Genomic DNA, 57,671 nt, shown 5'->3' on the forward strand with positions numbered 1-57,671 from the left:
TCCTTCACCTTCTGGGAATGGATCGATCCTCTGAAAGGCAAGCCAATAGCGCTCGAAGGCGACCTCTCCGCAGAGGGAATGCGCTTTGCGATTGTCGTCTCCCGCTGGAATGCGGTCATCACCGACCGCCTGCTGCAAGGTGCGCTCGATGCTCTGCTGCGCAGCGGGGCCAGAAAAGAGAACGTCAGGATCCTGCGCGTTCCCGGCGCCTGGGAGATTCCCTCCGCTGCGCGAAAGGCCGCCGAATCCGGGAATTTTGACGCCATCATCACCCTCGGCGTTCTGCTACGCGGCGAGACGGCCCACTATGAAGCCATCTACAACGAAGTGGCGCGGGGCATCGGCCAGTCCCAGCAGGAAACCGGAATTCCCCACACCTTCGGGGTACTTACCTGCGAAACCCTCGAACAGGCGCTCGATCGCGCTGGCCTCAAGATGGGCAATAAAGGCTTTGAGGCCGCTGCCGCTGCCATTGAGATGGTCTCTTTGCATCGCAAACTGGAAACCGGAGCTGCCGCGAAATGAGCGCCCCCGGAAAACGACGCAAGGCACGCGAGCTGGCCATGCAGATGATCTTTCAACTCGATATGGGCAAACAGACCCCCGACGAGGTCCGCCGGACCTTCTGGAAGGCCCGGGAAGAAACCGGCCTTGAACCTGACGTGCGCGGATTTGCTGAAGACCTCTTCCGGATCGTGGTTTCCCGTGGACCGCAGGTGGACGAGCTGATTGAAAAGCACTCGGCCAACTGGCGCCTGGACCGCATGGCCAGCGTGGACCGCAATGTCCTCCGCATGGCTGTGGCAGAGATGATCGGTTTTCCCGGCACTCCTGCGCCCATCATCATCAACGAGGCCCTGGAGATTGCACGCCGCTATTCTGCCCCCGAGTCCATCCATTTTCTCAATGGTGTGCTCGATGCGGTCGCCAAAGTCAGGTATTCCTCTTCCCCGACCACCTGAGCCCTTTACCGCGTTGCTGTCGTCACTGCGTTGGACAGGGCCGCCTTTTTCTCCTCGCTGAGCGGCCCGGAAGAACGCCAAAGAACCTGCCCACTCCTGTTCACCAGAAGGGCCACCACGTCCTTTTCATTCGGAATATTCAGCGCGCGCCGGAAATCCTGCTTGTTCACATACAACGGAACCACCCAGGGCCAGGTCTCCGGGTCTGTCTCCACGCTGCGCAGCGATGAGCTGTCCCACCAGCGGAAGATCAGGTTTTCCGGTCCGGAAACCGGCATCTTGTAGTACCGGAAGTTGAAGTTCATGTGCTGGAGCGCCTCGGCCGCCGGCATCCATGTGTCGGCCGCCCTGGCCTGTTCGGGCTCAAAGTAGATGAGCAGAAGATTGACTTTTCCGGCAAATTCTGAGGGAAGATTGAGCTTGGTCCGGGCCAGGGTCTCTACACTCAGCGTAGGGAAAATCACGGGCCGGGACGCATCTCCCTGCGATGTGGCGACGGCGCCGGGGAGAAGGGTCAGGCAGAGCACCGGAAATAACAGCAATCGTATGCGTTGAAGCAATCAGGAAGCCTTTATGACAAATTTTCTGGAAATTTTCTTCTTTGCCGCATGTTATCAGTGACGGCTACCTGCGGGGAACTACTCCGATGCTCCTCTGCACCCTCGCAGCACCCTCCCTCCCTGCCGCAGCAGAAAAACACACATCGATGGCCCATTCAGTATCATAGAGAGTGAGGGAACAGATGACGCTTCCATCCAACCGACGGCCCTTTACCACTTCGGATCCGCAGCTTGCTCCTGTTGCTGAGAAGGTCTTTGCCGGAGAGCGGCTCGGCTTCCAGGACGCTCTTGCGCTCTACCGTTCGCACGACATCTTTGCCGTGGGCTGGATGGCCAATCATCTGCGCGAAAATCTGCACGGCGATATTGCGTATTTCAACGTCAACCGCCATATCAATCCCACGAACGTTTGTGTGGCGGCGTGCAGGCTCTGCGCTTTTGGCCGGAAGAAGGACTCTCCCGGCGCTTATACCATGGCGCTCGAAGAGGCCTGGGCCGCCGCGGCTTCCGGCTACTCAGAGGCCGTCACCGAGTTCCACATTGTCGGCGGCCTGCATCCCGATCTGCCCCTGCAGTATTTCCTGGACCTCGTGCGCGGCCTGAAGGAGCGTTTCCCGCAGGTGCATATCAAGGCCTTTACCATGGTGGAAGTCTCATTCCTGGCGCGCCGGGCGAAGCTCACCGTCCGTGAGACACTCGAAAAACTCCGCGATGCCGGCGTGGATTCCCTGCCGGGAGGTGGCGCTGAAATCTTCGCCAGCCGTGTGCGCCATATCATCTGTGACCACAAAATCGATGGCGACGAGTGGTTGGAGACGGCCCGCACCGCCCATCTGCTCGGCCTGAAATCAAATGCAACGATGCTATATGGCCACGTAGAAAATGACGAAGACCGCGTGGACCATCTCCTCAAGCTGCGCGCGCTGCAGGACGAAACACACGGCTTCCAGACTTTTATTCCACTGGCCTTTCATCCAGACCACACTCCGCTCGAACACCTTCCACGCACGACCGGAATGATGGACCTGCGCCAGATTGCCGTAAGCCGCCTGCTGCTGGACAATTTCCCCCATATCAAGGCCTACTGGCAGATGATGACCCCACAGATCGCGCAGGTCGCGCTGCGCTTCGGGGCTGATGATATTGATGGCACCGTGGTTGAAGAGAAGATCTATCACGATGCAGGCGCAACCACTCCGCAGGGAATGCGGCGCCAGGACCTGGTCCGGATCATTCGCCAAGCCGGTTGCCAGCCCTTCGAGCGGGACACGCTCTACCGTGAAGTAACACGCACGGAAGATACATTCACAATCGCGGTTTAGACCGCTTCAGACTCTCATCCCAGAGGTCTCCACCATGGTTCGTTCCTATCAGGGGTACAATCCGGTCATTCCGGAAAACTGCTACATCGACATCTCGGCACAAGTCATCGGCGACGTCGTCCTTGGCCATCACTCCAGCGTATGGATGAATGCGGTCGTGCGCGGCGATGTAAACTCCATCCGCATCGGCGCACACAGCAACATTCAGGACTGTGCCGTCCTGCATGGAATGCGTCACCTGTATAAGGTGATCGTCGGCGATTATGTCACCATCGGGCACAATGCCACCGTCCATGGCTGCACCATTGAGGACGCTTGCCTCATCGGAATGGGAGCAGTCATTCTGAACAACGCCCGCATCGGCGAAGGCTCCATGATCGCCGCCGGGGCCGTCGTCCCGGAAAATATGGTGGTCCCGCCAAAGTCCCTCGTGGCAGGAGTACCTGGCAAAGTGCGGCGCGAGCTCACCACCGACGACCGTGAGATGATCCTGAAATATGCCCGCAATTATCTGGACTATACAAAGATCTATCTCGAAGAGCAGAAAAACTGGAAGTAGTCCATACCGCCATGCGGTCTGATCACCCCTCCTTCCTTGGACACGACCGCAGGCAGAAATTTATGATGCCGCCATGCTGACGCGCAGAAACTTTCTCCATGCCGGCGTTATGACGGCCGCCGCTGCCTGTTCCTCTTCCCGCTTCGTCTTCGCCCGGCAAGGTCCCTCGGAAGCACAGGCCGCGCCACGGATCCGCCTTGGATTGTGCAGTTACACCTTCCGCGAGTTTGACCGCGCGCACCTCGTCCAGTTCATGAAGGACCTGAAAATCACAAACCTGAACGCAAAGGATGTGAAAGACCATCTGCCCATGTCTCCGCCGGAAGCCACCGAGGCGGCCGTTCAGGACTATTCCGCAAATGGCATCCGGCTCACAGCGGTCGGTGCAGTCTACTTTCCCAAAGATGACGACGACGACATCCGCTCCCGCTTTGAATACGCCAAGCGCGCGGGAGTCAAAGTCATCGTGGCCGGCGACCCTCTGCCGCAGGCATTGCCGCGCATCGAGAAATTTGTGAAAGAGTATGACATCCGTTTTGCCATCCATAACCACGGGCCAGAAGACAAAATCTGGCCTTCGCCACTCGATGTTTTGAAGGCGGTCCGGAACATGGATCCCAGAATGGGCTGCTGCATCGATGTGGGCCACTGTGCACGCACAGGCACTGACCCGGCCCAGGCCATTCGCGAAGCCGGACCCAGGGTCTTTGACATTCACATGAAAGACCTCGCCAATCTCCGTGAGAAAGACAGTCAGGTGGCCGTCGGTGATGGACAAATGCCGGTCCGCGCGATTTTTGAGGCGCTTCTTGCCATCCGCTATCAGGGGTTTGTCGACCTGGAATATGAAGTCCACGGCGATGATCCCATGCCGGGGGTTGCAAAGAGTTTTGCTTACATGCGCGGAGTGCTGGCCGGGATGGGACAGTCGGCCTGAACCCGGCAAGGTGCTCATTACACTGAAATAAGGTACGGATGCCCCAGCAGATTTCCGACCTTGGAAAAACCAGGACGTCCCCGGCAAACCGCCCTTTGAGCGCAGCTTTTGAGCAGAATGTGGGTTTCCTTCTAAGGATTCCCTTTGTTGCTTTATCGCCCTTTTATCTGTACCTGTCTATAAACTAGAAGAGGGCGATTTTTCCGCATCTAAAGGGGACAGAGCTTCGCCCAAACTTTCTTCCTATGATGTTGACCCGGTTTCGCCTTCTGGTTGCTTCTCTGCTGGTGGTTGCTTCGTTGACGGCCGCTGCCGACCTGGCGCCCTTTGATCTGGCCGGGCCGAAGGTGGATGTACGCGTCACCCGCTCCGGCAAGACCCTGCCCATTGGCAAGGTGCCGAACCTGCAAGCCGGAGACCGTCTCTGGATCCACCCCCAGATTCCGCCTGGACAGTCCGTCCGCTATCTCATGGTCGTGGTGTTTTTACGGGGATCGACCAACCCTCCGCCGGACAAATGGTTTTATAAGGCCGAGACCTGGGACAAAAAGGTCTCTGAAGAAGGCATCTATGTCACGGTGCCGGAAGGGGCCCAGCAGGCTGTGGTCTTCTTTGCTCCTTCCACAGGGGGAGACTTCAGCGCCATCCGCGATGCTGTCCATTCGCGTCCCGGCTCCTTTGTCCGCGCCTCGCAGGACCTGAACCAGTTAAGTCTGGACCGCGTCCGCCTGGATGCGTATGTGGAAGCGGTCCGGAAGATCAACGAAACCAACCCAGACCGCCTGAAGGACGTCTCTCCGCTGCTGGCCCGCAGCCTGAGCATCAAGCTTGACCAGGACTGCCTACAGAAAGTCGTCGAGCAGCAGGCATCCTGCCTTGTCCAAAAGCAAGACCAGCTTGTTATGGACGATGGGCACAGCCTCTCCGTGACCGACGCGCTGACCAGCGGCGCATCGAGCGACCTGGCCATGCAGCTCAGCTATACGCAGCGGGCTGGCGCCGGATACTACAGCCCCTACATCGCCTCCGTCATGGACATTGCCAAGATCCTCGAAGGCCTTCACACCGCACAGTATCAGTACATTCCGGCACTGAACGTGATTCAGAATGATGAGGTAGAGCTTAAGCTGAACACGCCTCCGTCCTTCCGGAATCCAAAATCCGTCATCGTCATGGCCCTGCCCGCAATTGACAAAGGGCATCTCCCCCCGCTCCGTCCGGTGGATGAAAAACAGGTGCAGTGTATCGCCAAGGACAATCCCGTCCTGCCTGCCGAGGGAGCGCCCCTCGCCTTTGCGACACAGTATGCCCATGACATGTTCCTGCGGGTCAAAGGCCGGAACGGCAAAGACATCGACATTCCGGTCAAGGCGGACCCGGCACAAGGCGGCTTCGTGGCCGACACCCACGGCATCCCGCTTGAGAATATCGACAGTGACACCGGCACGCTTCACGGCTGGTGGGGTTTTGAGTCCTACACTGGCCCCGTCTTCCACTTCCAGACCGGCAGGTCTTCCCACTGGGAGGTGGCCGCCACCGATAAACACGCCCTGGTGGTAGGACGCGACGACACCCTGCATCTGACCTCCGGCGATGCGGCCTGCGTAGACTCAGTGACCGCAAAGGATGCCGCAGGGCGCGAAATTACGACCACCTGGAAGATGGACCAGCCGGACCAGCTTGAACTCAAGGTGCCGCTCAAGGACTCCAGCCCCGGCCCGCTTGTGCTCCAGGTAAAGCAGGCTGGCATGAAGCAGCCTCAGGAAATACACCTGACCAGCCTCGAAGAGGCGGGAAAGTTTGAAAGCTTCACCATCAACGCAGGCGATGCCGAGGGGGTGCTGGCCGGGAACCGCCTGGATGAAGTCGCCAGTCTGAACCTCAAAGGCGTGGTCTTTACACCAGCAAAACTCGCCAACACGGAAACCGGCGATGCCCTCACCCTCCAGGCAGATGCTAAATCGGCTGCTGCCTTGCAGGCCGGGATCAGAACGACGGCCCAGGTGACCTTGAAGGACGGCCGGACGCTGGACGTTCCGGCCTCAGTGGTCGCTCCGCGGCCCAAGGTACTCCTGCTAAGCAAGAGCATCCAGCCTGACGATTCCGTCAAGGCCACCCACATCCAGCTTACGGATACCAATCTGGTCCCGCTGGACAGCCGACTCACCTTCTCTGTCAAAGCCGTTACGCCAGCAACTTTTTTCCCTGACGAGAAGATTGAAGTATCGACCGCCGATGGTTCCTTCCACACGACCCTAAGCATGGCCGATGGCGGGATCACACTCCAGGACGCAAAAACAGCCGTCATCTCTCTTGATCCGGCCCGGAGCTTCGGTGCTTCAGCCTTTGGCCCGCTGCGCTTCCGCCCAATCAGCGGAAATGGTACTCCTGGAGACTGGCAACCTCTGGCCACTCTGGTACGCCTTCCGGTACTCGAAGCATTGCAATGCTCCGGCGGCCCCTCCCAGATGTGTACGCTGAAGGGTGCAAACCTGTTTCTGTTGGAAGCCGTCGCCTCTGACTCTGAATTCTCCCAGGGCATGCAGGTCCCCGATGGCTTTGCCGGAAACGCCCTGCAGGTTCCGCATCCGATCAACGGGACCCTATACGTGAAGCTACGTGATGACCCCGACGCTGTCAGCACGGCCGTCCTGCCCCGGCCCTATGCGCCACAGAGGGTGGCCTTGGCGCCCGCCACGGCTGCAGCTTCGCCTTCCCAGCAGGTTGGGTCCGCACCCACGGTCGAGACCGGGCAGAGTCAAAAGCCAGGGCCGGAAACGCAGAACTCTCAGACGCAAAGCCAGGCCCCGCAACAGCCGGCTTCTCCCCGCCCATAAACGTCCCCCGGGCCATCTCCAGGCCCGGGAATCCGCAGCTTCCACACCTTTCCACAGCAATTGCACCCTTTCTGTGCCTTGCCCCTTCAGCAGCAAGGGCATAGCCTCAGGTCGGGGGGTTTTTGCACACCGGCTTGCTTCAGGGCTGATGCGGCTTTTTTGAGTTCTCCACAGCCAAAGTACTGAAATCGCACACACAAGGTACCGATTTGCATCTAAAATACAAGATATTGTGGTTTCTGCTTGACACACACTATTAACAGAGCTACCTTCACCTCTGCGGCACTAAATTTCTGCTGCGAGTTTCAGGGTATGATGCCGAGGGTCCACAAACCGAAAAAGCGATGCATACCCGGTAGTCTCTGTTTCTGAAGCCGTTCTTTTCCAGAACTGGATTTGAAGAATTTTTCTTCTGGGCGCTTGTTCCGCCCGGGGACCGGCTTTTTTCACTGCCGAAACCACCATATCCATGGAAGGAGACATCATGGCCGAGGCCACGAAGAAGATCACCAGTTCCGTTACCGCCTCCATCGCCAGTCGGCCCGCATCCGCGCTCAGGTTCGAGCGCTTCTTCTCAAAGGCGGGTGTTTCACCCTATGACGAAGTCCAGTGGGAGCGCCGTACGGCCTCCATCACGGATGCAAAAGGCAACACCATCTTTGAGCAGAAGGACGTTGAGGTCCCTCTGGACTGGTCCATGACGGCGACCAACATCGTCGCCAGCAAGTATCTGCACGGACAACTCGGCACACCCGAGCGTGAAACCGGAGTGCGCCAGCTGATTTCCCGCGTGGCCGAGACCATCCGCGACTGGGGCCTGGCCGGCGGTTACTTCTCCACCCCGGAAGACGCTGCCGTCTTTCACGATGAACTCGTGCATCTGCTGCTGACCCAGAAGGCAGCATTCAATTCCCCAGTCTGGTTTAACGTCGGCTGTGACCGTCTGGAGCCGAATTCTGATGCGCAGAACTGGCACTGGAACCCGCACACCTGTGCCGTCGAGTTTTCCGTCACCGGATACCGGAAGCCCCAGTGCTCAGCCTGCTTTATCAATGCCGTCGAAGACTCGCTCGACTCCATCCTGAATCTGGCCAAGACTGAGGGGATGTTGTTCAAATGGGGATCCGGCACAGGCACCAACCTCTCTGCCATTCGCGGCTCCATGGAGCTGCTCTCCGGCGGCGGCACCGCCTCCGGCCCGCTGAGCTTCATGCGCGGATTCGACGCCTTCGCCGGAGTCATCAAGTCTGGCGGCAAAACACGGCGCGCCGCCAAGATGGTCATCCTGAATGTGGACCATCCGGACATCATGGACTTCATCGAATGCAAGATGAAGGAAGAAGCCAAGGCCTGGGCGCTGATGCGCGAAGGTTATGACGGATCTGGTCCGGACAGCGAGGCATATTCTTCGATCTTCTTCCAGAATGCAAATAATTCGGTCCGCGTGACGGATGAATTCATGCGCGCGGTGGAAAAAGACTCCGAGTTCACAACCTACACCGTGAAAGACCACAAGCCGGTCCGGACCTACAAGGCACGCGACATCATGCGGAAGATCGCCGAAGCCACCTGGCAGTGCGGTGATCCGGGCATGCAGTATGACACCACCATTAACAAATGGCACACCTCGAAGAACTCCGGGCGCATCAACGCATCCAATCCCTGCTCGGAATATATGTTCCTCGACAACTCGGCCTGTAATCTTGCCAGCTTCAATCTGCTCAAGTTTGTTACACCGGCCGGGACATTTGACATCGCCGCCTATCGTCACGCAATTGACGTGATGATCACTGCGATGGAGATCCTGGTCGACAACTCCGGATACCCCACCGAGTCCATCGCGCGCAATTCACACGATTACCGCCCCCTGGGTCTCGGATACGCCAATCTCGGCGCACTGCTGATGGCCTTTGGTCTGCCGTATGACTCCGATGCCGGACGCGACTTTGCCGCTGCGCTGACTGCCATCATGTGCGGTGAAGCCTACCTGCAATCGTCGCGGATTGCCGAGAAATGCCCCGCGCTCGCCTCGGCCACACCGCTGACAGCGTCCGTGCAGCATGAAGGCGGGGCCTGCCCCGGTTTTTATGTGAACCGCGAGCCGTTTCTCGACGTCATCCGGATGCACCGTGCCGAAGTCAACAAGATCGGAAAGTCGAAGACCAGCAGCGAGCCCTTCGTGGTGCCCGAGCTTGACGCGCTGATCGCCGCCAGCAAAGACTGCTGGGACAAGGCGCTTACGCACGGCGAGAAATATGGCTATCGCAACTCACAGGTGACAGTGCTGGCCCCCACAGGCACCATCGGCTTCATGATGGATTGCGACACCACCGGCATTGAACCGGATCTTGCACTCGTCAAGTACAAGAAACTGGTCGGCGGCGGCATGATCAAGATCGTCAACAATACGGTGCCCGCGGCCCTCTTTAAGCTCGGGTATAACAACGAGCAGGTAGACGCAATCGTCAGCTACATTGACGCAACCGGCACCATTGAGGGAGCTCCCGGCATCAAGCCCGAGCACCTGCCCGTCTTTGACTGCTCCTTCAAGCCGGCCAAGGGTACGCGGTCCATTCATTACATGGGCCACATCAAGATGATGGCCGCCACCCAACCCTTCCTCTCCGGCGCTATCTCGAAGACCGTCAATCTGCCGCACGATTGCACGGTGGACGACATCGCTGAAGCCTATATGGAAGGCTGGCGCCAGGGCCTGAAGGCCATCGCCATCTACCGCGACGGCTCCAAAGGCGCGCAGCCGCTCAACGTCTCCGATGGCAACAAGGCCAAGGAGATCCGGCACGAACCCTCGGCCGCAGACCAGGCCACCGAGCGCATCCTCGCCGCAATGGCCAGTGGAAAGCCCGCTCCGGAAGCAGATCTCAGGACGCTGGAGGCAAAAGTCGCAGAGAAGGTTGAAGTCGCTTCCCGGTCCGTGCTCGAAGCGGCCAATGCATTCTCCGCCGCACTGGCGTCTCTTGCCGGTGAACCCGCGGCCGATGTGCAGGACCAAAGCGCACCGCCTCGCGCCGTCCGCCATCGTCTGCCCGAGGAACGCGCTTCCCTCACCCATAAATTCAGCATCGCCGGGCATGAAGGTTACATCACCGTCGGACTTTATCCCAATGGCCAACCTGGCGAAATCTTCATCCGCATGGCCAAGGAAGGCTCCACTGTCTCCGGCCTGATGGACAGCTTTGCTACCGCCGTTTCTCTGGCCCTCCAGCATGGAGTTCCTCTCAAAGTCTTGTGTGAAAAGTTCGCACACTCGCGCTTTGAACCTTCGGGCTGGACCGGCAACGAACAGATAGGATTTGCCAAATCCATCATGGACTACATCTTCCGCTGGCTCCAGTTGCGCTTCCTCTCCGGCCAGCAGTTGTCGCTCTTTGCCGGACTGGCGCCTGCTCCGGCAAGGAATGTCGTCCCGGACGAAGCACCCAAGGGCGCGGAGCCAAACGATCTGCCGCTCTCCCCGGAGCAGCACACTCCGGCCCGCGGCATGGGAGCAACCAGCGCCCCGCAGCGGGGAATCGTCCCGGATCTGATTGCCAGCGCCGAAGCCAAAGTCGAAGGCCTCCGCATCGAGGACCGTGGCATTTACCATGCCGCCGACGCGATGAAGGACCTCTATGACATGGGCGACGCCCCAAGCTGCCACACCTGCGGGGCCATCATGGTCCGCAACGGAAGCTGCTACCGCTGCATGAGCTGCGGCAGTACCAGCGGCTGCAGCTAAAACCGGCGCTGCACCTTCTCTTCAGCAGGCCAGCCAGAGCAGGAACTTCTCCTCTCTGGCTGGCTTTTGCTTTCTTCTCGCCCGCAGATGCAGAAAGGCCCTCCGCGGCGTAGCATGGTAGCCATGACGAAAAGGCTGTCCAGCAAACAGGGCGAAGAACTGCTCCGGACCCTCCGGGAACGCTTTGAAAAACATCCGCACCGCCATCCCGGCATCGCATGGGGCCAGGTGCAATCCAGGCTGGAAGCCGCCCCTGAAAAACTCTGGTCGCTCCATGAGATGGAAAAAACAGGCGGCGAACCCGATGTGGTCGCACTGGACCCCCAGACCGCCCAATACTTTTTCTACGATTGCGCGGCTGAGAGCCCGGCCGGACGCCGCAGTCTTTGCTACGACCAGGAAGCATTGGAATCAAGAAAAGAAAACAAACCCAAGGACAGTGCGGTCCACATGGCGTCCGCAATGGGGGTCGAACTTCTGTCCGAAGAGCAGTACCGGCAACTTCAGACACTCGGGGCCTTCGACACGAAAACATCAAGCTGGATCAGGACCCCGCAGGAGATCCGAAAGCTGGGAGGGGCCCTCTTCTGCGACCGCCGCTACAATACGGTGTTCGTTTACCACAACGGGGCCGAATCCTATTACGCGGCCCGGGGATTCCGGGCCTGCCTGCGTGTGTGATGCTTCCGCAAGAAAACAACATTTACTTTGGCACCTGTACTTACAAAATCTTCTAAATCAAGCATCTATAAAATCAATCCATAATTTTCTTGACAGAGATGAGAATTTTTATATAGTTTGCATCGCGAATTAAATAAAGCGTCTGAATTCCCCCCTCTACCCGGTACACGCCTCTCTTCCAGGGGGAATTTTCCCGCTGCCCACAGGAGGAAACCGATGGCGCACCTTCGCTCGCTCTGGACCAGACCAGAGATGCTTCACTCAAGAACCTCAATTGGAAAGCCCCTTCCACCATGCTTCTCCTTATGTCTTCCCTACCTCGCGCTTTTGCTGGCATTTGTTCTGATTCCATCGCCGGCCACCTTCGCGCAGGAAAACACCTATGCGGATTCGTATCTGCCGCTGGTCTACCCTGTCGAAAATTCAGGCGCGCATTTTCCCGCTCCTAACTTTCCGGACTTCGCACACCTTCCCATCATCCGGCCATTGCCAGACCCTTTCCGGTTTGCCAACGGATGGCGAGATACGCGTTTCCAGAGCTGGGAGCGCCGCCGGAATGAAATCAAAGCGGCAATCGAAAAATATGAAATCGGCCCCAAACCCGACTGCTCTGATTGCACAATTACGGCCAGCTACACGCCGCCGACGGCTACAGCCAAAGGAGTCCTGACCGTCAATGTCACAAGAAATGGCAAGACCCTGACATTAACGTCAGGGGTCTATGTTCCCTCAGGAATGGGCAACGGGCCCTTTCCGGCGCTCATCGCGATGACCTTCTTTTCTTTTGGCACCGGACCTAACTATGGCTCTCTCCCTGCGAGCGCCTTCGCCGGCCTGCCCGTAATGACGCTGGATTTTGTCCACAACCAGGTGACCAACTACTCTTTTTCCTCGCCCAGTAAGCATTCCACTGACCCCTTCTACCAGCTCTATCCTGAACTTTGTGCAGGCTTGTGCAATGGCACCAGCAATTCCGGCCAATATGCTGCCTGGTCATGGGGAGTAAGCCGCCTGATTGATGGCATGCAGATTGCCAGCCATCAGGCGGTCAACCCTCTTCCAGTAGACATGAAGCATCTGGCCGTGACCGGTTGCTCCTATGCTGGAAAGATGGCCCTCTTTGCCGGAGCGTTTGATGAGCGTATCGCGCTGACCATTGCGCAGGAAAACGGCGGGGGCGGCGCTCCTGCATGGCGTGTCTCGCGTGAAATTGAGCCGCAAGGCTCCGTAGAGGATGTCGACGATACCAACTACGATTGGTTTGGCGGCCAGATGCAGCAGTTTGCAGCCGAAAATGTCTACAAACTACCGGAAGACCACCACGAGCTGATGGCCATGGTGGCCCCCGCGCGCTGCTTGAAACCGGCAATACAGATTTCTACTGGCTCTCCAACCGCTCCAATTACATCTCTGCTCGCGCTGCCCAGCAGGTCTACAACACATTCGGAATCGGCGATCGGTTCGGCTTCTATATTGATGGAGGACACCAGCACTGCGCGACCCTCCCGGCCGAAGCTCCCGCCATTACCGCCTTTGTGAATAAGTTCCTCTTTGGGCAAATGAATGTAGACACGGACGTTGAGATCCATCCCTATCCTTCCCTCGATTACCAGCGCTGGACCTGGTGGTGGAAAAATGGTCTGCTTGGGCTACCTAGCTTCCCCAACGACTGGAACACAGGTGGCACCGTTGTCATGGCGCTGAACAATCTTTCCGGCTTCTGGAGGTTCCCCGACCTGCTGTGGATTCAGACCGGAAACATGGTCAACGCTGGCTTCCAGTTTTCCATCCCGGGGAATCATCCTGCGGCGACGGCAACACTCGTCCAGGGAAATGTTCAGGCTGACATCTGGTGCCTGGATGGCAGCTCCTATACCATGACCATTCCCCTGCCCGCGAACCAGTCCTATTCCATTCCAGCTGGAAGTCCGCTCTGGGTACCGGGAAGAGGCACCTTTCAGGGATCTGCGCAAGCATCTGGGTGCAGCACTAACGCATCGCCAGGAATCCTCGTGAACGCCTATCTCTCTGCCTTGAACACCAGTACGGGAGTCGGGAATCCCCCCACTGGAACAGGAGTCACCTCCAGCGATCTTGCCGATCCGCTCAGAATCCGCTTCAGCTGCAGTACGGAGGGCGAAAGCACTCCACCCAGCCCACCCTTGACTGTCAACTTCCAGCCGTAGCATTATCTGTCCTGCTCAGTGCCGGCGCCTGAGCAGGACATCCTTTTAAGAGACCTCCCATCGCCCGTCTCACCAGCTTTATTGGAACTGTTCCATACGGATACCCAGCTCGTATTTCTCGCCGTGCTTCAGCATCTCGTCCCACGTGACTTCGCGCTGCTCACGTGCGGCCATGCGCCCTAAGATGCAGCTTCTTGCGCTTTCCACTCCTGCAGCAATCTGGTTGTGGAATTTGCCCGAAGTAATGCTTTCGATAAAGCCTTTGTCTTTCTCCGCATCGGCCTGCGCCAGATTGTCGCTGAAGGCCCCATTGGCGGCAAACGATCCTGTCGGTTGCGCCGTGCTTCCTGCCCACGTCCACGGATTGTCGCCAAGGATGCGCAGCGGTCCGGAATAGGGCATCTCCGCAATCCCCTTCTCGCCGAAGAAGCGTTCCGAAACATCGAACCAGCGCCCCGGACAGAACTGCGTCGAGGAAAAGCTGACACGCACATCCTCCGGATAGGTAAAGACCACCTGATAATTGTCCGAACAGTCGCCCGGATGCGTGAGAATATTCCGTCCGGCCTTGGCAATGGCCTTCAGAGGATGCCCCTGCAAGGCCCAGTTACAGATGTCAATCACGTGAATGTTCTGCTCCACAAGGATGTCCCCTGACAACACGCGGTCCCAGAGCCAGCGACGGATGCGCAGTTCATCCGGAGATGCTCCGGGGAAATCCGGATAAGAGGACGGCGGAGCATTGTACCAGGCCTCAACACACGCAATCTTGCCCAGTTCGCCGGCATGGATCCGGCGCACGATCTCAACAAAGGGCGGTGCGCTGCGGATCTGAAAACCAACGTCCACGCTGACCTTGCCCTCTGCGTATTTCGCAATTTCCAGCGCATGGTTGGTCTGCGCAATGTCCACACCTACTGGTTTTTCGCAGTAGGCGTGCTTGCCTCCCTTTACAACGGCCTCTAGGTGCTGCACGTGAAAGAACGGCGGCGTGGAAATCTGGATGGCGTCAATGTGTGGGGAAGCCGCCAGCTCCTCATATGCCTTGGAGCCCCGGAACATCAGCTTTGGTTCCGGACCGGAGTAGCCCAGTGACTGATTGATCTGGTCAAAATGCGCCTTGCCCGCATCGAGCTTGTCCTGAAACAGGTCGCCCAGCGCAACCACACGGGCGTTCGTGTTTTTCGCAAACGATGTGGCAACGGCAGTGCCGCGGTTGCCGCATCCGAGCAGCGCATAGCGGACGGCAGAGTTGGCCTCATAGCCGAAGGCCGTCTTCGGTTTCACCAAAAGCAGTCCGGAAGCCGCGGCAGATCCAGCGAGAAATTGCCTTCTGTCCATGGAATCTCCTGTTCTTTCAATTTGCAGCATGCTGGCGACGTCCACTCAGCCGGCAAACATCAGAGCGTGGCTGGAAGAGTGGGTCCGCAGACGGCCCGGTCCATCCACACACGGAACTGGAGCATCGGAAAGAGGTAGATGCGCGCTCTTCGGACGAATCCAGACCGCATCCTCTTACTTGGCCGGGAATGGCTCCTTGTTCCTGCATGGACCCATGAATTTTATGACGCGCCGCTGCTCTGCACCTTTTCAATGATCCGCTGAAGGTACAGCTTCTCTTTGCGGATGTCTTCCATCTGCTGTGCGCCTTCAATTTCACGTTCGATGGTGACGGCCCCGACGTAGCCCAGTTTGTGCAGCTTGGTGAAGACCTTTTCAAAATCTACCAGTCCTGTACCGATGAGCACCTCTTCACCCAGCTTCATCGGGTCCGTGGGCCACTTGCCGTCCTTTGCGTGAATACTGCGCACGTGTGGGCCGATGATGTCCACTGCATCTACCGGATTTGCCTTGCCATAAAGAATCAGGTTGGCTGTGTCCAGCCCGACGGCAAGGTTAGGATGGTTCACATCCATGATCGCGCGCGCCATCGTGGTGGGCGTCTCTTGCCCGGTTTCCATCAGAAAATGCTGCCCATTGTTGGCGCAATGCATGGTGATTTCGCGGATGGCCAGAACGGTCTCATCATAGAGCGGATCGCGCGGGTTCTCCGGAATAAATCCACAGTGGGTCTGAATTTGCGGGATGCCGAGCAGTCTGGCAAAGTCCGAGGTCTGTTTGAGTGCATCCAGCCGGGCCGCGCGGCTTGCACGCGGAACAAGACCAATGGTTGAGGGACCGTCTTCAAAGTCCCACACCAGGCGCCCGGGACCGACGATCTCTGCCGTCGTGGCAGTAATGCCATACTTCTGGAGTGCGTTCCCTATCTGCTCTGCGAGCTGCGGGGTAAATTTGCCAATATGGTGGTCAAGTGAGAGAAAGCAATTGTTCAGGCCCAGTTGTCTCACGCGGGCAATCGGCCCTTCCGGGTCATCGCCAATACGAATCAGCACACCCACGTCCATGGGCTTGAGTTTGTTTTCGGCGGCGTAAAACTGTCGCGCGGTGAGCGCGCAGGCAGCCGCAAATGCTCCTGCTTTAGCGAGAAATTCCCTTCTTTGGATCAACAGCGTGGCCCCTCCGCTTTGGTAAGGATTCCAAAGCGAAGACTATCACAGGAAGCAGGGGCCCGGTCATGTTTGAAGTGCAAAAGAACAGCGGGCCATCGGGCCCCCTTGCCGCATTGGCTCGCGCAAGGGGGCAGAAGCTGCATACAGTCGGCCTTAGGGCTGGGAGCCCGCGGCCGTGTCCAACTTTGCAGTCTTCTCCTCTGCCGAAGGCTCCAGCACAACCCCGTCATACAAAGAAGCGGCCGCCAGCCTTCCTCCCAGGGACTGGATGGAGCGCACAGTCCATCCGGTGTCCCACCATTTCCAGTTTTTGCTCTGGATATCGATGCCAAGCACAATGGAAGAACGCGCCGAGGTCACAAACAGTCGGTTACGCTCTGTGTCATAACGGAGTCCATTGATGTCAGCGATGGGAAGCGTATCCATATGCTGCCAGCTCTGGCCGTGGTCCGTACTGTAAAAGACGCCCTCGCGTCCACCAATCCACAAGCTGTCGTCCGGGGCCGTGGCAACGGCCTGTACCCCGCTCAACCGCGAGGGCAGCGGAACAGGCACCCATGTCACCCCACTGTCGGAAGACATCATCAGCTGAGAGCGGTTCGCCGCCAGGGCCGCGCTGCCCTTTATGCTGACATAAAGGAAGTTTTCCCCCTTCAGCACCGGTCCATTCCATGCCGCCCCTTGATTCACGCTGCGATACACACCGCTCGACGTGGCCGCCAGCCAAATGGGTCCATTGGTGCTGATGTCGTTTACGCGAGCATCAATCGTACCTGCTTCGTGGGCCACCTGGATGGTCTTCTTTGTGCGCTTTTTTCCTTTTCCTCGGCTGTAGACCGTCTTTTCTGTATAGGAAACGACCTTTCCGTCCTCTTCCCACAGTGATCCGTTCCACCGAAAAATACCGTGCTCTGTACCGGCCAGCAAAGTGCCGTCCTCAGCCTCAGCCAAGGTAAAGACGTCCTTGCCATTCAGACCCTCGCTGCGCTGCTGCCAGCTTTTTCCGCTGTCTTCGGTGACAAAAATACCCCCATATCCTTTGTCATTGAGCACGCCGGCATAAATGGTCCCGGGGTGTTTTGCATCCACAAGCAGAGCTGCCACCTGACGCTGCGAAAACCCGCTGTTCGATGCCACAAAGGTGCGTGCCGCATCCCGGCTCTGCAATACCCCGCTCCGGTCCGTTGCCAGCAGAACATGCTGCGGATTGGATGGATCAATATAAATATCATTGATGATGACGTCTGGCCCCGTCATCCGCGACCAGTTCACTCCATCGTCAGTCGTCTTGTACAGGCCCTCGGTGGTCCCCGCATACACGGTTTTGCGGTCTGACGGGTCCTGCATCAATACCCGCGTGCGCCGGGCGGTGGAGGGAATGCCCTGGACCTTGCGATAAAGTTCGCCTGCGCTGTCGCTCCGGTAAATTCCCGAACAGGCGCTGGTGTAGACCACCGTAGGCCGGCTGGGATCAATGATGATCGAGAAGACGTCGGAATCGTCAATCAGGCCTTGCTTGATATTGTGCCAGTTCGCACCGCCATCGGTGGTCTTCCAGGGAAGGTGCCATGTGCCGGCATAGATGGTGTTCGCATCATAGGGATCAATCGCGACGGATTCCACCTCATGGATCTCCGTGCTTCCCTGAGGGCTGATGAGCTTCCAGTGCTCCCCTCTGTCCTCACTCCGGTACACACCCGTCAGTGTTCCTGCCACCAGAATCTTAGGGTTTGACCGGGACTGTGCCAGAGCGCGCACCGATTGTCCTTCCATGCCTGAAGAAGATGCCCACGTCAGTCCTCCATCATGGCTCACATAGATACCACCGGAGGGACGGTCCACCTGCCACACACCCGCAAAAAGCGTCTTTGCATCGGCAGAATCCACAATCAGGCTGTCCACAACCAGGTCATCGGACTTGCCCAGATGTGCCAGCCGCTTCCATGTGTTTCCGCCATCTTCTGACTGATAAATCCAACTGGTTGTCGTCCCCAGATAGATGTGCTGCGGGTCGGTAGAGGCAGCGGCAAAGCTACGCGCATCGCCTCCGTCCGGGCCAACCGGCAACCAGCGCTGGGACTCGGCGTGAAGGAGGTTGGTTCCCAGAAAAACACCTGCAATACCAAGGAGAAAATACTGCAATCGCTTGCTCTTCATCATGTTCCAGTACTGAATTCGTTTCCTGCGGATTGGATGACAGAGAAAAGGCCAGCCGATGCTCTGGCTGGCCTGAAGATTTCACAACAGTTTCATTGCATGGACTACTGCTGCTTCTTCGCTGCGTGATGATGGTGCCTGGTGGCCAGCGCCTTCCGCGGCTGCGCCTTGACTCCGGATTCATCCACGGCAGTGGTGCCCGGGACATCGGAGTCGAAGTTAGCACCTGCCGGCACGAGGTAGTTCTCCACTTCCTTCGAGCCTGCGCTGCCGGTCCGCACTTCGATGCGGCTGGCATCAATGCCCTTCTCCTTCACCAGGTAGTCCTTGGTGTTGACCGCACGCTGAGCGGCAAAGTCAGGCAGCGGGTGCTTCCGCTTCGCTGTCTTGGCAGCTTCGGCCTTTTCCTTGTCGGTCTCATTGCCTACGACAACCACCTTGGCGTCGGCCGAGCGCTGGGCGTTGAGCGCCACATCGTCAAGGCAGGCCTTGGCTTCGTTGTCTACGCGGGTCGGACGCCGCTTGTCACGATCAAAGTTGATCGAGCAGAGCGTCTGGGTCTTCGGGGCCGGAGGTGCCGGGGCATTGATCGTTACCGAGCAGGTCCCGGATGCCGTCTGGCCTTTGTCGTCTGCGACATTTGCAGTCACGGTAATGGTCCCAGCCGGTGCGCCGGTGGTAGACAGGGTCGCCGTGTTGCCTGTGCCGCTGATGGATCCAGCCGAAGCGCTGTAGCTGTAGGTCAAAGGACGGTTCTGCGGGCTTACACCAGTCGCTGTCACCGTGACCGTGTCTCCCGGATTGACCGTGGACGGATTCACCGAGCAGCTCACTGTGGGCGGCTCATACTGCTTCACCGTGAAGTTCGCCGTGCAATCGGCAAACTGGCCAGGCTTCTGGCCTTCGCTGACGTGGCCGGTGACCGTATAGTTGCCAGGCTGGAGGCTGGTGGTGTCCACCGTTGCTGTCGCCGTGTCACCCTTCACCGTCACACCCTGGCCCGACCAGCTATAGGTAGCGGTCTTCTTGGGGTTCAGGTTCGTGGCTGTGCCGGTAATGGTGATCGGATCGCCGGGGTAGACCGAGGTCGGGTTCGCCGAGCAGGCGTACTGCACGGGCGGCGGAGGCACGATGTTGCCGAACTTCCATACCAGACCGGTGCTCAAACGTGCGGCATTCACATTTGCACGTCCGCCAAACGAGGTCTCCGGACCATAGTTTACGTGGAAATACTCGTAATCGGCCTGGAAGAGGCGCAGGGCAATATGATGGTTAAAGAAAGGCAGGTTGTAGTCCAGCCCGCCTCCTGCGGTCAGGGCCGGTCCCCAGGTGTAGGCGTGAGCAGCATAGGGCTCAGCATTGGGTCCGCCAAGATAGACTGCACCCGCCAGAGCATGGACAAAAGGCGTAATGCCTTCCGAGGTCGGATAACGGAAGATCGGACCGCCCTGGATTGTCTGGGCACCATCATTGCGCCCATCCGGGTGGTTCGCATACTCAACCTGTCCACCAAAGTAGCGGTTGAAGTAGTATGCGATGCTGCCAATCGCACCATAATCAATCGAGGCATAGCGATCACTGAACACCGACCCATTCGGCTGGGGTGTGTTCACAGTGCCATGCGGCGCCAGATAAGAGTAGCCGGTAAATACGTCTACCCGGGAAACGGGTTGCTCAGCCGGAGCAGCCGGTTGAGAATTCGAACTCTGCCCGTAAAGACTCGATGCACCGAGTCCTACGGCGCAACTCATCAGCAGAATTCGGCCCACGGAACCTAACGGACGAGAATACATGCGTCTATCCTCCGCAACCATAGCTTTAAAAGTCACAACAGAAATTTCGGCCTAGACTTCAGACCGGACAGAAACCGCAGCAAAAAACTACGACGGTATAAAAACTTACCACATGTTCCACTAGGTTAGAACATAATTTCTTCAATAAGTTGCCTCGAAAACAACACAAATTTTCCAGGCACCCTGAAAGTTAACAGCGAATCTTGCGCAGTACAAACCGCCCATGAGGGTCCCGCCCGAAGCACGGAACACTACCCCTCTCTCGAAAGGAAATATTACCTAAGTTACTGAAATTAAAGTTACTGCAGATTTAAGGCGCGCTTCAAACTGCCGCGCTCATGCTGAATTTTTTCCTGCAAAAGCGTGATTGCATAAATCAACTGCTCCGGGCGCGGCGGGCAGCCGGGCACATAAACGTCCACAGGAATCACCTGGTTCACCCCCTGGACCAGCGCATAATTGTTGAAAACGCCCCCGGAAGTCGCGCATGCGCCCATGGAAATCACCCACTTCGGCTCCGGCATCTGCTCGTAAAGGCGGCGGATGACCGGCGCCATCTTCTGAGAAACACGGCCGGCAATTACCATCAGGTCCGATTGACGCGGAGAGGCGCGGAAGACCTCAGCGCCAAAACGCGCCACGTCAAAGCGCGAAGCACCCATCGACATCATCTCAATGGCGCAGCAGGCCAGGCCAAAGGTCATTGGCCAGATCGAGTTCTTACGGATCCAGTTGATGGCAGAATCCAGAGAAGCCAGAATGACCCCTTCCGGCTGGTCATATCCATAACTGACTTCCTGCAGTTTCTGCTGGTTTTTGGCACTGCTCTCCAGGTTTCCGAACAAATACCGGTCGCGCGCTAATCCGCTCATATCTCTACTATAACGCCCTGCTCCGCCGCAAAGAAGGTAGCAGGCGTTATGGCGAATGATTTTCCCTCAGTAAAACTTTTCTTTATTTGAGACATAAAAATTCTCTGTTTGCGAATTTTCGGAAATATGTAAAAGTAGCTGCAACATATTCTGGAACTTCACACAAACATTTTCTGTATCTCACGCACCGCGCTTCGTGCAGATTTTGCAGAAACGCGGGCTGGTAGTGGTCTATCTCAAAAACTCATTCGACGGGGTGTTATGCATCGTTGTCGCAGCATAAAAGTTTTTTTGGTACTGGTCCTCTCGGTGGGTTGCCTGATGCCCGCCATGGCGCAGACGACCGCCGCAGATGCAACCGCAAAACTTCAGGCCCAGGTGGCAGCGGCCCAATCCGGAGCTGACAATGCCTGGATGCTCACCAGCGCCGCACTCGTCCTGATGATGACCGGTCCCGGGCTGGCGCTCTTCTATGGCGGCCTGGTGCGGAAGAAGAATGTCCTTGGCACCATGATGCAGAGCTTTGCGATGATGGCCATCGTCACGGTGCTCTGGGCCTTTTTCACTTACAGCCTGGCCTTTGATTCCGGCACCAGCTTCATCGGTGGGCTGCACCATCTTTTCCTCAAAGGCGTCGGCCTTCAGCCAGACCCGGACTACTCGGCCACAATCCCGCTTCAGACCTACATGGTCTACCAGCTGATGTTCGCCATCATCACACCGGCGCTCATTACGGGGGCCTTTGCAGAGCGCATGAAGTTCAGCGCGATGGCGTTGTTTCTTACTCTATGGTCCATCGTTGTTTACTCGCCGATGGCGCACATGGTCTGGGGCAAAGGTGGTCTGCTCAATGCCTCTTTGGGCGGAAAGTTCCCCACGCTGGACTTTGCCGGCGGTACGGTTGTCCACGTTACATCGGGCGTTTCGGCCCTGGTGTGCGCACTCTATCTGGGCAAACGTCTTGGCTATCCTAAAGAGGCAACACCGCCCCACTCCGTCGTTCTTAGCTTTGTCGGCGCCTGCCTGCTGTGGGTGGGATGGTTTGGCTTTAACGCCGGAAGCGCGCTGAATTCCGGCACTTTGGCCACCAGCGCCTTTGTCAACACTCATTTTGGCGCCGCTGCAGCTGCCCTTGGCTGGATGGCCGCTGAATGGATCCGCAACGGCAAACCAAGCGCGCTGGGCGGGATCTCCGGTGCCGTTGCTGGCCTGGTGGCCATTACGCCCGCCGCAGGTTTTGTGCAGCCCATGTCCGCGCTCGTCATTGGGGCCGCAGCGGGCGTCTTCTGCTACTTCATGGTCTTCAAGGTAAAGAACTGGTTTGGCTATGATGATTCTCTGGACGCGTTTGGCGTCCACGGCGCCGGGGGTACACTCGGCGCTGTGCTCACGGGCGTCTTTGCTTCCAGTGCCATCAATCCTATCTTTAAAGATGCCCATGGCAACACGCTGCCTTCCGGGGCAGTGGATGGCAACTGGCACCAGGTCCTGAACCAGCTTGTAGGCATCGCGATTGCCTGGGTCATCTCCATCGTTGGCACCCTGGTCCTGCTGAAAGTTGTGGACCTGCTCATCGGACTTCGTGTGCCCCGTGAACACGAAGTGGAGGGACTGGACCTTACCCAGCATGGCGAAGAAGGCTACGATTTTGCTTCCTAAGCCGTAGAATGTTAGAACCTGTTACCCTGTAACCTCTGAGACGACACACTATGCAGAAGATCGAAGCGGTCATTCAACCGTCGAAACTGGATGCAGTAAAGGACGCCCTGCTCGAAGTGGGCATTGAGGGCATGACGATTCTCGAGGCCCGTGGACACGGCCGCCAGAAGGGCCACACAGAGTTCTACCGCGGGCGCGAGTACACCGTGGACCTGCTGCCTAAAATCAAGCTCGAAACCGTGGTCCCGGACGAGCTGGTCGAGAAGGCCGTACAGGCCATTCTTTCTGCTGCGCGCAGCGGCAAGATTGGTGACGGCAAGATTTTTGTCTCGAAAATTGATGAAGCCATCCGTATTCGGAATGACGAACGCGGACCTTCAGCACTGTAGTCCCATGCAAGTACCTTCATTCTGAGCAGAGTCCCGGACCTTCGCACTCGCTGTCGAAGGTCCCGGCCCCTGCCGGTCCTCAGAATGATTTACTTTTCGCAGCCCGCACTGAATCGAAGACCGCATGACGCCTGAGCTTTCATCTCTCCCGCGCATACGGGATGCATATCAGAACGACATCGCTGACCTACGCCAGACCTTTGAGCGCAGCGGAGACGGATCGGCCGCCATCCGCCGCCGCTCCACCCTGGTGGACAAGGTCATGCGCCAGCTATGGACCGAGCTGGTGGCCACACACGCTGAGCCATTCAATATCACTTTGATTGCCACCGGAGGCTTCGGACGCAAGGAGCTGTTTCCCTACTCCGATGTGGACGTGCTCTTTCTCTGCGGCAATGACAGCGCCGAACGCGATTTTCACCAGGTCATCCGCACCTGCCTTCAGGCCATGTGGGACATTGGCCTGCGCGCAAGCCCCTCGATCCGCACCTGGAAAGAGTGCGACCGCGTTGACCCTGACAATCTGGAATTTCTCGTCTCCTTACTCGACCGCCGCTATCTTTGTGGTGACTACTCCCTCTTCCGGCGCTTTGAGAATGACCTGCTGCCTCCGCTGGTGTTGCGCGAATGGAACACCATCGTCCAGAACCTGGCTGAGCTGGCGCGGGCCCGTCATGCAAAATACGGCAACACCATCTTTCATCTGGAACCGAACATCAAAGAGTGTCCGGGCGGCCTGCGCGACTACCACCTGGCACAATGGCTGACGCTGCTTTTTTCCTTACAGGAAACCAAGGCCTGGCCCAAACCCAGCGGAAATTCTTTTTTCACCGTCCACAACGATCTGGAATCGGCCTTTGATTTCCTGGCCGCGACGCGATGTTTTCTCCATTACCGCAGCGGCCGCGACAACAATACGCTGGACTGGCATGCCCAGGATGAAGCTGCCGCGCAGAGCATTGGCCTTGAAACCCGGGGCAGCGCCGACCCGGCCTACTGGATGCGCACCTACTATCGGAATGCCCGCACGATCTTCCGCCGCGCCTCGCTGCTTATGGATGATGTGCCTCCGCCGCGCCGCTCGTTTTACAAGCAGTTCCGCCGCCGACGCACCCCGGTCCCAGGCACCGATTTCTTCCTGGAACAGGGGCGGCTCGACCTGGACAGTACGGCCACCATCCATGATGTGGAAACCGTGCTGCGCATCTTTGGCCTGATCGCCAAACATGGTTACAAGCTCAGCCAGGGCGCTGAAGACCGCATCACCGAGGCCCTGCCTGTCCTCGCCGTGCAAATGCCGGAGGGGCCTTTCCTCTGGAACTGCCTGCGTGAAATCCTTCTGGGGCCCTACGCCGCCCACGCCCTGCGCACCATGCACGCGCTCGGGGTCCTCGAACTGGCCATCCCGGAGTTTCACGGCATTGACGCCCTGGTCATCCGCGATTCATACCATCGCTACACCGTGGACGAGCACACCTTCCTCGTCATCGATCATGTTCATGCTCTGCGCCAGCCCGCCCATGACTGGGAGAAGCGCTTTGCCACGCTCCTGCCGGAAATTGACCGCCTGGATCTGTTTCTGCTGGCCATCCTGATGCACGACACCGGCAAGGCACGCCGCACCGGAGACCACTGCGTCCAGAGTGTGGAGCTGTGCGAGAGCCTCTTTGCCCGCCTTGAATTTGAACCCGAGGAACGGGAGACCGTCCGCCGCCTCATCCGCAATCATCTGGACATGTCCGCGGCCCTGCGTCGCGACATCTTTGATCCGCAAAGCATCCGCGCCTTCGGTGAAAAGGTAAACAGCCAGCAGCAACTCAGGATGCTCACGCTGCTCACCTATGCTGACATCAAGTCGGTCGCGCCGGAAGCCCTCACGCCCTGGAAAGCGGAAAACCTCTGGCAGCTTTATATCGCCACCTCCAACTTTCTGGACCGCAGCGTGGATGAAGAGCGCTATCACGTGGAAAGCGATACAGGTACGCTCAACCGCATCCTGGCGCTTGTTCCGGACCGCAGCGAAGAGCTCAAGACCTTCCTTGAAGGAATCCCGCAACGCTATTTGCAGACGCACCTTCCCGACCAGATACGCGACCACTTTCGCATGGCATGTAATCTTGCAGCGGAGCCGGTACAGATTGCCTTCCGGCGTCTGCGCCAGTTGCATGAGGTCACGCTGATTACCAAAGACCGCCCCATGCTCTTTGCCGAAATGGCCGGAGTGCTCTCCGCCTGGGGCATGAACATCGTCAAGGCCGACGCCTTCTCAAACAGCGCCGGCATTATCGTAGATACCTTCCAGTTTACGGACTCCTTCCAGACCCTGGAGCTGAACCCTTCTGAAGTCGACCGTTTCCTGAAAAGCATCCGCGACGTCATCTCGCATCAGGTGCCCCTTGAGACCCTGCTGCGCGCACGCAGCCATGCCGACCGCTATCATCAGGTCCGGGTCAAGGTGGAGACCCGTCTTTCTTTTGACAATGAGGCGTCTTCTCACAGCACCCTACTGCAAGTGGTCGCCCAGGACACCCCCGGTCTGCTGCGCGAACTGGCCAAGGCCTTCGCCCAATGTCAGTGCAATATTGAGGTTGCCCTGATTGATACCGAGGGCGAAGTGGCCATTGACGTCTTCTATCTCACCGCGCAGGGTAAGAAGCTGCAGGCGCAGCAGCAGAAAGACCTGGCCGCAGCCATTGACCAGGCCATTGAGGCCCTGCGCCGCTAATTACTTCAGATAGGCCCGGACCAGGTCAATCAGGTCTTCTGCCAGGTCCGTTGGCAGTTGTGAATTTTTCTCTGTCATGTGCAGTCGGATATGGTCTTCCAACACCTCTGCCATAAGACTGTTGATCCCGCCCCGCACATTGGCCAGAAGCATCAGTACGTCGGCGCAGTCGTCTCCCCGGACAAGAGAGCGCTCAATCGCATCCACCTGTCCCCGGATGCGGCGGACGCGAGCAATCAGCTTCTGCTTTTCCTTCTCGGCCTGGCTCATGTTCTCAATATAGTGTTATCAATCAGCCGGGTTCCACCGACAAATGCCGCGAGAGCAACCAGAGTACCGGTGCTGACTTCGGAAACCTCCCTCAGAGTGTCAGGATCAACCACTGAAATATAGTCCACTCTGACCGAAGGCTCTTCTGCAAACACCTCGCGCGCCGCGGCAATCAGTCTGTGCGCGGCCCGTTCGCCCTGCTCCACCATCTCCTCGACCCGCTTCAGCGAGCGGGAGAGCACCAGCGCCTGCCTGCGCTCTTCAGGTGAAAGATAGCGATTGCGGGAGCTCATCGCCAGCCCGTCTGCCTCGCGCACTGTGGGACAGACCACAAGCTGCACGGGGAAATTCAGGTCTCGCACCATTTTGCGTAGCACGGCAACCTGGGCGGCGTCCTTCTGCCCAAAATAGGCCTTGTGCGGGCAGACAATGTGGAAGAGTTTGCTCACAACAGTGGCCACTCCCCGGAAGTGTCCGGGCCGTGACGCTCCATCCAGCCTCTCGCTCACGCCTTCCACAAGGACAAAAGTGCTGGCACCTTCCGGATACATCTCGTCTGCTGTGGGCGCAAAGACCAGATGTACACCTTCCCGTTCTAGCAGCCCGCAGTCCTGCTCCAGAGTGCGCGGGTATTTTGCGTAGTCCTCATTCGGCCCGAACTGCGTGGGGTTCACAAAAATCGAAACGGCGACAACATCACACTCCGCCCTGGCGGCGCGGACCAGGGAAAGGTGCCCTTCGTGCAGCGCGCCCATAGTTGGCACAAAGCCCAGAACGCGCCCCTCTCCGCGCAATTGCGCGCACGCAGACTGTGTTTCCTGGATGGATTGGAAAATGAGCATGGGTCCGTTCAAAAATCAGATCAGGCCTTCCGCCGCAGCGGAGCAGTTTCAAATGCGCCGCGCACTTCCTTCGGCAGATGATAGCTCTCCTCTTCCGTTGGAAAATTACGGCGCTCTACGTCCCGCACGTAGCCGTCAATGGCGGAGCGGAACAAAGCCGCGGCGTCACCATACTGGCGCACAAACTTGGCTGGCTTTGCGAAGCTCAGATTGACCAGATCATGAAAGACCAGGATCTGTCCGTCGCAGTCCGGGCCGGCCCCGATCCCGATGGTAGGAATGTTCAGACGCTGCGTGATGTGCTGTGCCACTTCGCGCGGCATTCCTTCAAGCACCATGAGCACCGCGCCGGCAGCCTCCAGCGCCAACGCATCGCGAAGCAGCGTGTCTGCTGCCGCCACCGACTTGCCCTGGACCTTATACCCTCCCATGCGGTGCACTGACTGGGGCGTCAGTCCCAGGTGCCCGATGACAGGGACCTCCGCATCGGTGAGGCGCTCGACCAGCTCGGCGCGGCTGGCTCCTCCTTCAATTTTCACAGCTTCGGCCCCGGCTTCCTTGAGAAACCGCGCCGCATTTCTCACGCCCTCCTGCACGCCCACGTGATACGAGCCGTATGGCATGTCTGCGGCCACAATGGCATGTTTCACCGCCCGTCGCACGGCACGCGTGTGGTGGAGCATTTCGTCCATCGTCACAGGAAGCGTCGTATCATACCCCAGCACCACCTGCGCCAGCGAATCGCCAACGAGCAACAGATCGACGCCCGCCTCATCCACCAGGCGGGCCGTAGCGTAGTCATAGGCCGTCAGCGCCGTAATGGGTTTGCCCTGCTGCTTTTTTTCCTGAAGTGTCTGGAAGGTCACCTTGGCGCGGACCGCCGCGGTGTTTTGCGCATCTGCGCTGCAGAAATTGCTTACACTCATGAAGGCTCTCCAGTGCAGCTCCCTTTCCGGGATGCTACCCGAACATCTCCGACTATACGCTTCTTTGGCGGCCACCCGCAAACGTGCGAAACTGCATTCAAGCGTGGCCGCGAGCTTGCTGGCTGATCGTTTCCGGCTTCGTGAATTACGGTCTGAGACGCAACGATGGATCGGCCCCTCGGAGGAAAGCCTGGACCTAATCGAAGCCGGAGGATTTCTCGTCCGCTCCCCCCATAGAGGAGGTGTGCCACTTCGGTTCAAGCTGCAGTTTCTGCAAAACCGTCACGGGCCGACATAGAGCTCGACGGGTGAAAATCCGATCTGTTTGCTCTGGTCATCGACGCGCAGAAAGATCGGCGTCTTGCCGCCATTGATGTCCACGCCCATCACCACGCCATTTCCCACGGCCTTGGAGATGACGATCTTGTGGTCTTTAATGGTCCCGTAATCGCCCGATGGTCCCCAGTCTTTATAAAACTGATTGAAATCATAGGGCTTGTACTGGTCCGGGTGCTTCTCCCAATCAGGATCATGGGTCCAAAGTGTATAGGCCTTCTTGTAGTCCTGTGCCTGGAGTGCAGCAAAGAAGAGATTGACGCGGTGCTCGGCAGGAATGGTCCGGAAGAACCAGCCATGCCCGGTGACAAAACCCAGGACCCCGAACAGTCCTACGGCAACAATGGTTGTGATGGCCGTGATGACAATATTACGGTTCCGCCTGGCGCGACGGGCATCATACGCAGGCGCGTCGAGAAGGGTCATGGGCGCAGCTCTCCTTATCTGATTTGACACCAACAGAGTACCGGATGTTTCGGATTACCGCGAATACTGCGTCCGGTCCTTCTCCGCGCGGCGTTCCAAGGCAAGCGCAATCAGCCGGTCAATCAGCTCTGTATACGGCACTCCTGACGCCGCCCACAGCTTGGGATACATGCTGATGGCCGTAAATCCTGGCAGTGTGTTGATCTCATTCAGATAAATGCGCCCGGATTTCCCCGTCTTCGTGTCAGGTTCCATCAGAAAATCCACGCGCGCCAGCCCAGAGCAGTCGCAGGCCCTGAATGCCGCAATGGCCATCTGCTGCACCTGCTTTGCCTGCTGCTTCGTAAGCTTTGCAGGAATGATAAGCTCCGACCCCTCACTTAGATACTTGGCCTCGTAATCGTAGAACTCTTTGCTGGGGACCACTTCCCCGACCACCGAAGCCTTCGGGGCGTCGTTACCCAGCACGGCCACCTCCAGCTCGCGTGCTTTGCCTCGTTTTCCACCTACGCCCTGCTCCACGACGATTTTGCGGTCGTAATTCGCCGCAAGCTCAATGGCGGGACCCAGCTCTTTGCGGTCATGCGCCTTGCTGATCCCGACCGAAGAGCCCAAGTTGGCAGGCTTCACAAACACCGGATATTTCAGCGCCGCTTCAATACGCGTGATGATTTTCCTGCTGCCCGCTTCCCATTCTCCACGCAGGAAGGTGACATGCTTCGTAATCGGCAGTTTTGCCGAAGCAAAAAGCCGCTTCATCACGTCCTTGTCCATGCCTGTGGCAGAGCCGAGCACTCCGGATCCAACATAGGCGATTCCCGCCAGCTCAAAAAGCCCCTGAATGGTCCCGTCTTCGCCAAAGGTCCCGTGCAGCACGGGAAAAATGACGTCCACACTGAGGGCCTGGTGCTCCGGGTGCCGATCGGTCTCAAAAGGTACCAGAGAGCCGGTCTTTGCCGCTGTGGGTACTGGCGGAACAATCACCGCCTCCCCTTTGGCCAGAACGGCGGCCGGGGCCGTCGCCTGCGGGTCACCCGCACGCAGCTGCCGCTGGTCTGCCGGCTCCCCCGCCAGCAGACGCTCGGCATCGGACGCCGTCACCCAGCGCCCTTCTTTCGTGATCCCAATGGGGACAACATCGTACTTTTTCCGGTTGATGGCCTGAAGCACCGAGGCCGCGGAAAGCAGAGAGACTTCGTGCTCACCGCTGCGGCCGCCAAATAGAACACCGACTCGAAGTTTGGGCATACTCAATAAAGCGAGTGTATCGTGTGCATCAGCGGCCGGTGTGCTTCGCGCTCTGATGAAGCATGACTGTTCTGGTTCCCGCCAGACAGCACGCCTACAGGATCTTCTTCCCGAATGCTGAGGAAATCAGCTCTACTGCGAGGTCTGCCGTCCGGTTGTGTTCATCAATGACGGGGTTGACCTCGACCACTTCCAGACTCAACATGCGTCCGTGGTCAGCGATGATCTCCATCGCCAGATGCGCCTCGCGGTAGGTGGCGCCGCCGCGAACCGGTGTACCCACTCCCGGAGCATCTTCCGGGTCCACCCAGTCCATGTCGAGGGAGACATGATAGCCGGCCGTCCCTCGTCCGGCGGCGCGGAGGGCCTCTTCCATAACAGCGCGCATCCCGCGCTCGTCAATGTCGCGCATGGTATAGACCTCGGTCAGCCCGGCGCGCTTAATGTTTTCCTTTTCCGTCGCGTCGATGTCCCGGACGCCAATCAGCACTGTGTTTTCCGGCAACACCTTGGGCGAAAACCCGCAGATATTGGCCAGCGCTGCCGGCCCCAGGCCCAGCAACGCAGCCAGAGGCATTCCATGCACATTGCCGCTGGGCGAAGTCTCCGGCGTGTTCAGGTCCGAGTGGGCGTCGATCCAGATAAGGCCAATCTTCTGGTTCTGCCGCCGATAAAACTCAGCTACCCCGGAAACACTGCCTGCGGCAACGGAATGATCTCCGCCAATAATGACAGGCGTCATGCCTTTTTCCAGGGCTTCCATCACATGTTCGGCGGCCTTGGTGCAGGTCTCGGTAATCTCCTTCAGATAGCGCGCATTTTCTTCGCCAACATGTTTTGTCTCTGCGATGGCGACCCCGATGTTTCCACCATCGCTCACATTGTGGCCCAGCGCCTCCAGCCGTGCTTCAAGACCGGCGACGCGGACGGCCGACGGGCCCATGTCCACGCCGCGGCGCGATGCCCCTAAATCCAGAGGCACTCCGATGATGCAGATATCGCGCGGTGGCAGGGACTGGACCCCGCTGTGAGGCACCGCAAATGTTTCATTGGTCTTCGACATACGTTCTTTCGTTTGAAGAGGTCCACAAACAGACGCCCCATCCTGTACCCATCCAAGGACAGGAGGCCGCCCTCATGGATAAATTCTGTTCAGTGTCCGTGCAAATGGAATCGTCTCTCGTACATGCTCCAGCCCGCAGATCCAGGCCACCGCACGCTCAATGCCCATTCCAAAGCCCGAGTGAGGCACCGAACCGTAACGCCGCAGATCGAGATACCACTGAAAGGCCTCCATCGGCAGATTGTGTTCTTCAATGCGCTTCTTCAGCAGGTCGAAGGAAGCAATGCGCTGCGAACCGCCAATGATTTCTCCATACCCTTCCGGGGCCAGCACATCCACACAGAGCGCATATTTTGGGTCCTCCGGGTCTGGCTCCATGTAGAAGGCCTTCACATTCGCAGGATAACGATGCACCATCACGGGGCGGTCAAACTGCGAAGAGAGATATGTCTCATCCGGCGACCCGAAGTCGTTGCCATACTCAAATGGCTGTTCCAGCAGGCCCCGGGCATGTGCGTCCTTCAGCATCTGCGCCGCTTCGTCGTAGCTGATGCGGGGAAACGGGGCCTTGATGGTTTCCAGCTTACTGGTATCACGGCCAATGACTTTCAGATCGGCAGCGCGGCGCGTGAGCACACGCTCTACGATGAAACTGATGAACTGCTCGGCAAGCCCCATCAGATCATCGAGCCTCGCATAGGCCCATTCCGGCTCGACCATCCAGAACTCGGTCAGATGGCGGCGGGTCTTTGACTTTTCCGCGCGGAAGGTCGGCCCAAAGCTGTAGACCTTACCCAGCGCCATCGCTGTGCTCTCGATATAGAGCTGGCCGCTCTGCGTCAGATACGCCTCATCGCCGAAATACTCCACTGGGAAAAGGGTGCTTGTGCCTTCGCAGGCCGCGGGCGTCAGAATCGGCGGATCCGTCAGCACAAAGCCGTTGTCATCCAAAAAATCGCGGGCGGCTTTGATGATCTCGGCGCGAATGCGCAGGATGGCCGACTGGCGCGGCGTGCGGATCCAGAGATGGCGGTGCTCCATCAGGAAGTCCGTGCCGTGCTCCTTGAGCGAAATCGGAAACGGCGTCTCTTCCGAAACACGCTGCACGACCTCAACATTCTCAACGTCGAGTTCGTACCCACCCGGAGCGCGTTTGTCCGCACGCACTTTGCCTGTAACGATGACGCTCGACTCCTGCGTCAGTCCCTTGACAGTCTCAAAAACCTCGGGCGTCACAGCGGCCTTGGGCACGACCCCCTGAATGGTCCCCGTCCCATCGCGAAAAATGGGAAAGAGCAGTTTTCCGCTCTCACGCAGGTTGTACAGCCAGCCCCTCAGGGTGACGGACCTGCCTTCGTGCTCGCCAATTTGGGCGATGGTCGAAAGAGGCGCTTCCGTGGATACAGCAGTGGTTGGTTCAGACATAGCAATCTTCTGCGGCAAAAGCCGAACCTTCCAGTGTATTACGGAGCGTCGTCGAAAAGCGTTGGCCGCATCTCCACCGGCAACGGCTGTTCCGGTTTCAGGGGCTGGGTCTGGCCGTCCAGAGTATGCGCATAACGGAAACCTCCCGGCGGAGGCGCGATCGTCGCTGTAGATTCCAACTTCTCGGTCCAGGCAATCAGTCCGCGCCCGCCTCGCTGCGTCGTGATGGGACAGCTCCACACCCCTGCTGAAGCTTTGCAGGGACCATCAAAGGTCCCCCCCTGCAGCCAACCGTAAACCACCACCAAGGCACGGCCGGCGGGTGTCAGTCCCGGCGGAATGACAGGATCATTCGGACATTGACGCATCTCTGGTGAGCTTTGCGGGTAGCCAAATCCGATTAGCGTGCCATCGCACTGGTGGTCCGCTTCATACCAAAGATTTACGCCCACGTCTTCGTTGGCCAGCAGGATGGTTTCCCGCGCCAGAAACGCCTGCCGCATCATGCCCGTAATGGCATCCGCATAGCCGTTGGCATCCACCCCATGGAACAGGTTTTTATTGCCATACCAGCCGGATTCCGTGTCCCAGACCGGCGTGGAAGCAGACAGGAAGGATTGCCTTCTGGCAAGCACGGCGCGCACCCTCCCCGGCTGGTCTACGATGGCATACTGGCAGGCCACATTGGGCACAGCGAAGCGCGCGCATTTAGGATCGCCTTCTGAGACATTGGTCTCCGGCATCGGCACCGGAAAGACGTTCGTGCGCGAAGGATAGGCATGAAAGCTGACGATATCGGGCAGCGAGGCATTCGGGATGCGGTGCCACGCATCCAGAAACTCGCCTAGCGCCTTGTCAAATTCCCCAGATCCGCTCGGACCATCTCCCTGCCGCCCTACACCACCCGCCGATGTGGACCCGCCAATGATTTTGCAGTCCCCGCAGTAGGTCCTTACGATCACGGCCATGTCGTTGGCCATCTTCGCCAGGTGGTCCAGCGAGTCGTCCCAGAACATCGGCGCATTGAATTCATTCCACGCCTCAAAATAATGGATGTGGCATCGGCCAACCAGTGGCGATGCGGGGGCAGAGGAGACCTCGCAGTTTTTCTGCATCAGCGCCGTGATCCACTCCTTCCAGATGCAATCTCCATTCGGGCTGATGACGCCGTCCAGCGGTGCTTTGCATCTCTCATTCTTCTCTTCAATATCGAGAGGAGCGCGCTTCGCTGGCCCAGGACCCGGCTCTCCGGTGGCCCACGCCGGCACGGTATTGAACGTGTAGATCAGCTGGGTATGGTTCTTTTCAGCCACCGGGACCCACCCTGTTTCCGGCGTAAACAGATTGCCAAATGTAGGGCTGAAATTGCCGCGCGAGGTTTCAATCTGATACCAGCGCTCGCCTGCATTTGACCGAATGATCGCCGGATTGGGCAATCCAAACTTGGACGGCCAGTTTTTGGCATGAAGCACATATGCGTTTTCAATCGAGGCGTCCTGGATCGTGAGCGGGTAGGTCACGGTCTGCGCCGCAGCGCTGAAAACAACAGCAGTAAGGAGAAGAAAACAAAAGAATGGAGACCGAAGGATGCTTCGGGGGGCCAGCATACTCAGCATCCTACTACAGGGCCATTTGCTCGCGAAAAATCTGGGACTGCCGGCGCGAGAGCCCAACGCGAGTACCGTCCCTTAAGACCGCCGTCAGGCTAAGGTCTGGATTCAGCTCCATGGATTCGACCCAACGCAGATTAATCACCTGATTGCGGTTTGCACGGAAGAACTGCTTTCCCAGACGCTCCTGCAGGGCCTGCAAACTACGCAGGACCAGCGGACGGTGTTCTCCAAAACAAACCCGCGTGTAATTGCCTTCACTCTCCAGCAAGCGGATATCAGCAGGCCGCACCATCCAGGCGCGCTCACCTTCGCGGACAAAAAACTGCTGTGGGACCTCCCGGGCATTCTGCGCCCGGAGCTCTCGAATCCGATGGAGCGCCCGCGCCAGCCGTCCCGCCTCAATCGGCTTGAGCAGATAATCCACTGCACATTGCTCAAAGGCCTCTACCGCATACTGGCTGTATGCCGTCGTAAAGATGACATCGGGTGGATCAGGAAGAGATTCAATCAGCGCGATTCCGCTCTCCCCTGGCATCTCCACATCCAGAAACAGAAGCGCAGGTTGCAGCTTCTCCATCAGGGTCCTTGCCTCCTGCGCATTTGCCGCCTCGCCGACGATCTCAATATCGTCATGAGCATCCAGCAAACGGCGCAGCTCAGAGCGCGCCAGCCGCTCATCATCCACAATCAGCGCCCGGATCATCTCGCTTCCTCAAAGGGCAACGTCAGTCGCGCACAGACTTTTTCCGGCTGCATCGCGAAAAGCTCCAGGGATGCCTGCGCTCCATAAGTCAAGGCCAGCCGCTCCCGCGTGTTCCGCAGCCCGATACTGCCCGGACGCTCCAGGGCCAGCAGTCGGCCATCATTCAGGACATCAATCCGCAAGATGCGGTCCTGTCTCTCTGCCTCAATCGCAATCTCCCCACCCTCGCTCCGTGCGGCGATACCGTGCTTGATTGCATTCTCCACCAGCGCCTGCACCATCATGGGCGGCACCAGTGCCCGCAATGCCTCGCCTGTAACCTGCCGGCGAATGCGCAGCCGGTCCTCAAACCGGATCATCTCCAGCGCAAGATAGCGGTCCAGTGCGGCCAGGTCCTCGGCCAGCGTAACGCGCGTGAGCGGGTCATGGTCCAGAGAATAGCGCAGCAACCCGGCCAGGTCGGTGACCATCTCCCTTGCGCGCGAGGGGTCTTCCACAATGAGCGAACGCAGCGAATTCAGACAATTAAACAGGAAATGCGGCTGAAGCTGCGAAGACAGGGCGCGATGCTGCGCCTCTCGGGCCAGCAACTGCAGTTGCAGCCCCTGCATCTCTGCCATGCGCCGGCGCTCGATCGTCTTGGCCAGAAAATAAAAGAACTCCCAGAACAGTACTACGACGGCCGAGTTGGGAAACATGTACAGAAGCACCATGTAAGCATCGCGGCCGCGCGCCACAAAAAGCCCCAGGATCAGACTGTTGATGACGACCAGACAACCGGCCATCCACACGCCGCTAAGGGCGGCAGCGACCAGCGTGCGCAGCGCCACCCAGGAGAACGGCCTGTCGGCCCAGTTCTGCCTGCGGGCCATGGCACGCACCACATGCGTCGCCATGAACCCATAGAACGAAAAAAGCAGCACGGAAACCAGCGCCGCCGACGGTCTCTGATAATACTTTGCGGCCACAACCAGGGGAAAGCTGATGGCCGCATAAAGTCCCCATCCCAGCACTTGCGCTGCAAGATACCCTGGCCGAAACGACAACAGCAGGGCGCGCCAGCTTTGCTGCTTCGCCGGCGCACCCAGATCAAAGGATGTTCCTGTTTTGTGGTCCATCACAGCTTTCCCGCCTCCTGCCGCCTCAGGCGGCCGGGTGCGCCTTCAAAAACGCATCCATCTGGGCAAAGAACCACTGCGGATCATCGTACATAATAAAGTGCCGTGCATGGTCGGCCAGCACAATCGTCGTCTGGGGTGCACCGGCATACTGGCCTTCAAACTCCTTCAATATGGCGCTCCGGAATGTCGGAGAGGCCGGCTGCTGTGCCGCTTCTGCCAATCCAATCCAAGTCCCCATTACCAGAATCGGCGTATGAATGTGGCCCAGCTCCGGACGCAGGTCTGTCACCAGCATGTCATACATGGCATCGCCAACTGTCTGCTTGTCAGAACGTAGCCCCCACTCCTTGATGCGCGCAAAATCAGCATCGCTTGTCACCATGGAGCGCGTCATCGCCCCGCTGTTCACATAGGCTGCGTACTCCGCGTCTGTTTCTCCAGCAATCCGCGAGCGCAATCCAGCCGCCATCCCCTTGACTCCGTCCGCCGAGTCCACATTCATCCAGGCATGGGCTGAGAACGGCAGTGCGTCCACAATCACCAGCGGCCCTACCTTGTCCGGATATTTCTCCGCCAGGTCCAAAGCGAGAAACCCGCCCAGCGAGTGCCCTACAATCACCGGATGGTCCAGGTGGTTTTTGTCGATATACGCCGCCAGCTGGTCCCGGACTACATTCAGAAAATCATCCCCCGGACCCGTCCATCGCGGCTGTCCGGCGAACCCGTCAAGCGTGAGCACATAACAGCGGTAATTGTCCTGATACCGCGCTACCGTTGAATCCCAAACCTCTCCAGAGGAAGACAGCCCGGGAATCAGGATCATCGCTTTCCCTTTACCTTTTACATCCACATGAAAGGCCGGCGTGCTCTGCGCCAGGACCACATGGATCGCCAGGACCAGAACAGCCGCAGTCAGAAGATTTGCCGTCAGTTTCATAACTTTCCTCCACAGCCCCACACTACGCAGATACGCACCGTGCACGGCGCAAATTGGGACGAACGGCCGGTTGCAGGGATAAGCGGTTGTTTCTCGGGTCTGTTTGAGATAAACTATGGTTTCGGCACCAGTGCGGGCATTTCTCTGTCTGCCTGCCCGCTCCCCGCGCACAATGTGGCGCATGCAGTTTCTGGCGGGCGCTGGCTAGCGCGAAAAGTTCAGCAATTCTGGAGTTTGATCATGGCTCAGGTGTGTGAAATCTGCGGCAAAGGCCCGCAATTCGGAAACAATATCTCTCATGCGCACAACGTCACTCGTCGGCGCTGGAATGTCAATCTCCGCCCGGTCAAGGCGAAAGTAGAGGGCGGCGCAAAGCGTCTGCGGGTCTGCACCCGCTGCATCAAAAGCGGTAAGGTTGTAAAAGCGTAGTTCTCTGTACGCCCGCAATCGGACCCCGGACCGTTCCGGGGTCTTTGTGTTTCCAGATGGCTCACATCAACAGCTTCGTCCGCATTCCCCTGCTCACCATTCGCCAGCTGGTCCGGCCCCTGCCGCGCATTGGCGTGCTCGACCAGGACCGTGTTTCGATGCGCGTCCTGCCCAATGATATCGATTTCAATTTCCACCTCAACAACTCGCGCTACCTAAGCTGCATGGACTACGGCCGCATTCACATGATGGCCGCCAACGGCATCCTCAACCATGCCCTGAGTGGCCGCTGGACCCCTCTCGTCGGGTCCGTCGACATCACCTACCGCCGTCCGCTCGGCCTCTGGGTCCGATTTGAGCTGCATACCCGCACCCTCGGATGGGACCAGAAGTGGTTCTACATCGAACAGAGCTTCCACTCCGATGCTGGACTGGCCGCCATTGCCTGGGTCAAGGGCCTCTTTCGTAACCGGCAGGGGAACATTCCACCCCAGACGGTAGTGGACATGGTCGCGCCCGGCATGACTTCTCCTCGCTTGCCAGAGGAATTGGAGCGGTGGAACCAACTGACAAAAATACGGCTGGAAGGACCAGCAGCCTACGGGTCCACCCTCTGAAGCCACGCCCTCAATAAATCTCGCCGCGGGAGGGACCGCGGGACACTGCTTTGGCGCATGACGGGATGCAAGGGAAAGGACCGCTCAAAATTCCTGGAGCGGTTGCCTGAGCCCAGCATTCACTGCAGCAGCGAAGAATGGCAACTTTATTCTGAAGCAGAGATAGGGACGAAACAAGAAATCTGGCTTGCGCGGGAGGAAGCAGGCGGACCGAAGGCCGTCCCTGCTAATACGCCTGCAACTGCTCCACCGGAAGGCGCACCTGGAAGCAGGTTGCACCTGGCTCAGACTGCACGCGGACATATCCGCGGTGCTTGCGCACGATGCGCTGGACCGTATCGAGACCAAGCCCAAGGCCACTGCCTGGGGCCTTGGTCGTAAAGAACGGCTCGAAGATGCGGTCCTGCAATTCGGGCGGAATGCCGGGGCCGTTGTCCCATACCTCAATCAGCAGCATGTCTCCGGAAGGCTGCACACTGAGCGTAATGCGTCCGCGATCCTGGATCGCATCGAGAGCATTTTCAAGCAGCGCCATCCACACCTGGTTCAGCTCGCTGGCATATGCGCTGAGCCGCGGCAGGTCCGGGGCATAGCGCCGTTCTACCTCCACATGCTGCAGTCGCGATTGCAACATGGTCAGCGTATTTTCCAGTCCCTGGGGAATGTCCACTTCCTGGATCGGCGCCTGGTCCATGTAGGAATAGTCTTTAATGGCGCGAATCAGGTCGAAGATGCGTTTGGTGGAATCGAGCATGGCGTTGGCCATGTTTTCAGCCCGGATGGAAGAGGCAAACTGGGACAGCACCACCATCAGCGCATGCGCATCCAGAAACTCCACCAGCGGTTCCAGTTGAAGAGGTTCCACACCGGCCTCGGCCAGCTCCGGAACAATCTTCCAAGGCGACTCAATTCCGTGCTGCCTCATCCAGGCCAGCAGTGCATCTTCCCGCGCTGCCTGGTCCGCAGCAGAGTTGCTCAGGGCACGCGCACGTTCGCGCACCGACTTTTGCCAGTTGCGCACCTGCGTCAGGTGCTCTTCTGAGAGGCACAAACTGCCCAGCCGATACTTCTCATAGCCATAAACATGCAGTTCATCAAGCAGCCCCGAAGCAGCACGCTGCGCCGCCGATGCCGGATTGTTCAGCTCATGGGCAAGATTGCCTGCGAGCTTACCCAGGGCATTCAGTTTTTCCGTCTGCTGTTCCATGCGCGTCACCTCGCGCACGCGGTCCAGCAGCACGCTCACGCAGCGCTGGGTCATCGAAGGCACGGCCTTCAGCATCTCAGGAAAAATCTCTTTGGGGTAGGAAAGCGCCCAGGTGGGTGCCACCGTGTAGCCGTGGCCGCCATAGGTCTTCATGCGGGAAAAGGGCAGCAGGCCGGAGATCTGGCCCGAGCGCCCGATCCACAGCGCAGAAGGACCATGCTCACGCCGCACATGCACTTCCCCCTTCAGCATGATGGTCATCTCCGTTGCCGGCTCGCCTTCACGAAAGATGGTTGTGCCCGCCTCGGCAAAGCGCTCCACGCCATGCGTCGCCAGCCATTCATATTCGGCCTCCTCCATCCCATGCAGGGCAGAGACCCGCTTGAGCGCCGCAATAATTTCAGGCACCGGCGTCGGCGACTTGGGAGTAAAGCGTTCCTCTGGAGGGGCGATGCTGGCTATATTCATAGGCCCTTTCCCGGCAGGTCAGAAGACCTCTCTTCAGATGGTAAATCTTAGACGATTTCGCACGGCAGAAGCGTCAAGAAAGTGTCAAACTGCGCTAATTTGCATGTGGACGCTGCATTTCTATCTTCCGTTCGGGCATGGAATCGATGAGTTGGTTGAGCTGCGAAATCGAGACCGGCTGCGTGCTCTTCAGTTTGATGCGGCCATCCTCTCCCAGCAGATAGACCGAAAACCGGCCTTCCGGGACCTGAAAGCGGGCACGGACGGACGCCATCTCTTTGCGGTTCAGAATCTCATAGGGCGTATCCAGCGGAGGCTGGTACCCCTGCGATTGGGCGATGATCGGCAGGAACAGAACAAAACGGTCCATCATGTCATCAGCCGCGCTGTCCAGAGCAGACTGCTGCTTCAACAGGCGTGGGTCCTTCGCAGTTGGACTGAAGACCAGCAGTGGCCGGTAGCAATGCCGCATCTGTACCAGCGTCGCCGGGCGCATGGAACAGCTCAGGCTGGCCTGGGCAAACAGCCCGGCCGGCAAACTCAGTATGGCGGCGATGAAGGGGAGGCGCAGCGTCATACATGGACCAGCATTTTTCAGGTCCGTCCCCGGTCCACATCTGGAACAGCAACCGGGGACAAGGACCGCCGACCACTACTTAGACGAAGCCGACACAACTTCCGTTGGCTGTGCGGGCTGAGGCACTCCGTCCTTTACCTCAACCGGATCAAGGAAGGGCATGGCCGCGCGCAGCTTCGCGCCCACTTCTTCAATCTGGTGCTTTGCCTCTTTCCGGCGCGTCTCATGGAAATTTTTGCAGCCGCTCTTGTTCTCTTCAATCCAGTTCTTGGCAAAGGTGCCGTCCTGGATCTCCTTGAGCAGCTTCTTCATGGCGGCGCGCGTCTCGTCGGTAACAATGCGGGGCCCTGCGGTGTAATCGCCATACTCGGCCGTGTTTGAAATGGAATAACGCATGTAGGCCAGACCGCCGCGATACATCAGGTCCACAATCAGCTTCAGCTCGTGCAGGCATTCAAAGTATGCCAGCTCCGGCTGATACCCCGCCTCCACCAGCGTCTCAAATCCGGCCTTGACCAGAGCGGCCGTGCCACCGCAAAGTACCGCCTGCTCGCCGAAGAGGTCGGTTTCGGTCTCTTCCTTGAAGGTGGTTTCCAGCACCCCGGCACGGGTGCAGCCGATTCCCTTGGCATAGGAAAGCGCCAGCGCAAGCGTGTTGCCGCTCGCATCCTGATGCACGGCAACAAGGCCCGGAGTGCCTCCGCCCTCTGTAAACACTTCACGCACGCGGTGCCCCGGGGCCTTGGGCGCGGCGAGAAACACATCGACGCCAGCCGGCGGCTGAATCGTGCCATAACGAATGTTGAATCCATGCGCAAAAGCCAGTGTCTTGCCGGGCTTCAGGTGCTGGGCAATCTCTTTGTTGTACAGCTCGCCCTGCGTCTCATCGGGCGTGAGGATCATGATCACGTCGGCCCAGGCCGCGGCCTCAGAAATCGTGCTGACTTCAAGACCCGCCTTCTTCGCTTTGTCAATGGATTTGCTCGATGCGGGCAGGCCGACGCGCACGTGGACGCCGGAGTCCTTCAGGTTAAGCGCATGGGCATGGCCCTGCGATCCGTATCCGATGATCGCGACCTTCTTCTGCTGGATCAGTGAAAGGTCTGCGTCGTGGTCATGGTAGGTCTTCGCCATTGTTTCGTTTTCCCTTCGTGATGAAAAAATCGGTGTCGGTCATTCGTCGTCCTTCTGGACAAAGCTGGGGGCTTCTGCCGTGAAGGCCCGTGCATCCGCCAGAATGGCGGAATCATGATTGCGGCAGCTGCGATTCTTCTTCGCTCTCTGCCGTTACATTCGGCTCCAGAATCTCCGGTTCGGGCGCGCCGGCAATGCGCATGGCATCGAGCACACGGCTGGTATGTCGTCCCCGCCGCATCACCATGCGTCCCGTGCGCGCAATCTCCAGGATCTCGTCGCCGCTCTCCATCAGAACCTGGATCAACCCCTCAATCTTGCTGGAAACGCCGGTAATCTCAATCATCAGCGAATCCGGCGCAAGGTCCACAATACGCGCGCGGAAGACCTCCACCAACTCAAAGATGTGTGAGCGGGTCTGCGGCGTGGCGGCAACTTTAATCAGCGCCAGTTCGCGGGTCACGCAGGCAAACTGGCCCACGTCATCCACCTCCAGCACGTTCTCTAGCTTATAGAGGCTGGCTGTAATGCGATGGCCAGCAGTCGGCGACGCCTCCGCGACGATCGTCATGCGCGAAACGCCTTCCCGCTCCGAGCGGCCCACTGTAAGGGAGACGATATTTACATTCAGGCGGCGGAAGAGTGAGGCCACGCGCGTCAGCACGCCCGGTTTGTCTTCCACGAGTGCGACAAATGTATGCAGCATAGTTACAAATCTTTCCTTCAGCGGCCAGCGAAACTGCCAGCGCCCTTTTATGCATCTTCTGCTGTTTCGATCAGAGGGTTGTCCGGCCGCCGGATCATCTCATGCAGCGCCTTGCCCTGAGGAATCATCGGATAGACCGAGTCTTCCTTTTCCACCAGGAAATTAATCAGGAACGGGCCCTTCGTCTCCCGTGCGGCTTTGACGGCAGGCAGCACTTCAGCGCGCTTCGTGACCGTGGCGCCTGCAATGCCGTGCGCATCGGCCAGCTTCACAAAGTCGGGACTGAGTATTGGCGAGGAAGCGTAGTTCTTCTCGTAGAAAAACTCCTGCCATTGACGCACCATCCCAAGATACCCGTTGTTAATGATGGCAATATTGATGTCGAGCTGTTCCTGCGCAATGGTCGACAGCTCGGCTGCGGTCATCTGAAAGCCGCCGTCTCCGGCAATCACCCAGACTTCCTTCTCCGGGCAGGCGACCTTTGCGCCAATGGCTGCGGGCAGCGCAAAGCCCATCGTGCCCAGTCCGCCGGAGGTGACCAGCGTGCGGGGCTCATTGTGCTTGTAATACTGGGCCTCCCACATCTGATGTTGGCCCACGTCGGTCACCACAATGGCCTTGCCTTCGGTCGCATTCCACAGATCGTGGATCACATGGGCCGCATAAAGATGCCCGTTGTCCGGCAGGTTCTTGATGTCGCGGACTGCACACTCGCCCTTCATCTCGTTGATCTCGCGCACCCATGGCGAGCTTGCCCTGGTGGGAATCTGCGGCAGCAGGATTTCCAGCACCTGCTTCAGGTCCCCCACCAGCGCCACGTCTACCTTCACGTTCTTGTTGATCTCGGCCGGATCAATCTCGATGTGGATCTTCTTGGCATGGGGCGCATACGTGGCCAGCGTCCCGGTGACGCGATCATCAAAACGCATCCCGCAGGCAATGAGCAGGTCCGCTTTCTGGATTGCGGTGTTTACCCAGGCCTCGCCATGCATCCCCATCATGCCCAGCGAAAACTCATGCGATGCAGGAAATGCTCCGAGGCCCAGTAATGTGGACGCCACGGGAATCTGCATCCGCTCTGCCAGCGTGCGTACCTGTTCAAATGCTCCGGACTGAATGATACCGTGTCCAGCGAGAATCATCGGGCGCTTCGCTTCGCGGATGAGACGAGCTGCATCGCTGATGGAGTCCGCGCTGTGGCCGCGCATCGGATGCGGCCGATAAGGGCGGGGCGCTGCAGCTTCAAAGTGAAACTCGGCCGTGGCCTGCTGCGCATCTTTCGTGATGTCCACCAGCACCGGACCAGGCCGTCCGGATTTCGCAATCAGAAAGGCCTCGCGCAGCACCGGCGCAATGTCCTCGGCCCGCGTGACAAGATAATTGTGTTTGGTGATGGGCAGTGTGATGCCGGTAATGTCCACCTCCTGAAAGGCATCCGTGCCGAGCACTTTGCTTGAAACCTGCCCCGTAATGCAGACAATCGGCACCGAGTCCATCATCGCAGTCGCCAGCCCTGTGACCATGTTGGTTGCGCCCGGACCGGAGGTCGCCATCGCTACGCCCACCTTGCCCGATGCGCGCGCATAGCCGTCGGCCATGTGCGTCGCCCCCTGCTCGTGCCGCACCAGAATATGACGGACGGGAAACTTTCGCATTGCGTCATAGATAGGCAGAATGGCCCCGCCGGGATAGCCAAAGACGTCCGTTACGCCCTCGCCAACCAGGGTGGCCCAAGTAATCTCGGAACCAGTAAGGCGGGTGGTCTGTGGTGTTGCGCTCATTCTGATGACTCCTTGTCTTGCGATGGTTGTCAGTTCGTCACGGCCCCTAAGGATGCCGAAGAAACCGTGTCCGCATACTTGCGGAAGACCCCGCGCTCAAACTTCGGCTCCGGCGCCTTCCAGTTCTGTAACCGTGACTGTAACTCTTTCTCCGGGACCTCCACATCAAGCCGACGGTTCGGGATGTCGAAGTGTATGATGTCGCCTTCGCGGATCGCGGCAATCGGGCCGCCCATGGCTGCTTCCGGCGAGACATGGCCCGCCATCAGCCCGCGCGTCGCGCCGGAGAAGCGGCCGTCTGTGAGCAGCGCGACCGTCTCAGACAGCTCCGGAATGCCGACAATGGCCGCCGTCACCTGAAGCATCTCTCTCATGCCCGGGCCGCCCTTCGGTCCCTCATAGCGAATCACCAGTACATCGTGGGGGCGGATCTTGCCCTGCTCGACTGCGGCAAAGGCCGCCTCTTCGCAGTCAAAGACGCGCGCCGGACCACGGTGCTCCAGCCGGTTGTGCCCGGCAATCTTAATCACGCAGCCCTCAGGCGCAATGTTGCCTTTGAGGATGACAAGACCGCCCATGGGCTTCAGCGGCTTGGTCGCTGGATGAATCACGTCCTGGTCAGGGGCCTCTGTGGCCTGCGCCGCTTCTTCGGCCAGCGTCTGCCCGCTGACGTTGATGCAGTCTTTGTGCAGGAAGCCGGCCTCGATGAGGCGCTGCGCCAGCAGACGGCTCCCGCCTGCCTTGTAGTAGTCCGCCGCTACGTATTTGCCGCCCGGCTTCAGGTCGCAAAGCAGCGGGGTCTTGCGGCTGATGCGGTCAAAGTCATCCACCGAAAGCTGGATACCGGCCTCATGCGCAATCGCAATCAGGTGCAGCACGGCATTCGTCGAGCCGCCGGAAGCAACAACGCTGGTAATGGCGTTCTCCAGCGCCTCGCGCGTAATGATCTGGCGCGGACGCAGGTCTCTGCGCGCCAGATCCATCACCAGAGCACCGGCCTTGCGCGCCGTCGTCAGTTTTTCCGGCAGAAACGCCGGAACGCTGGAGATACCGAAGGGCGATATTCCCAGAAACTCGCAGGCAATCGCCATGGTGTTGGCCGTAAACTGCCCACCGCAGGCGCCCGCTCCAGGACACGCGTTGGCCTCAATCACTTCAAGTCCTGCATCGTCCAGCTTGCCTGCTGCGTGTGCACCGATGGCCTCAAACACATCCTGCACCGTCAGGTCGCGGCCATTTGCATGACCGGGCGCAATCGAGCCGCCGTAAAGCATCAGCCCCGGAACATCCAGACGCGCCAGCGCCATCACCGTTCCGGGCATGTTTTTGTCGCACCCCGCAATGCAGACAAGACCGTCAAAGAGGTTGCCGCGCGCTACGAGTTCAATCGAGTCGGCGATGACTTCGCGGCTTACCAGCGAGGCCTTCATCCCTTCTGTTCCCATCGTGATCCCATCTGAGATGGTGATGGTGTTGAATTCCATCGGCGTGCCGCCCGCCTCGCGAATGCCCTGCTTGACTGCCTCGGCAATCTGGCGCAGGTGGAAATTACAAGGCCCGATCTCGGTCCATGTATTCGCAATACCGATAATCGGCTTGCGCAGGTCTTCCTTGGTAAAGCCGATACTGCGCAGCATGGCGCGCGCCGCGGCGCGGTTCGGCCCCTCCGTCAGGGGAATACTTTTCCGTTTTGCCTTGTCCAATCCATCGGAACTCAATGTGCTCTTCTCCAAAAAGGTCAGGAAGCTGTCCAGTGAAGGTCACGCCTTCGGGGCGTACCAGAACTCCGCATTGTGTTTCTGTTCGTACTGGTCAATCGCCGCAGCATGGCGCAGCGTCAGACCAATGTCGTCCAGCCCCTCCAGCAGGCAATAACGCCGGAAGGGATCAATCGAAAACTTCGTCTCAAAGCCCTGCTCGTCGCGGACGGTTTCGTCTTCAAGCGAGACCGTCAGCTTATAGCCTTCCGTTTTTGCCGCGCGTTCCAGCAGCAGCTGCACCTCGCCTTCCGGAAGAGTAATCAGCAGAATGCCGTTCTTGCCTGCATTGGAATGAAAGATGTCGGCAAAGGTGGGAGCAATCACACAACGAAAGCCAAAGTCCGCCAGCGCCCAGGCCGCATGTTCGCGCGAGGAGCCGCAGCCGAAGTTCTTGGCCGTGACCAGAATCTGCGAGCCCCGGTAGCGCGGCTGGTTGATCTCGAAGTTGGGGTCCTGACGCCAATCAAAGAACAAAAACTCGCCATAGCCGGTGCGCTCAATGCGCTTCAGAAACTGCTTTGGAATGATCTGGTCCGTGTCCACATTGGCGCGGTCCAGCGGCGTCACAACCGATGTAAGCGTGCGAAATGGCTGCATTAGACCAGCACCTCCTCACCTTGAAATTCCCATTGACGGATGTCTGTGAAGTGTCCGGTGATCGCCGCGGCAGCGGCCATCTGCGGACTTACCAGATGCGTGCGCCCACCGCGTCCCTGGCGGCCTTCAAAATTGCGGTTGCTGGTGGACGCACAACGCTCACCCGGCTGCAAAATGTCCGGGTTCATGCCCAGGCACATCGAGCAGCCCGGCTCTCGCCATTCGAATCCGGCTTCGATAAAAATTTTGTCCAGCCCCTCTTTCTCCGCCTGCGCCTTCACTTGATGGGAACCGGGAACGACCATCGCTCGCACCTTCGGATGGACGTGATGACCGGCGACCACTTTCGCGGCGGCGCGCAGGTCTTCGATGCGCGAGTTTGTGCAGGAGCCAAGAAAGACGCGGTCTACCCTGATCTCTTCAATCGGCATGCCCGCTTTCAGCCCCATATATTCCAGTGCGCGCTCAAAGGCCTTGCGGTCGGTCTCGTCTTTCGCGCTGGCCGGATCAGGTACGCTGTCCGTCACCGGGACCACCATGCCCGGGTTTGTCCCCCACGTGACATAGGGCACCAGCTCCTCGGCCGGGACCAACAGCTCGCGGTCAAACTTTGCGCCCGGATCGGTCCTCAGCCCGCTCCATTCCGCAACGGCCTTCTCCCACTCTGCGCCTTTGGGAGCAAAACGCCGGCCCTGGAGATATGCAAACGTCGTCTCATCCGGAGCAATCATGCCTGCGCGCGCCCCTGCCTCAATGCTCATATTGCAGATGGTCATGCGGCCTTCCATGGAAAGCGAGCGGATGGCCGACCCCGCATACTCGATGACATATCCGGTTGCGCCATCGGTGCCGATGCGGCCGATGATGCCGAGAATGATGTCCTTTGCCGTGACCCCATGCGGCAGCTCGCCTTCAACCAAGATGCGGAAGGTCTTCGGCTTCGACTGCGGCAGGCACTGCGTCGCCATGACGTGCTCGACTTCCGAGGTGCCAATCCCAAAGGCCAGCGCGCCAAACGCGCCATGGGTCGAGGTATGTGAGTCGCCGCAGACAATCGTCATTCCCGGCTTGGTCAGCCCAAGCTCCGGTCCAATGACGTGAACAATGCCCTGGTTGGGTGATTGGATATCGTAAAACTCCACGCCAAACTCAGCGCAGTTCTTACGCAGCGTCTCTATCTGTTTGGCGGCAATCGCGTCTTCAATCACCAGACGGTTCGTCGTCGGAACATTATGGTCCACCGTTGCCACGGTGCGGTCCGGACGGCGCAGCTTACGTCCCGCCATCCGCAAGCCATCGAACGCCTGCGGCGAGGTGACCTCATGCACCAGATGCAGATCAATGTAGAGCAGCGTCGGCTCACCCTCAGGCTCTGCCACCACATGCTGCTCCCAGACTTTTTCAAAGAGTGTTTTTGGTGTTGCCATATTTGTCCCTGAAATCAGTGATTACCGCGGTCCTGAGCGCGCAAAGAAGCTGAAGCGCGCCCAATGCTTCCCTGCCCTCGGCGTTCTTCCCTTACACCGCGTGCATCGCCTGTCGCTGATCAATCAGCTCATTCAGCACGCTATGTACCTGGCGGCCCATCTCCTGCGTGGAGAGGACCATCTTCTTGTCTTTCTCGCTGCGCGCCAGGTCGGCCGTGCGATATCCCTGCTCCAGTACTTTGCGGACGGCCGTCTCGACCGCCTGCGCGTCCTGCTCCAGGTTTGCCGAGTGCCGCAGCAGCATCGCCGCCGTCAGAATCGCGCCCAATGGGTTGGCGATGCCTTTGCCCGCAATGTCCGGCGCCGAGCCATGCACCGGCTCATACAGATTGACCTTGCCGCCAATCGTCGCCGAAGGCAGCATCCCCAACGATCCGGTAATGACAGCCGATTCGTCCGAGAGAATATCGCCGAAGAGGTTCTCCGTCAGCACTACGTCGTAATTGCGCGGCGTGTTCATCAGGTGCATGGACATTGCGTCCACATACTGGTGCTCCAGCGCAACATCGGGATAGTCCTTCGCCACTTCCGTCACCGTGGCGCGCCACAACTGCGAAACCTCCAGCACGTTGGCCTTGTCTACTGAAGTCACTTTCTTCCGCCGCTTCTTGGCCAGCTCAAAGGCCACGCGCGCCACGCGGGCGACCTCATCGCGCGTGTAACGCATGGTGTTCCATGCGGCCCCCGATGCGCGGTCCCACGTGCGCGGCTCGCCAAAATACAGACCGCCCAGCAGCTCGCGCACAAAGATGATGTCTGCGCCGTCAATCACCTCCGTCTTCAGCGGAGAGTTCGACGCCAGCGCCGGATGCGCAAACGCCGGACGAAGATTGGCAAAGCCTCCCAGCGCCTGCCGGATCTGCAGCAGGCCCGCTTCCGGACGCTTGTCCGGCGGCAGCGCATTGAATTCATTGCCGCCGACTGCACCCAGCAGCACCGCATCGCTTTCAAGCGCCGCGTCCAAAGTGGCCGTGGGCAGCGGGGTCCCCTGGGCCTTGATCGCCGCGCCGCCAATCAGCGCCTCGCGGAACTCAAAATCGTGCCCGCCCAGTTCGGCCACCGAACGCAGAACGCGCACCGCTTCACTCGTAACCTCCGGGCCTATGCCGTCCCCGGCAACAATCAGGATCTTCAGCTTCATCCGATGTGTCTCTCCAGACTTTGTTCATTTGTCATTCTGGGCGGCCGCCGAGCACCTCATCCCTTGCGCAGCAAAGCGACAGAGGCTCCAGGTCCCAATACCCAGAGGGCCAAAGCTATGCTTCGCCCACAGGCTCGGCCGCAATCAAATCTGCATGCCGTCGATGATGTGCAACCAGATTCATAAGGTCCTGGTCATAGACCGCCTTCTTTCTGTCTGCCAACTCAGTAAATGCGCGATAAGCTGCTTCCAGGTCCTCTGAGCTTAGCTCGTAGCCCAGTTCACTCAACCGCGAGCGCAGCGCATGCCGGCCCGAGTGTTTGCCCAGCACCATGCGGTTTGAGGGAACGCCGACCGACTCCGGCGTCATAATCTCGTAAGTCAGCGGATTGGAAAGCACTCCATGCTGGTGAATGCCCGATTCGTGGGCAAATGCGTTGCTGCCTACGATGGCCTTGTTCGGCGAAGGACCGAAGCTGATGATCTTTGCCAGCTGCTGGCTCACCGGATACAGCCGCTCCAGCCTGATTCCGTGGTCCATCCGGAAGTGGTTCTGGCGCACCATCAGGGCCGCAGCCACTTCTTCCAGCGCTGCATTGCCGGCCCGCTCCCCAATGCCGTTGATCGTGCATTCCACTTGCCGCGCCCCACCCTCCAGCGCGGCCAGAGAGTTGGCCACCGCCAGGCCAAGGTCGTTATGGCAATGCGCGGAAAAGACCACCTTCTCCGCACCCGGAACGCGCTCGCGCACGGTGCGGAACATATTCCGATATTCGTCAGGCACCGTGTACCCCACCGTGTCCGGCATATTGATGGTCGTCGCGCCGGCCTCGATGGCGACCTGTACGATTTTGCAGAGAAAATCCATGTCCGTGCGCGTCGAGTCCTCCGGGGAAAACTCCACATCGTCAACATAGGTGCGCGCCAGGGCCACAGACTCGGCTGCGCGGTCCAGGGCCTCTTCGCGGCTGATCTTCAACTTGTATTGAAGATGAATGTCCGAGCTGGCCAGAAAGATATGGATGCGCGCCCGCTCCGCTGGCTCCAACGCCGCCGCCGCCCTTTCAATGTCCTCGCGCTTGGCCCGGGAAAGAGAAGCGATCCGCGGACGGCGGACCTCCCTGGCTATGGCCTGGATTGCCTGAAAATCTCCCTCTGAGGCAATGGCAAAACCAGCCTCTAGGATGTCTACTCCCAGGTCGTCCAGCGCATGGGCCATCACCAGTTTTTCCGGATGCGTCATGCTGCAGCCCGGCGATTGCTCACCATCGCGCAGCGTTGTGTCAAAGAAAAGAAGGCGGTCAGGAACCACATTCTGGGCCATAAAAAAGTCCTTTGCTCCCTGGTAAGAATCCAGTCTCGCAAAAGATGCGCCATAATTCAAATTTTTAATTTCTTGATTTTCCATAATTTATATTTATGATCACTCTTAAGCCCGGCGTCACCGCCTCTTTTACTTATGGAGTTAAGTCAACTTGAAACCTTTCTGGCCGTCGTGGCGGAAAAGAGTTTTTCCCGCGCGGCCGCCCGTCTGCATCGCACCCAGCCTGCCGTCAGCCAGGTCATCCGCAAGCTTGAAGAGGAGCTGGGAGAGCCGTTGTTTGAGCGCGCCAGCCGGGACGGCACTCTGACGGCAGCCGGCGAAGTCCTGCGCGAATACGCGGAAAGGCTGCTCCGGCTGCGGAATGAAGCATCCAGCGCCCTGGCCGAAGTCAAGGCCCTGGAGCGCGGCAAGCTGACGCTGGCGGCCAATGAGTACACCTGCCTCTATCTGCTGCCCGTGCTGGATGCCTTCCGCGAACACTGCCCGCAGATTTCCATCCTGGTGCAACGATCCCTGGCCAGCCGCATTCCGGACGAAGTGCTGGGCCGGACCGTCGAGATGGGGATCGTCTCCTACCGGCCGGAAGACGATCAACTGGGCGCCATTGGAGTGTACTCGGACGACCTGGTCTTTATCGTGCCTCCTGAACACGCGCTTGCCCGGGAAAAAAACGTGCGCATCCGTGACCTCGGAGCAGAAAATTTCATCGCCCACAATGTTCCTTCTCCCATGCGGCGCAGGGTGGAGGAGGCATTTGCCAGTCACAAAACACCTCTGAACATCGGTGTCGAACTACCGAGCCTGGAGGCCATCAAGCGCTTTGTGGCCGGCGGCAATGGTGTTGCCTTTGTTCCGGAGCTGACGGTGCAGGCCGAGGCGATGCGCGGAGACGTAGTGATCGTCGATGTACCGGAACTGGCCTACGCACGGCAGCTCTGGCTGATTTACCGCAGGCATGGGACGCCATCCTATGCGGCCATGGCCTTCCGGCGTGTGGTCCGCTCGCTGGCCCGGGAAATGGGCGCTCCTTTCCTCTATGACGAGAAAAGCGGCAGCGCGTCTAAGAAACAAATGCCGGAAACAGTTCGATAGCTGTGCAAAAACCGTCGGGCAGGTACAATTGCGGAGAGGGCCTTTAGTCCGGCCGCTGAATTCACAATGGAGAGGCCCTAGGGGCATTGCGCCTGCCGGGCTTTTGTGCAGGCGAGAGGTTCATAACGGATGAAGAAGATTTTGTTGTCTTTATTGTTGCTGCCAGTGCTGGCGGCAAGTGGGTTTGCGCAGGAGAGCAGACAGGACGTCAGCGCAAGCTGGACAGGGCTGATTCCTCCCCATGTTGTTGGAAACGCGGTGCAGCAGGACGGCACAATCGGCAACTATGGAGTGCTGGCCAGCTACCGTTACATGCTCACCCCCCGCAGTGCACTGGAGCTGAACTACCAATACAGCCAGGACATTCAGCACTTTGTGGGCAACTTTTTTGACTATCATGTACACACGCGCTTTCAGGAAATCTCCGGCGCGTACATCTATAACTTCACCTTCCGGAACTTCAACCCGTTTCTTGAAGCCGGAATTGGCGGATACATCTTCACCCCCATCAAAGACCCGAAGACCACCAACCTCGACGTCAAGCAGAACACCAATGTCGGGGCCCTGTATGGCGGTGGCATCGCTTACGAATTAAGTCCAAGCTGGGACATTCGCGTGGAATACCGGGGCATCGTGCTCAAGACGCCGAACTTCGGCCAGGACTCGCTGCGCACCAACCGCTATTACAACATCAGTAATCCTGCAATTGGTTTTGCCTATCACTTCTAAGGCCGCCAGGCGGCGAATACCGGCCCCACCCCGAGGGTGGGGCTTTTTATTGCGCACTCAGTGCTTTGACGAAGCTATAGTAAAACTCCACCCCGCGGTAAAACGAGGCGACCGGTACCCGCTCATCTTTTCCGTGGGCGCGAACATCATTCGTCTCCAGCGCAATCCCAGAGATCCCGTAGGTCGGCATCCCGGCGGCGTTGGTGTAGATGCCGTCGGAAGCACCCGTGGCCATGGTCGGGACGACCGGGGTCCCGGGCCACATCTTCTGTACGAGCGCCTCAAGGGGCTGCATCACCTCCGGCTTCAAGGCGGCGGGCGGAAGCTGGCTGCGGTCCGGTGCGGTATCGAAGACCTGTCCTGCGTCATTCACATAGCGAACCGTGATTTTCGGATCATCAAAGATGCGCACGAGTTCTTCCTGCACCTCCCGCAGGGAATGACCCGGAAGGATGCGACAGTTTACATTGGCCTGCGCGGTCTGCGGGAGGGCATTGTTGGCATGGCCTCCGGAAAGCCGCGTGGCCACGCATGTTGTCCTCATTGTTGCGTTGTAGATCGGATTGCGTGAGAGGCGCTGGATGGCGGCCTGGTCCTGCGGCGTACCCAGGATGGCTTTCATGTCCGCCGCGGTCTGGCCAGATTCAAGCGTGCTCATCTTGGCGAAATAGGCGCGTGTGACGGCATTCAATTCAAAGGGAAAGGTGTAGTCCTGCAAACGCTTGAGCGCGTCGGCAATATGATAAATCGCATTGTCTGGCACAGGCAGGGAGCTGTGACCACCGGGATTTGTGGCCGTAAGCTGGTAATCGCCATAGAGCTTTTCTGTTGCATCCACGTCCATGGCAATGGGCCTGCCGTTCTCCATGTCTATGCCACCACCGTCAGGATTGATGACATACTCTGCATCGAGCAGACTGCGCTGGTTCTTAAGCAGCCAGTCCACGCCGTTCGATGCGCCGCCTTCCTCGTCAGCCGTGAGAGCAAGGACCAGGTCGCGGTCCGGTTGAAAGCCTTCTTTCTTGAGGCGAATAAATGTTGTGACCAGAATGGCGTCGCTTTCCTTCATGTCCTGGGTCCCCCGACCATAGAAGTAGCCGTCCTTTTCCACGAACTGGAAGGGGTCCGTCGTCCAGTCGGAGCGGCGCGCCTCAACCACATCCAGATGGCCGATAAAGAGGATCGGCCTTTTCCGGCCTGTCCCATGGATCCGCGCCACCAGATTTTTCTTCCTCTCATTGGGGCCGCCGATATAGATGTCCTCTTTTGGAAAACCAGCGTCCAGCAGGCGCCTGGCCATGGCTTCCGATGCGGCGGTGACGCTTCCGGAGGAATCTGTTGTATTGATTTCAATCAGCTGTTGAAAGATGTCACGCGAAAGCTGCCTGGTCTGCGGATCCAGTTGTGCCGACGAGGCGGGAACAAAGAGACAAAGAGCAGAAAGGCCCAGCACAGCGCTGAGCGCAGCGGTACAACGCATGGTTTCTCCCTTCCGGTAAAAGAAAAACGGTATCAGATTCTGCCCGAAAACGGCAGCAGAGAATGAGGTCCGCGGCTACATCACCAACGCCACGCGTTCGAGTTCCGCCTGCATACAGTCCACCGAGCATCCTGCCTTTTCCAGGTGGAGGAGCACTTCCGGTACAAGCTCCGCTTTGACGCCATAGCCGTGCATGGCCAGGAAGGCAGTAACCAGCTCAGCGGCCTGCCGTGAATCGAGGCCGGCCTGCATCAGCTCATTGCGGAGCCGGGAGAGTTCCGATGCAGAAAACTTCTCGATCCTGTTCTGTTCCGCCATACCTGTCCCCTCTTATCGATAGACGCCCCATACTATCTGTCGTCTGCGGTAGGAGAGAAGCCCGGAGAGTCCTTTTTGTTGCTCCACGGAAAAAGATTTTCATCTTATGAGCTGGCCATTGCCGGTTCCTGGATTTGTGCCGCCTGCGCAACGATGTCTTCCGGGAAATAGGCGTTGACGACATACTGCTCCAACATGCGCTGTGTGTTGAAGAAGGAACCATTCAGTGCAATGGTAGAGCGCATGATACGGCACCACTGCTGCGGCTGCTGATAATACATCGGAAGGACCACCTGCTCCAGATGGCCATAGAGGGAACCCGCCTCGGCCGATTCATCGTCATGGTCCTGAATGGCCCAGCCAGTAACGCCCTCGATCCAGCCCTCGATCCACCATCCATCGAGGATGCTGAGACTGGGCACGCCGTTGAGGGCGGCCTTCATACCGCTGGTGCCAGAGGCCTCATAAGGCCGCTTGGGAGTGTTCAGCCATACATCCACCCCACTGACCAGAAGGGCAGCCATCTGCCATTCGTAATTTTCCAGGTACACGATCCGCAGCGAGTCGCTGCTGAGCTGACGGGCCAATTCGATGACGCGGCGGACCTTTTCCTTTCCCGGAGTGTCGGCCGGATGCGCCTTTCCGCTATAGAGGACCTGCATGGGACCATGCTCCCGCGCACACTGGACCAGACGCTCAGGATCTGTAAACAGCAGGTCAGCGCGTTTATAAGTGGCTGCGCGCCGCGCAAAACCCAGGGTAAATACGCCAGGGTCAAGACGCACGCCCGTGCGGGCGGCCACAGCATCCATCAGCGCCTGCTTGGACTGCATGTGCGCTGCGACAATTTCCTCTTCCGGGATATCAATGGCATAGCGCAGCGTAACGTTGTCCTGCTTCCAGCGCGGCATATGACGGTCGTAGAGGGACTGGAAGGCCGGCGCGGTCCAGGTGACTGCATGCACACCATTGGTGATAGCAGAAATCTCATACTCAGGAAACATGGAGCGGGACACCTTGCCGTGCTGCATGGCCACGCCGTTGACGAAGCGCGAAAAGTCCAGCGCCACATAGGTCATGTTCAGCAGACCGTCATGGACGCCGCCGTGCTGTTCCAGAAAAGACGCAATTTCGCTGCCCAGAATGCGATGGGACTGCTCCTGAGAGAAACGGTCATGTCCGGCGGGGACGGGAGTGTGGGTGGTGAAGACGCATTTCTGGCGTACCGCAGCCAGGTCCTCCGGCCGAGCAGTAGACAGCGGGGCCCCACGGAGCTGGTCTTCCACCAGGGCCACGGTCAGCAGCGCCGCATGACCTTCATTCATGTGATAGACGGCGGCCCGGAAGCCCAGCGCGTGCAGCAGGCGCACGCCGCCGATGCCAAGGATGGCCTCCTGGCGCAGACGGTAGTCTCCATCTCCTCCATAAAGATGGTCTGTCAGCACACGGTCGCGAGGGTCATTCTGCTCAAGGTCCGTGTCCAGAAAATAGATGGAGATGGAGTGCCCGGTGACGCCTTTGACGTCGTAGCGCCAGGCCCGGACGGCAATTTTGCGGCCTTCGAGCGTTACGGTGACAACAGGTTCTTCAGCGATGAGCCGGTCCTCGGGGTTCCATGGCTGCTCAGATTCTGTCTGCATCCCGCATGCGTCCAGATGCTGGCGGAAGTAGCCCTTTCTGTGTGCCAGAGTAACGGCGGCCAAGGGCAGGCCGGCATCTGCGGCCGAGCGGAGCGTGTCCCCAGCCAGGACCCCCAGACCACCGCTGTAGGTCGGCATTTCCGGAGAAACGGCAATCTCCATGGAAAAATAAGCGATTCTCGAATGACGAGAAGGATGAAGAGGAGAAAAAGGAAGGCTCATTCAGAAACGGCTCCCCATACGATTTCGTGAAGCAGTGCCCCAGAAAACCCGGTATGGATCTGTACTTTCTTCTTTCAGCAAACAGCTTTGGAATTGATTTTACCAAGCGTGTCGCGATGTTTCTGCAAAAAAGGGCCTCTGGAGCTTATTCCCTGCCGGCCCTGGCAGGTTCTTCGACGGCGTGCGCGCCCGCCGATGCGCGGCTCAGATAGATTTCCGGATGGATGCCTGTGGCTTCTTGATAACCTTCTGCCATGGTCGAGGCAAAGTCCTCCGCCCGCTCCGATTCCACCAGATTGACGGTACATCCTCCAAAGCCTCCCCCGGTGAGCCGAGCACCAATACAACCGGGTTGCTTCATGGCCAGATCCACCAGGATGTCTGCTTCCCTGCAGCTTGCCTCAAAGTCGTCGCGATAGCTGGCATGGGCCTCGGCCATGAGGCGTCCGAGCAAGGACAGATCATTTGCCTCCAGCGCCTCTGCTGCAGCAACTGTACGGGCGTTCTCTGTGATGATGTGGCGGCAGCGCTTGAGCACATTGGGGGGCATCTCGTGGCCCCACTGTTGCAGGTCTTCCATCGTGGCATCGCGCAGGAGCCGGACCTCCGGACGGTGCCGGCGCAGGATGGCAGTGCCCTCCTCTACCTCGGCGCGCCGCGTGATGTATTCTCCGCCAGCGTGGGAATGCTTGACCATGCTGTTGCAGATGACCAGGCTCAGGTGCTTTGGGACTGGTGCAAGGCGGTATTCGAGGCTGCGACAATCGAGCAGAAGTGCGTGGTCTTCGGCCCCGCAGCAGGAGACAAACTGGTCCATGATGCCGCAAGGCGCTCCAACGTAGTCGTTCTCCGCCCTCTGGCACAGCTGTGCCACCTTTTCCGGCAGCAGCGATGTTCCGGCCAGATGCAGCATGGCCATCATGCTGGCGACTTCAATCGAAGCCGAGGAACTTAACCCGGCGCCTAACGGAACGTCCCCATAAAGTGTGAGGTCGAAGCCGGGAACTGCAATGCTCTCCTCAAGCAGAGTCGCAAGCACACCCAGCGGGTAGTCGCTCCAGTGATGGGCCCCGCGCGATCCAACTTCTGCAATGGGACGGCTGACGGTTTCATCAAAATTTCTGGAGTAGATGACGGCCTGTCCATCGCGGCGCGGAGAGATGGCGGCGATGGTGGCAAAATCAATTGCGGCCGGCATCACAAACCCGTCTGCGTAATCGGTGTGTTCTCCAATCAGGTTGACTCTGCCGGGGGCAATGAAGAGGGCTGGAAGGGCCCCTGTCCGCTCCTGGTGCAATTCCTTGATAGCGCTTACATTTTTCATGAAAAACAATGTCCCCTCAGCAGAAGTCGAACTTGTTGTAATTACTCTACACCATCCACTTTCAAGGTCAGTTTCCAGCAGCGCTGCTGGTGCGGGGCAAGCTCTTGCGCGTGGCCTGCGCGGATGGCGTGCGCAAGGGAATCGCCAGGGGCCGTGCAGGGTTCGGGGGCCACGCAATACTGACGATTTTCCTTCCCCGATGGCCAGCCGCCATAGCAGATCCAGAGTCCCAAATGGGTGCAGATGTGCGGGTCAAACTGAAGTTCGACGCGGCGTCGCAGCCTGCGGCGCTCGATGGCACACCAGCCTTCCGGAGGCGCAGCGGCAAAGAGTTTGTCTCCGGTGCCGTCTTCGGGGCTGCCAGTCACGCTCAGATCGCAGTGCGTGCCATCACGGAGAGTGGTCTTCGGCCAGAGGTGTTCTGTTCCCTTCGTACCCAGGCGGCCTCTGGCGGAGCCTTCCACAACAACCTGCTTCACCGAGGGTGGAAGCACAATGCGGTCGCCAGGGTCTACGGCGAAGAGCGGATGTGCTGACCAGAGGTACGCAACGGGAGATCCGCCGGTATTTTCCACCTGATAGGCGATGTGCAGATGATTTTCTTCAAGCGTGATGGCTTTGCTGAAACGCAGCGGAAGACTGAAACCATCTGCCGAGAGGGCCACAGCGTTCTTATTTTGCGAAACAACATGCCACTCCACCTGCCAGAAGTCCCCGTGATCAGGGACCAGAGTCTTCCCCGCAGAGGTTGCCACTTCGCAGGCGGCAACCGAAGGCAGACATTCGTCCCATCCGCTGGCGTCACTGGCATCAAAAGGCATGGACCATGTGCGTGGCGCG

At 58.7% G+C, this 57,671-nt stretch carries 49 protein-coding genes (2 of these 49 only partly in view); 17 read left to right on the forward strand and 32 right to left on the reverse strand.

Going from position 1 to position 57,671, the window contains the following annotated elements; all coding sequences use genetic code 11:
* Nucleotides 1–525 carry the 3' portion of a 6,7-dimethyl-8-ribityllumazine synthase gene (ribH, locus tag N655_RS21020; RefSeq protein ID WP_081823548.1) on the forward strand. Its footprint begins 339 nt before the window's first position, so the window shows 525 of its 864 coding nt (coding positions 340–864); its start codon lies off the left edge, out of view; its stop codon occupies nt 523–525.
* A complete protein-coding gene (gene nusB / locus N655_RS0103210; RefSeq protein WP_026441831.1) occupies nt 522–962 on the forward strand; it encodes a transcription antitermination factor NusB in 441 nt (146 codons plus the stop codon). Before ribH ends, nusB begins: the two co-directional genes overlap by 4 nt.
* 5 nt (nt 963–967) lie before the next feature.
* Here the strand turns inward: nusB and N655_RS0103215 are convergent, their stop codons facing one another.
* Nucleotides 968–1,522 (reverse strand): hypothetical protein, encoded by a 555-nt coding sequence (locus N655_RS0103215; protein WP_155987493.1) that lies wholly within the window; start codon nt 1,520–1,522, stop codon nt 968–970.
* A 182-nt stretch (nt 1,523–1,704) separates the two neighbouring features.
* On the opposite strand from N655_RS0103215, the gene mqnE reads away from it, so the two are divergent.
* The 8 genes from mqnE to N655_RS19675 all read left to right on the forward strand — a co-directional run bounded on the left by mqnE (nt 1,705) and on the right by N655_RS19675 (nt 13,783).
* Nucleotides 1,705–2,844 carry an aminofutalosine synthase MqnE gene (gene mqnE / locus N655_RS0103220; protein ID WP_026441833.1) on the forward strand — a complete coding sequence of 380 codons (1,140 nt, stop codon included), beginning with the start codon at nt 1,705–1,707 and terminating at the stop codon, nt 2,842–2,844.
* Nucleotides 2,845–2,878: 34 nt separating this feature from the next.
* Nucleotides 2,879–3,403: a gamma carbonic anhydrase family protein gene (locus N655_RS0103225; RefSeq protein ID WP_026441834.1), complete on the forward strand. Its 525-nt coding sequence runs from the start codon at nt 2,879–2,881 to the stop codon at nt 3,401–3,403.
* A gap of 73 nt (nt 3,404–3,476) precedes the next feature.
* Nucleotides 3,477–4,340, forward strand: coding sequence for a sugar phosphate isomerase/epimerase family protein (locus tag N655_RS0103230; RefSeq protein ID WP_026441835.1), 864 nt, complete (start codon nt 3,477–3,479; stop codon nt 4,338–4,340).
* 245 nt (nt 4,341–4,585) lie between these two features.
* Entirely contained in the window at nt 4,586–7,177 is a 2,592-nt protein-coding gene (locus N655_RS17075; RefSeq protein WP_155987494.1) for a hypothetical protein, read from the forward strand.
* 484 nt (nt 7,178–7,661) lie between these two features.
* The gene (locus N655_RS0103245; protein ID WP_026441837.1) at nt 7,662–10,916 is read left to right on the forward strand and encodes a vitamin B12-dependent ribonucleotide reductase; all 3,255 of its coding nucleotides are present in this window, start codon (nt 7,662–7,664) and stop codon (nt 10,914–10,916) included.
* A gap of 123 nt (nt 10,917–11,039) precedes the next feature.
* The gene (locus tag N655_RS0103250) at nt 11,040–11,597 is read left to right on the forward strand and encodes a DUF4256 domain-containing protein (RefSeq protein ID WP_202900307.1); all 558 of its coding nucleotides are present in this window, start codon (nt 11,040–11,042) and stop codon (nt 11,595–11,597) included.
* 216 nt (nt 11,598–11,813) lie between these two features.
* Complete coding sequence (locus tag N655_RS17080; protein ID WP_049961224.1) at nt 11,814–13,136, forward strand: glucuronyl esterase domain-containing protein; 1,323 nt, start codon at nt 11,814–11,816, stop codon at nt 13,134–13,136.
* A 20-nt stretch (nt 13,137–13,156) separates the two neighbouring features.
* Complete coding sequence (locus N655_RS19675; protein WP_155987495.1) at nt 13,157–13,783, forward strand: hypothetical protein; 627 nt, start codon at nt 13,157–13,159, stop codon at nt 13,781–13,783.
* 78 nt (nt 13,784–13,861) lie between these two features.
* Here N655_RS19675 and N655_RS0103260 read toward each other — a convergent pair whose 3' ends face one another.
* The 5 genes from N655_RS0103260 to N655_RS0103280 all read right to left on the reverse strand — a co-directional run bounded on the left by N655_RS0103260 (nt 13,862) and on the right by N655_RS0103280 (nt 21,115).
* Nucleotides 13,862–15,124 (reverse strand): Gfo/Idh/MocA family protein, encoded by a 1,263-nt coding sequence (locus tag N655_RS0103260; protein ID WP_026441839.1) that lies wholly within the window; start codon nt 15,122–15,124, stop codon nt 13,862–13,864.
* A 221-nt stretch (nt 15,125–15,345) separates the two neighbouring features.
* The gene (locus N655_RS0103265; RefSeq protein WP_238324458.1) at nt 15,346–16,290 is read right to left on the reverse strand and encodes a sugar phosphate isomerase/epimerase family protein; all 945 of its coding nucleotides are present in this window, start codon (nt 16,288–16,290) and stop codon (nt 15,346–15,348) included.
* A gap of 156 nt (nt 16,291–16,446) precedes the next feature.
* A complete protein-coding gene (locus N655_RS17085) occupies nt 16,447–18,453 on the reverse strand; it encodes a WD40/YVTN/BNR-like repeat-containing protein (protein WP_238324460.1) in 2,007 nt (668 codons plus the stop codon).
* A 101-nt stretch (nt 18,454–18,554) separates the two neighbouring features.
* Entirely contained in the window at nt 18,555–20,243 is a 1,689-nt protein-coding gene (locus tag N655_RS0103275) for an OmpA family protein (protein ID WP_026441841.1), read from the reverse strand.
* Between the two features lie 299 nt (nt 20,244–20,542).
* Nucleotides 20,543–21,115, reverse strand: coding sequence for an NADH-quinone oxidoreductase subunit B (locus N655_RS0103280; RefSeq protein WP_026441842.1), 573 nt, complete (start codon nt 21,113–21,115; stop codon nt 20,543–20,545).
* A 330-nt stretch (nt 21,116–21,445) separates the two neighbouring features.
* On the opposite strand from N655_RS0103280, the gene N655_RS0103290 reads away from it, so the two are divergent.
* The 3 genes from N655_RS0103290 to glnD all read left to right on the forward strand — a co-directional run bounded on the left by N655_RS0103290 (nt 21,446) and on the right by glnD (nt 25,888).
* Complete coding sequence (locus N655_RS0103290) at nt 21,446–22,774, forward strand: ammonium transporter (protein ID WP_155987645.1); 1,329 nt, start codon at nt 21,446–21,448, stop codon at nt 22,772–22,774.
* Between the two features lie 50 nt (nt 22,775–22,824).
* Nucleotides 22,825–23,163 carry a P-II family nitrogen regulator gene (locus N655_RS0103295; RefSeq protein ID WP_026441844.1) on the forward strand — a complete coding sequence of 113 codons (339 nt, stop codon included), beginning with the start codon at nt 22,825–22,827 and terminating at the stop codon, nt 23,161–23,163.
* A 124-nt stretch (nt 23,164–23,287) separates the two neighbouring features.
* Nucleotides 23,288–25,888, forward strand: a complete 2,601-nt coding sequence (gene glnD, locus N655_RS0103300) for a [protein-PII] uridylyltransferase (protein ID WP_026441845.1) — start codon at nt 23,288–23,290, stop codon at nt 25,886–25,888.
* Here glnD and N655_RS0103305 read toward each other — a convergent pair whose 3' ends face one another.
* The 11 genes from N655_RS0103305 to N655_RS17090 form a co-directional block, all read right to left on the reverse strand.
* Entirely contained in the window at nt 25,889–26,158 is a 270-nt protein-coding gene (locus N655_RS0103305) for a metal/formaldehyde-sensitive transcriptional repressor (RefSeq protein ID WP_026441846.1), read from the reverse strand.
* Nucleotides 26,155–27,000, reverse strand: a complete 846-nt coding sequence (gene panC / locus N655_RS0103310) for a pantoate--beta-alanine ligase (protein WP_026441847.1) — start codon at nt 26,998–27,000, stop codon at nt 26,155–26,157. The genes N655_RS0103305 and panC overlap by 4 nt, the downstream gene beginning before the upstream one ends.
* A gap of 20 nt (nt 27,001–27,020) precedes the next feature.
* On the reverse strand, nt 27,021–27,926 hold the full coding sequence (gene panB, locus N655_RS0103315; protein WP_026441848.1) for a 3-methyl-2-oxobutanoate hydroxymethyltransferase: 906 nt from the start codon (nt 27,924–27,926) through the stop codon (nt 27,021–27,023).
* A gap of 282 nt (nt 27,927–28,208) precedes the next feature.
* Nucleotides 28,209–28,688, reverse strand: a complete 480-nt coding sequence (locus N655_RS0103325; RefSeq protein WP_026441850.1) for a hypothetical protein — start codon at nt 28,686–28,688, stop codon at nt 28,209–28,211.
* Between the two features lie 54 nt (nt 28,689–28,742).
* Nucleotides 28,743–29,936 carry a D-alanine--D-alanine ligase family protein gene (locus N655_RS0103330; protein WP_044933899.1) on the reverse strand — a complete coding sequence of 398 codons (1,194 nt, stop codon included), beginning with the start codon at nt 29,934–29,936 and terminating at the stop codon, nt 28,743–28,745.
* Nucleotides 29,937–30,030: 94 nt separating this feature from the next.
* A complete protein-coding gene (rocF, locus tag N655_RS0103335; protein ID WP_044933901.1) occupies nt 30,031–30,999 on the reverse strand; it encodes an arginase in 969 nt (322 codons plus the stop codon).
* 72 nt (nt 31,000–31,071) lie between these two features.
* Nucleotides 31,072–32,424 (reverse strand): asparagine--tRNA ligase, encoded by a 1,353-nt coding sequence (gene asnS, locus N655_RS0103340; protein WP_026441853.1) that lies wholly within the window; start codon nt 32,422–32,424, stop codon nt 31,072–31,074.
* A 38-nt stretch (nt 32,425–32,462) separates the two neighbouring features.
* Nucleotides 32,463–33,944 (reverse strand): hypothetical protein, encoded by a 1,482-nt coding sequence (locus N655_RS0103345; RefSeq protein ID WP_238324462.1) that lies wholly within the window; start codon nt 33,942–33,944, stop codon nt 32,463–32,465.
* A 100-nt stretch (nt 33,945–34,044) separates the two neighbouring features.
* Complete coding sequence (locus N655_RS0103350) at nt 34,045–34,740, reverse strand: LytR/AlgR family response regulator transcription factor (RefSeq protein WP_202900308.1); 696 nt, start codon at nt 34,738–34,740, stop codon at nt 34,045–34,047.
* Nucleotides 34,737–35,858 carry a sensor histidine kinase gene (locus tag N655_RS0103355; protein ID WP_049961226.1) on the reverse strand — a complete coding sequence of 374 codons (1,122 nt, stop codon included), beginning with the start codon at nt 35,856–35,858 and terminating at the stop codon, nt 34,737–34,739. The genes N655_RS0103350 and N655_RS0103355 overlap by 4 nt, the downstream gene beginning before the upstream one ends.
* Nucleotides 35,859–35,883: 25 nt before the next feature.
* Nucleotides 35,884–36,798 carry an alpha/beta fold hydrolase gene (locus N655_RS17090; RefSeq protein ID WP_049961227.1) on the reverse strand — a complete coding sequence of 305 codons (915 nt, stop codon included), beginning with the start codon at nt 36,796–36,798 and terminating at the stop codon, nt 35,884–35,886.
* Nucleotides 36,799–37,038: 240 nt separating this feature from the next.
* Between N655_RS17090 and rpmB the strand changes: the two genes are divergently transcribed.
* Both rpmB and N655_RS17095 read left to right on the forward strand, forming a co-directional pair.
* Nucleotides 37,039–37,227, forward strand: a complete 189-nt coding sequence (gene rpmB / locus N655_RS20200) for a 50S ribosomal protein L28 (RefSeq protein ID WP_081823550.1) — start codon at nt 37,039–37,041, stop codon at nt 37,225–37,227.
* A 56-nt stretch (nt 37,228–37,283) separates the two neighbouring features.
* Nucleotides 37,284–37,844, forward strand: a complete 561-nt coding sequence (locus tag N655_RS17095; RefSeq protein WP_049961228.1) for a thioesterase family protein — start codon at nt 37,284–37,286, stop codon at nt 37,842–37,844.
* Nucleotides 37,845–38,070: 226 nt separating this feature from the next.
* Here N655_RS17095 and N655_RS0103375 read toward each other — a convergent pair whose 3' ends face one another.
* From N655_RS0103375 to N655_RS17105, 10 genes are all read right to left on the reverse strand, one after another.
* The gene (locus tag N655_RS0103375; protein WP_044933905.1) at nt 38,071–39,519 is read right to left on the reverse strand and encodes an ATP-binding protein; all 1,449 of its coding nucleotides are present in this window, start codon (nt 39,517–39,519) and stop codon (nt 38,071–38,073) included.
* Between the two features lie 94 nt (nt 39,520–39,613).
* Nucleotides 39,614–40,096 carry a DUF4174 domain-containing protein gene (locus N655_RS0103380; protein WP_026441859.1) on the reverse strand — a complete coding sequence of 161 codons (483 nt, stop codon included), beginning with the start codon at nt 40,094–40,096 and terminating at the stop codon, nt 39,614–39,616.
* 75 nt (nt 40,097–40,171) lie between these two features.
* Complete coding sequence (ilvC, locus tag N655_RS0103385; protein ID WP_026441860.1) at nt 40,172–41,230, reverse strand: ketol-acid reductoisomerase; 1,059 nt, start codon at nt 41,228–41,230, stop codon at nt 40,172–40,174.
* Nucleotides 41,231–41,342: 112 nt separating this feature from the next.
* Nucleotides 41,343–41,936 carry an acetolactate synthase small subunit gene (ilvN, locus tag N655_RS17100; protein WP_044933907.1) on the reverse strand — a complete coding sequence of 198 codons (594 nt, stop codon included), beginning with the start codon at nt 41,934–41,936 and terminating at the stop codon, nt 41,343–41,345.
* 47 nt (nt 41,937–41,983) lie between these two features.
* Nucleotides 41,984–43,717 (reverse strand): biosynthetic-type acetolactate synthase large subunit, encoded by a 1,734-nt coding sequence (gene ilvB / locus N655_RS0103395; protein WP_026441861.1) that lies wholly within the window; start codon nt 43,715–43,717, stop codon nt 41,984–41,986.
* A 29-nt stretch (nt 43,718–43,746) separates the two neighbouring features.
* On the reverse strand, nt 43,747–45,435 hold the full coding sequence (gene ilvD / locus N655_RS0103400; RefSeq protein ID WP_026441862.1) for a dihydroxy-acid dehydratase: 1,689 nt from the start codon (nt 45,433–45,435) through the stop codon (nt 43,747–43,749).
* A 42-nt stretch (nt 45,436–45,477) separates the two neighbouring features.
* The gene (leuD, locus tag N655_RS0103405; protein WP_026441863.1) at nt 45,478–46,074 is read right to left on the reverse strand and encodes a 3-isopropylmalate dehydratase small subunit; all 597 of its coding nucleotides are present in this window, start codon (nt 46,072–46,074) and stop codon (nt 45,478–45,480) included.
* The gene (gene leuC / locus N655_RS0103410) at nt 46,074–47,501 is read right to left on the reverse strand and encodes a 3-isopropylmalate dehydratase large subunit (protein WP_026441864.1); all 1,428 of its coding nucleotides are present in this window, start codon (nt 47,499–47,501) and stop codon (nt 46,074–46,076) included. Before leuC ends, leuD begins: the two co-directional genes overlap by 1 nt.
* A gap of 91 nt (nt 47,502–47,592) precedes the next feature.
* Nucleotides 47,593–48,702: a 3-isopropylmalate dehydrogenase gene (gene leuB / locus N655_RS0103415; RefSeq protein ID WP_026441865.1), complete on the reverse strand. Its 1,110-nt coding sequence runs from the start codon at nt 48,700–48,702 to the stop codon at nt 47,593–47,595.
* A gap of 115 nt (nt 48,703–48,817) precedes the next feature.
* The gene (locus N655_RS17105) at nt 48,818–50,026 is read right to left on the reverse strand and encodes a 2-isopropylmalate synthase (RefSeq protein WP_081823781.1); all 1,209 of its coding nucleotides are present in this window, start codon (nt 50,024–50,026) and stop codon (nt 48,818–48,820) included.
* A 135-nt stretch (nt 50,027–50,161) separates the two neighbouring features.
* Here N655_RS17105 and N655_RS17110 point away from each other — a divergent pair, with 135 nt between their 5' ends.
* Nucleotides 50,162–51,118, forward strand: coding sequence for a LysR family transcriptional regulator (locus N655_RS17110; RefSeq protein WP_044933909.1), 957 nt, complete (start codon nt 50,162–50,164; stop codon nt 51,116–51,118).
* Nucleotides 51,119–51,247: 129 nt separating this feature from the next.
* Complete coding sequence (locus tag N655_RS0103430) at nt 51,248–51,847, forward strand: acyloxyacyl hydrolase (RefSeq protein ID WP_026441866.1); 600 nt, start codon at nt 51,248–51,250, stop codon at nt 51,845–51,847.
* Between the two features lie 46 nt (nt 51,848–51,893).
* Here the strand turns inward: N655_RS0103430 and N655_RS0103435 are convergent, their stop codons facing one another.
* From N655_RS0103435 to N655_RS17120, 5 genes are all read right to left on the reverse strand, one after another.
* On the reverse strand, nt 51,894–53,327 hold the full coding sequence (locus N655_RS0103435) for a M20/M25/M40 family metallo-hydrolase (RefSeq protein ID WP_026441867.1): 1,434 nt from the start codon (nt 53,325–53,327) through the stop codon (nt 51,894–51,896).
* 75 nt (nt 53,328–53,402) lie between these two features.
* A complete protein-coding gene (locus N655_RS0103440) occupies nt 53,403–53,645 on the reverse strand; it encodes a hypothetical protein (RefSeq protein ID WP_026441868.1) in 243 nt (80 codons plus the stop codon).
* 104 nt (nt 53,646–53,749) lie between these two features.
* On the reverse strand, nt 53,750–55,507 hold the full coding sequence (gene glgP, locus N655_RS17115; protein ID WP_044933911.1) for an alpha-glucan family phosphorylase: 1,758 nt from the start codon (nt 55,505–55,507) through the stop codon (nt 53,750–53,752).
* Nucleotides 55,508–55,652: 145 nt separating this feature from the next.
* Nucleotides 55,653–56,831, reverse strand: a complete 1,179-nt coding sequence (gene galK, locus N655_RS0103450; RefSeq protein WP_044933914.1) for a galactokinase — start codon at nt 56,829–56,831, stop codon at nt 55,653–55,655.
* Between the two features lie 41 nt (nt 56,832–56,872).
* A protein-coding gene (locus N655_RS17120) for an aldose epimerase family protein (protein WP_049961230.1) crosses the window boundary here: on the reverse strand, nt 56,873–57,671 show its 3' portion. 149 nt of this gene lie beyond the right edge of the window; 799 of the gene's 948 nt are visible here — the last part of the coding sequence; the start codon falls outside the window, past its right edge — the gene reads right to left on this strand; the stop codon is at nt 56,873–56,875.

The sequence above is a fragment of the Pseudacidobacterium ailaaui genome, from assembly GCF_000688455.1.
GTDB classification, from domain to species: domain Bacteria; phylum Acidobacteriota; class Terriglobia; order Terriglobales; family Acidobacteriaceae; genus Pseudacidobacterium; species Pseudacidobacterium ailaaui.

Coding starts and splice junctions, on each gene's coding strand:
- N655_RS0103295 (WP_026441844.1), top strand. CDS start 22,825: ATGCAGAAGATCGAAGCGGTCATTCAACCGTCGAAACTGGATGCAGTA.
- asnS (WP_026441853.1), bottom strand. CDS start 32,424: ATGTCTGAACCAACCACTGCTGTATCCACGGAAGCGCCTCTTTCGACC.
- ilvB (WP_026441861.1), bottom strand. CDS start 43,717: ATGAGCGCAACACCACAGACCACCCGCCTTACTGGTTCCGAGATTACT.
- leuB (WP_026441865.1), bottom strand. CDS start 48,702: ATGAAGCTGAAGATCCTGATTGTTGCCGGGGACGGCATAGGCCCGGAG.
- glnD (WP_026441845.1), top strand. CDS start 23,288: ATGACGCCTGAGCTTTCATCTCTCCCGCGCATACGGGATGCATATCAG.
- N655_RS17090 (WP_049961227.1), bottom strand. CDS start 36,798: ATGAAACTGACGGCAAATCTTCTGACTGCGGCTGTTCTGGTCCTGGCG.
- leuD (WP_026441863.1), bottom strand. CDS start 46,074: ATGCAGCCATTTCGCACGCTTACATCGGTTGTGACGCCGCTGGACCGC.
- N655_RS0103245 (WP_026441837.1), top strand. CDS start 7,662: ATGGCCGAGGCCACGAAGAAGATCACCAGTTCCGTTACCGCCTCCATC.
- galK (WP_044933914.1), bottom strand. CDS start 56,831: ATGAAAAATGTAAGCGCTATCAAGGAATTGCACCAGGAGCGGACAGGG.
- N655_RS0103250 (WP_202900307.1), top strand. CDS start 11,040: ATGACGAAAAGGCTGTCCAGCAAACAGGGCGAAGAACTGCTCCGGACC.
- N655_RS19675 (WP_155987495.1), top strand. CDS start 13,157: ATGAATGTAGACACGGACGTTGAGATCCATCCCTATCCTTCCCTCGAT.
- N655_RS0103260 (WP_026441839.1), bottom strand. CDS start 15,124: ATGGACAGAAGGCAATTTCTCGCTGGATCTGCCGCGGCTTCCGGACTG.
- N655_RS0103230 (WP_026441835.1), top strand. CDS start 3,477: ATGCTGACGCGCAGAAACTTTCTCCATGCCGGCGTTATGACGGCCGCC.
- mqnE (WP_026441833.1), top strand. CDS start 1,705: ATGACGCTTCCATCCAACCGACGGCCCTTTACCACTTCGGATCCGCAG.
- N655_RS0103280 (WP_026441842.1), bottom strand. CDS start 21,115: ATGAGCGGATTAGCGCGCGACCGGTATTTGTTCGGAAACCTGGAGAGC.
- N655_RS0103325 (WP_026441850.1), bottom strand. CDS start 28,688: ATGACCCTTCTCGACGCGCCTGCGTATGATGCCCGTCGCGCCAGGCGG.
- ilvN (WP_044933907.1), bottom strand. CDS start 41,936: ATGCTGCATACATTTGTCGCACTCGTGGAAGACAAACCGGGCGTGCTG.
- N655_RS0103380 (WP_026441859.1), bottom strand. CDS start 40,096: ATGACGCTGCGCCTCCCCTTCATCGCCGCCATACTGAGTTTGCCGGCC.
- N655_RS17095 (WP_049961228.1), top strand. CDS start 37,284: ATGGCTCACATCAACAGCTTCGTCCGCATTCCCCTGCTCACCATTCGC.
- N655_RS0103275 (WP_026441841.1), bottom strand. CDS start 20,243: ATGTATTCTCGTCCGTTAGGTTCCGTGGGCCGAATTCTGCTGATGAGT.
- N655_RS0103375 (WP_044933905.1), bottom strand. CDS start 39,519: ATGAATATAGCCAGCATCGCCCCTCCAGAGGAACGCTTTACTCCCAAG.
- glgP (WP_044933911.1), bottom strand. CDS start 55,507: ATGAGCCTTCCTTTTTCTCCTCTTCATCCTTCTCGTCATTCGAGAATC.
- ilvC (WP_026441860.1), bottom strand. CDS start 41,230: ATGGCGAAGACCTACCATGACCACGACGCAGACCTTTCACTGATCCAG.
- N655_RS0103225 (WP_026441834.1), top strand. CDS start 2,879: ATGGTTCGTTCCTATCAGGGGTACAATCCGGTCATTCCGGAAAACTGC.
- leuC (WP_026441864.1), bottom strand. CDS start 47,501: ATGGCAACACCAAAAACACTCTTTGAAAAAGTCTGGGAGCAGCATGTG.
- rpmB (WP_081823550.1), top strand. CDS start 37,039: ATGGCTCAGGTGTGTGAAATCTGCGGCAAAGGCCCGCAATTCGGAAAC.
- panC (WP_026441847.1), bottom strand. CDS start 27,000: ATGCTCATTTTCCAATCCATCCAGGAAACACAGTCTGCGTGCGCGCAA.
- N655_RS0103350 (WP_202900308.1), bottom strand. CDS start 34,740: ATGATCCGGGCGCTGATTGTGGATGATGAGCGGCTGGCGCGCTCTGAG.
- N655_RS17110 (WP_044933909.1), top strand. CDS start 50,162: ATGGAGTTAAGTCAACTTGAAACCTTTCTGGCCGTCGTGGCGGAAAAG.
- N655_RS0103430 (WP_026441866.1), top strand. CDS start 51,248: ATGAAGAAGATTTTGTTGTCTTTATTGTTGCTGCCAGTGCTGGCGGCA.
- N655_RS0103290 (WP_155987645.1), top strand. CDS start 21,446: ATGGCGCAGACGACCGCCGCAGATGCAACCGCAAAACTTCAGGCCCAG.
- N655_RS17105 (WP_081823781.1), bottom strand. CDS start 50,026: ATGGCCCAGAATGTGGTTCCTGACCGCCTTCTTTTCTTTGACACAACG.
- rocF (WP_044933901.1), bottom strand. CDS start 30,999: ATGTCGAAGACCAATGAAACATTTGCGGTGCCTCACAGCGGGGTCCAG.
- N655_RS17080 (WP_049961224.1), top strand. CDS start 11,814: ATGGCGCACCTTCGCTCGCTCTGGACCAGACCAGAGATGCTTCACTCA.
- N655_RS17075 (WP_155987494.1), top strand. CDS start 4,586: ATGATGTTGACCCGGTTTCGCCTTCTGGTTGCTTCTCTGCTGGTGGTT.
- N655_RS0103305 (WP_026441846.1), bottom strand. CDS start 26,158: ATGAGCCAGGCCGAGAAGGAAAAGCAGAAGCTGATTGCTCGCGTCCGC.
- nusB (WP_026441831.1), top strand. CDS start 522: ATGAGCGCCCCCGGAAAACGACGCAAGGCACGCGAGCTGGCCATGCAG.
- N655_RS17085 (WP_238324460.1), bottom strand. CDS start 18,453: ATGATGAAGAGCAAGCGATTGCAGTATTTTCTCCTTGGTATTGCAGGT.
- N655_RS0103330 (WP_044933899.1), bottom strand. CDS start 29,936: ATGCCCAAACTTCGAGTCGGTGTTCTATTTGGCGGCCGCAGCGGTGAG.
- N655_RS0103435 (WP_026441867.1), bottom strand. CDS start 53,327: ATGCGTTGTACCGCTGCGCTCAGCGCTGTGCTGGGCCTTTCTGCTCTT.
- N655_RS0103355 (WP_049961226.1), bottom strand. CDS start 35,858: ATGGACCACAAAACAGGAACATCCTTTGATCTGGGTGCGCCGGCGAAG.
- N655_RS0103440 (WP_026441868.1), bottom strand. CDS start 53,645: ATGGCGGAACAGAACAGGATCGAGAAGTTTTCTGCATCGGAACTCTCC.
- panB (WP_026441848.1), bottom strand. CDS start 27,926: ATGAGTGTAAGCAATTTCTGCAGCGCAGATGCGCAAAACACCGCGGCG.